The 56294-nt window shown below is 71.7% G+C and carries 57 protein-coding genes, 1 pseudogene and 1 riboswitch (2 of these 59 running past the window's edge); of the genes and pseudogenes, 32 read left to right on the top strand and 26 right to left on the bottom strand.

The features are described 5' to 3' along the window. A protein-coding gene (locus ISO16_RS27535) for a DEAD/DEAH box helicase (protein ID WP_230304620.1) crosses the window boundary here: on the bottom strand, positions 1-1765 show its 5' portion. It extends 1040 nt beyond the left edge of the window; only the first 1765 of its 2805 coding nucleotides appear in the window; it begins with the start codon at positions 1763-1765; its stop codon lies beyond the left edge, outside the window. A gap of 182 nt (positions 1766-1947) precedes the next feature. Between ISO16_RS27535 and ISO16_RS27530 the strand changes: the two genes are divergently transcribed. Continuing rightward, positions 1948-2274, top strand: a complete 327-nt coding sequence (locus tag ISO16_RS27530; RefSeq protein WP_006940172.1) for a hypothetical protein — start codon at positions 1948-1950, stop codon at positions 2272-2274. A 174-nt stretch (positions 2275-2448) separates the two neighbouring features. Here the strand turns inward: ISO16_RS27530 and ISO16_RS27525 are convergent, their stop codons facing one another. The 6 genes from ISO16_RS27525 to ISO16_RS29135 form a co-directional block, all read right to left on the bottom strand. After that, on the bottom strand, positions 2449-3222 hold the full coding sequence (locus ISO16_RS27525; protein ID WP_442800835.1) for an ABC transporter permease: 774 nt from the start codon (positions 3220-3222) through the stop codon (positions 2449-2451). A gap of 35 nt (positions 3223-3257) precedes the next feature. Next, positions 3258-4421 carry an ABC transporter substrate-binding protein gene (locus ISO16_RS27520; protein WP_072634958.1) on the bottom strand — a complete coding sequence of 388 codons (1164 nt, stop codon included), beginning with the start codon at positions 4419-4421 and terminating at the stop codon, positions 3258-3260. Further along, positions 4418-5158, bottom strand: a complete 741-nt coding sequence (locus ISO16_RS27515; RefSeq protein ID WP_072634957.1) for an ABC transporter ATP-binding protein — start codon at positions 5156-5158, stop codon at positions 4418-4420. Before ISO16_RS27515 ends, ISO16_RS27520 begins: the two co-directional genes overlap by 4 nt. Further along, positions 5134-6183, bottom strand: a complete 1050-nt coding sequence (locus tag ISO16_RS27510; RefSeq protein WP_072634956.1) for an acyl-CoA dehydrogenase family protein — start codon at positions 6181-6183, stop codon at positions 5134-5136. Before ISO16_RS27510 ends, ISO16_RS27515 begins: the two co-directional genes overlap by 25 nt. A gap of 8 nt (positions 6184-6191) precedes the next feature. Beyond that, positions 6192-6707: a DUF4242 domain-containing protein gene (locus ISO16_RS27505; RefSeq protein WP_072634955.1), complete on the bottom strand. Its 516-nt coding sequence runs from the start codon at positions 6705-6707 to the stop codon at positions 6192-6194. An 88-nt stretch (positions 6708-6795) separates the two neighbouring features. After that, positions 6796-6879 carry a putative leader peptide gene (locus ISO16_RS29135; protein WP_442800834.1) on the bottom strand — a complete coding sequence of 28 codons (84 nt, stop codon included), beginning with the start codon at positions 6877-6879 and terminating at the stop codon, positions 6796-6798. A gap of 81 nt (positions 6880-6960) precedes the next feature. Here ISO16_RS29135 and ISO16_RS27500 point away from each other — a divergent pair, with 81 nt between their 5' ends. From ISO16_RS27500 to ISO16_RS27490, 3 genes and pseudogenes are all read left to right on the top strand, one after another. Further along, positions 6961-7536 (top strand): TetR/AcrR family transcriptional regulator, encoded by a 576-nt coding sequence (locus tag ISO16_RS27500; protein WP_072634980.1) that lies wholly within the window; start codon positions 6961-6963, stop codon positions 7534-7536. Between the two features lie 194 nt (positions 7537-7730). Continuing rightward, positions 7731-8396 (top strand): annotated as a pseudogene (locus ISO16_RS27495) (HNH endonuclease family protein); the annotation flags it as partial. A 140-nt stretch (positions 8397-8536) separates the two neighbouring features. Beyond that, the gene (locus ISO16_RS27490; protein ID WP_044476147.1) at positions 8537-9361 is read left to right on the top strand and encodes a shikimate 5-dehydrogenase; all 825 of its coding nucleotides are present in this window, start codon (positions 8537-8539) and stop codon (positions 9359-9361) included. Positions 9362-9371: 10 nt separating this feature from the next. Here ISO16_RS27490 and ISO16_RS27485 read toward each other — a convergent pair whose 3' ends face one another. Then, positions 9372-10208, bottom strand: coding sequence for a sulfurtransferase (locus ISO16_RS27485; protein WP_072634954.1), 837 nt, complete (start codon positions 10206-10208; stop codon positions 9372-9374). A 178-nt stretch (positions 10209-10386) separates the two neighbouring features. Between ISO16_RS27485 and ISO16_RS27480 the strand changes: the two genes are divergently transcribed. The 3 genes from ISO16_RS27480 (at position 10387) to ISO16_RS27470 (ending at position 13322) form a co-directional block, all read left to right on the top strand. Continuing rightward, positions 10387-11583 (top strand): benzoate/H(+) symporter BenE family transporter, encoded by a 1197-nt coding sequence (locus tag ISO16_RS27480; RefSeq protein ID WP_072634953.1) that lies wholly within the window; start codon positions 10387-10389, stop codon positions 11581-11583. Then, the gene (locus tag ISO16_RS27475; RefSeq protein WP_006940160.1) at positions 11580-12056 is read left to right on the top strand and encodes an acyl-CoA thioesterase; all 477 of its coding nucleotides are present in this window, start codon (positions 11580-11582) and stop codon (positions 12054-12056) included. Before ISO16_RS27480 ends, ISO16_RS27475 begins: the two co-directional genes overlap by 4 nt. Positions 12057-12149: 93 nt before the next feature. Beyond that, on the top strand, positions 12150-13322 hold the full coding sequence (locus ISO16_RS27470) for a thiolase family protein (RefSeq protein ID WP_072634952.1): 1173 nt from the start codon (positions 12150-12152) through the stop codon (positions 13320-13322). A 43-nt stretch (positions 13323-13365) separates the two neighbouring features. On the opposite strand, the gene ISO16_RS27465 is transcribed toward ISO16_RS27470, so the two are convergent. Further along, positions 13366-13836 carry an Lrp/AsnC family transcriptional regulator gene (locus ISO16_RS27465; RefSeq protein ID WP_072634951.1) on the bottom strand — a complete coding sequence of 157 codons (471 nt, stop codon included), beginning with the start codon at positions 13834-13836 and terminating at the stop codon, positions 13366-13368. Between the two features lie 166 nt (positions 13837-14002). Between ISO16_RS27465 and pdhA the strand changes: the two genes are divergently transcribed. Genes pdhA through ISO16_RS27445 form a run of 4 tightly spaced genes read left to right on the top strand, consistent with a single transcriptional unit; the run spans position 14003 to position 18598 of the window. After that, a complete protein-coding gene (gene pdhA, locus ISO16_RS27460; protein WP_006940155.1) occupies positions 14003-15106 on the top strand; it encodes a pyruvate dehydrogenase (acetyl-transferring) E1 component subunit alpha in 1104 nt (367 codons plus the stop codon). Continuing rightward, complete coding sequence (locus ISO16_RS27455) at positions 15103-16086, top strand: alpha-ketoacid dehydrogenase subunit beta (RefSeq protein WP_006940154.1); 984 nt, start codon at positions 15103-15105, stop codon at positions 16084-16086. The genes pdhA and ISO16_RS27455 overlap by 4 nt, the downstream gene beginning before the upstream one ends. Before the next feature lie 10 nt (positions 16087-16096). Beyond that, positions 16097-17401 (top strand): dihydrolipoamide acetyltransferase family protein, encoded by a 1305-nt coding sequence (locus ISO16_RS27450; RefSeq protein WP_072634950.1) that lies wholly within the window; start codon positions 16097-16099, stop codon positions 17399-17401. A gap of 21 nt (positions 17402-17422) precedes the next feature. Then, a complete protein-coding gene (locus ISO16_RS27445; protein ID WP_029542883.1) occupies positions 17423-18598 on the top strand; it encodes an MFS transporter in 1176 nt (391 codons plus the stop codon). Here the strand turns inward: ISO16_RS27445 and ISO16_RS27440 are convergent. From ISO16_RS27440 to ISO16_RS27425, 4 genes are all read right to left on the bottom strand, one after another. Then, positions 18595-19236, bottom strand: a complete 642-nt coding sequence (locus ISO16_RS27440) for an NADPH-dependent FMN reductase (protein ID WP_230304452.1) — start codon at positions 19234-19236, stop codon at positions 18595-18597. The genes ISO16_RS27445 and ISO16_RS27440 overlap by 4 nt on opposite strands. Before the next feature lie 114 nt (positions 19237-19350). Continuing rightward, positions 19351-20781 carry an NAD(P)(+) transhydrogenase (Re/Si-specific) subunit beta gene (locus tag ISO16_RS27435; RefSeq protein WP_072634948.1) on the bottom strand — a complete coding sequence of 477 codons (1431 nt, stop codon included), beginning with the start codon at positions 20779-20781 and terminating at the stop codon, positions 19351-19353. Continuing rightward, entirely contained in the window at positions 20778-21122 is a 345-nt protein-coding gene (locus ISO16_RS27430; RefSeq protein WP_006940142.1) for an NAD(P) transhydrogenase subunit alpha, read from the bottom strand. Before ISO16_RS27430 ends, ISO16_RS27435 begins: the two co-directional genes overlap by 4 nt. Then, on the bottom strand, positions 21123-22235 hold the full coding sequence (locus ISO16_RS27425) for a Re/Si-specific NAD(P)(+) transhydrogenase subunit alpha (RefSeq protein WP_072634947.1): 1113 nt from the start codon (positions 22233-22235) through the stop codon (positions 21123-21125). 259 nt (positions 22236-22494) lie between these two features. Here ISO16_RS27425 and ISO16_RS27420 point away from each other — a divergent pair, with 259 nt between their 5' ends. The 6 genes from ISO16_RS27420 to ISO16_RS27395 are packed head-to-tail and all read left to right on the top strand — an operon-like array spanning position 22495 to position 25763. Next, a complete protein-coding gene (locus tag ISO16_RS27420) occupies positions 22495-22860 on the top strand; it encodes a DUF488 domain-containing protein (protein ID WP_006940140.1) in 366 nt (121 codons plus the stop codon). Beyond that, entirely contained in the window at positions 22857-23027 is a 171-nt protein-coding gene (locus ISO16_RS27415) for a hypothetical protein (protein ID WP_164528083.1), read from the top strand. The genes ISO16_RS27420 and ISO16_RS27415 overlap by 4 nt, the downstream gene beginning before the upstream one ends. Before the next feature lie 4 nt (positions 23028-23031). After that, positions 23032-23802, top strand: a complete 771-nt coding sequence (locus ISO16_RS27410) for an SIR2 family NAD-dependent protein deacylase (protein WP_072634946.1) — start codon at positions 23032-23034, stop codon at positions 23800-23802. A 4-nt stretch (positions 23803-23806) separates the two neighbouring features. Then, on the top strand, positions 23807-24247 hold the full coding sequence (locus tag ISO16_RS27405; RefSeq protein ID WP_072634945.1) for an HIT family protein: 441 nt from the start codon (positions 23807-23809) through the stop codon (positions 24245-24247). Then, entirely contained in the window at positions 24244-25128 is an 885-nt protein-coding gene (locus tag ISO16_RS27400; protein ID WP_083662473.1) for a maleylpyruvate isomerase family mycothiol-dependent enzyme, read from the top strand. Before ISO16_RS27405 ends, ISO16_RS27400 begins: the two co-directional genes overlap by 4 nt. 11 nt (positions 25129-25139) lie before the next feature. Beyond that, complete coding sequence (locus ISO16_RS27395) at positions 25140-25763, top strand: Type 1 glutamine amidotransferase-like domain-containing protein (RefSeq protein ID WP_029542868.1); 624 nt, start codon at positions 25140-25142, stop codon at positions 25761-25763. Positions 25764-25784: 21 nt separating this feature from the next. Here the strand turns inward: ISO16_RS27395 and ISO16_RS27390 are convergent, their stop codons facing one another. Next, entirely contained in the window at positions 25785-26102 is a 318-nt protein-coding gene (locus ISO16_RS27390; RefSeq protein ID WP_072634944.1) for a hypothetical protein, read from the bottom strand. A gap of 128 nt (positions 26103-26230) precedes the next feature. Here ISO16_RS27390 and ISO16_RS27385 point away from each other — a divergent pair, with 128 nt between their 5' ends. Together ISO16_RS27385 and ISO16_RS27380 are read left to right on the top strand one after the other, a co-directional pair. Further along, complete coding sequence (locus tag ISO16_RS27385; RefSeq protein ID WP_006940125.1) at positions 26231-26752, top strand: hypothetical protein; 522 nt, start codon at positions 26231-26233, stop codon at positions 26750-26752. Between the two features lie 174 nt (positions 26753-26926). Beyond that, positions 26927-27205: a GNAT family N-acetyltransferase gene (locus tag ISO16_RS27380; protein ID WP_006940123.1), complete on the top strand. Its 279-nt coding sequence runs from the start codon at positions 26927-26929 to the stop codon at positions 27203-27205. 160 nt (positions 27206-27365) lie between these two features. Here ISO16_RS27380 and ISO16_RS27375 read toward each other — a convergent pair whose 3' ends face one another. From ISO16_RS27375 to ISO16_RS27360, 4 genes are all read right to left on the bottom strand, one after another. Continuing rightward, complete coding sequence (locus ISO16_RS27375; protein WP_072634943.1) at positions 27366-28052, bottom strand: DUF998 domain-containing protein; 687 nt, start codon at positions 28050-28052, stop codon at positions 27366-27368. Positions 28053-28220: 168 nt separating this feature from the next. Then, positions 28221-28394, bottom strand: a complete 174-nt coding sequence (gene tatA / locus ISO16_RS27370; protein ID WP_006940119.1) for a Sec-independent protein translocase subunit TatA — start codon at positions 28392-28394, stop codon at positions 28221-28223. Then, positions 28394-29065, bottom strand: a complete 672-nt coding sequence (locus ISO16_RS27365; RefSeq protein ID WP_072634942.1) for a Rid family hydrolase — start codon at positions 29063-29065, stop codon at positions 28394-28396. The genes tatA and ISO16_RS27365 overlap by 1 nt, the downstream gene beginning before the upstream one ends. Before the next feature lie 28 nt (positions 29066-29093). Further along, positions 29094-30707: a flavin monoamine oxidase family protein gene (locus ISO16_RS27360; protein ID WP_139310996.1), complete on the bottom strand. Its 1614-nt coding sequence runs from the start codon at positions 30705-30707 to the stop codon at positions 29094-29096. Positions 30708-30908: 201 nt separating this feature from the next. Between ISO16_RS27360 and ISO16_RS27355 the strand changes: the two genes are divergently transcribed. Further along, positions 30909-32405 (top strand): APC family permease, encoded by a 1497-nt coding sequence (locus ISO16_RS27355; RefSeq protein WP_072634940.1) that lies wholly within the window; start codon positions 30909-30911, stop codon positions 32403-32405. Positions 32406-32407: 2 nt separating this feature from the next. Beyond that, positions 32408-33151 carry an IclR family transcriptional regulator gene (locus tag ISO16_RS27350; protein ID WP_083662472.1) on the top strand — a complete coding sequence of 248 codons (744 nt, stop codon included), beginning with the start codon at positions 32408-32410 and terminating at the stop codon, positions 33149-33151. Positions 33152-33169: 18 nt separating this feature from the next. Here ISO16_RS27350 and ISO16_RS27345 read toward each other — a convergent pair whose 3' ends face one another. The 3 genes from ISO16_RS27345 to ISO16_RS27335 form a co-directional block, all read right to left on the bottom strand. Next, a complete protein-coding gene (locus tag ISO16_RS27345) occupies positions 33170-33841 on the bottom strand; it encodes a sterol desaturase family protein (protein ID WP_072634939.1) in 672 nt (223 codons plus the stop codon). After that, positions 33838-34572, bottom strand: a complete 735-nt coding sequence (locus ISO16_RS27340; RefSeq protein ID WP_072634938.1) for a FadR/GntR family transcriptional regulator — start codon at positions 34570-34572, stop codon at positions 33838-33840. The genes ISO16_RS27345 and ISO16_RS27340 overlap by 4 nt, the downstream gene beginning before the upstream one ends. A gap of 129 nt (positions 34573-34701) precedes the next feature. Beyond that, positions 34702-36243: a carboxylesterase/lipase family protein gene (locus tag ISO16_RS27335; protein ID WP_029542851.1), complete on the bottom strand. Its 1542-nt coding sequence runs from the start codon at positions 36241-36243 to the stop codon at positions 34702-34704. A gap of 123 nt (positions 36244-36366) precedes the next feature. Beyond that, a riboswitch (TPP riboswitch) is annotated at positions 36367-36466 on the top strand. Between ISO16_RS27335 and ISO16_RS27330 the strand changes: the two genes are divergently transcribed. The 4 genes from ISO16_RS27330 (at position 36459) to ISO16_RS27315 (ending at position 39745) form a co-directional block, all read left to right on the top strand. Continuing rightward, positions 36459-37178 carry a TenA family protein gene (locus ISO16_RS27330; RefSeq protein ID WP_072634937.1) on the top strand — a complete coding sequence of 240 codons (720 nt, stop codon included), beginning with the start codon at positions 36459-36461 and terminating at the stop codon, positions 37176-37178. Its footprint overlaps the riboswitch before it by 8 nt. Next, complete coding sequence (locus ISO16_RS27325; protein WP_072634936.1) at positions 37175-38209, top strand: ABC transporter substrate-binding protein; 1035 nt, start codon at positions 37175-37177, stop codon at positions 38207-38209. The genes ISO16_RS27330 and ISO16_RS27325 overlap by 4 nt, the downstream gene beginning before the upstream one ends. Next, positions 38190-38984 (top strand): ABC transporter permease, encoded by a 795-nt coding sequence (locus ISO16_RS27320; RefSeq protein WP_029542848.1) that lies wholly within the window; start codon positions 38190-38192, stop codon positions 38982-38984. Before ISO16_RS27325 ends, ISO16_RS27320 begins: the two co-directional genes overlap by 20 nt. Further along, complete coding sequence (locus ISO16_RS27315; RefSeq protein WP_072634977.1) at positions 38981-39745, top strand: ABC transporter ATP-binding protein; 765 nt, start codon at positions 38981-38983, stop codon at positions 39743-39745. Before ISO16_RS27320 ends, ISO16_RS27315 begins: the two co-directional genes overlap by 4 nt. Positions 39746-39751: 6 nt before the next feature. Here the strand turns inward: ISO16_RS27315 and ISO16_RS27310 are convergent, their stop codons facing one another. Next, the gene (locus ISO16_RS27310; protein WP_072634976.1) at positions 39752-41113 is read right to left on the bottom strand and encodes a WS/DGAT/MGAT family O-acyltransferase; all 1362 of its coding nucleotides are present in this window, start codon (positions 41111-41113) and stop codon (positions 39752-39754) included. A 291-nt stretch (positions 41114-41404) separates the two neighbouring features. Between ISO16_RS27310 and ISO16_RS27305 the strand changes: the two genes are divergently transcribed. Together ISO16_RS27305 and ISO16_RS27300 are read left to right on the top strand one after the other, a co-directional pair. Next, positions 41405-42400 carry an alpha/beta hydrolase gene (locus ISO16_RS27305; RefSeq protein WP_072634935.1) on the top strand — a complete coding sequence of 332 codons (996 nt, stop codon included), beginning with the start codon at positions 41405-41407 and terminating at the stop codon, positions 42398-42400. A gap of 133 nt (positions 42401-42533) precedes the next feature. Next, positions 42534-43919, top strand: coding sequence for a T3SS (YopN, CesT) and YbjN peptide-binding chaperone 1 (locus ISO16_RS27300; RefSeq protein ID WP_072634934.1), 1386 nt, complete (start codon positions 42534-42536; stop codon positions 43917-43919). 84 nt (positions 43920-44003) lie between these two features. On the opposite strand, the gene ISO16_RS27295 is transcribed toward ISO16_RS27300, so the two are convergent. Continuing rightward, a complete protein-coding gene (locus ISO16_RS27295) occupies positions 44004-45656 on the bottom strand; it encodes a protein kinase domain-containing protein (protein WP_072634933.1) in 1653 nt (550 codons plus the stop codon). 268 nt (positions 45657-45924) lie between these two features. Between ISO16_RS27295 and ISO16_RS27290 the strand changes: the two genes are divergently transcribed. Genes ISO16_RS27290 through malQ form a run of 3 tightly spaced genes read left to right on the top strand, consistent with a single transcriptional unit; the run spans position 45925 to position 50537 of the window. Continuing rightward, positions 45925-47691, top strand: a complete 1767-nt coding sequence (locus ISO16_RS27290) for a sensor histidine kinase (RefSeq protein WP_230304451.1) — start codon at positions 45925-45927, stop codon at positions 47689-47691. Further along, positions 47688-48353, top strand: coding sequence for a response regulator transcription factor (locus ISO16_RS27285; protein WP_043797247.1), 666 nt, complete (start codon positions 47688-47690; stop codon positions 48351-48353). Before ISO16_RS27290 ends, ISO16_RS27285 begins: the two co-directional genes overlap by 4 nt. 48 nt (positions 48354-48401) lie before the next feature. Beyond that, a complete protein-coding gene (gene malQ / locus ISO16_RS27280; RefSeq protein ID WP_072634932.1) occupies positions 48402-50537 on the top strand; it encodes a 4-alpha-glucanotransferase in 2136 nt (711 codons plus the stop codon). 47 nt (positions 50538-50584) lie between these two features. Here the strand turns inward: malQ and ISO16_RS27275 are convergent, their stop codons facing one another. Both ISO16_RS27275 and ISO16_RS27270 read right to left on the bottom strand, forming a co-directional pair. Further along, entirely contained in the window at positions 50585-52375 is a 1791-nt protein-coding gene (locus ISO16_RS27275; RefSeq protein ID WP_072634931.1) for an AMP-dependent synthetase/ligase, read from the bottom strand. Continuing rightward, on the bottom strand, positions 52368-52862 hold the full coding sequence (locus ISO16_RS27270; RefSeq protein ID WP_006939453.1) for a MarR family winged helix-turn-helix transcriptional regulator: 495 nt from the start codon (positions 52860-52862) through the stop codon (positions 52368-52370). The genes ISO16_RS27275 and ISO16_RS27270 overlap by 8 nt, the downstream gene beginning before the upstream one ends. A gap of 224 nt (positions 52863-53086) precedes the next feature. On the opposite strand from ISO16_RS27270, the gene ISO16_RS27265 reads away from it, so the two are divergent. Together ISO16_RS27265 and ISO16_RS27260 are read left to right on the top strand one after the other, a co-directional pair. Next, on the top strand, positions 53087-54331 hold the full coding sequence (locus ISO16_RS27265) for a hypothetical protein (RefSeq protein WP_029542836.1): 1245 nt from the start codon (positions 53087-53089) through the stop codon (positions 54329-54331). A gap of 129 nt (positions 54332-54460) precedes the next feature. Further along, positions 54461-56017: a long-chain-fatty-acid--CoA ligase gene (locus tag ISO16_RS27260; RefSeq protein ID WP_072634930.1), complete on the top strand. Its 1557-nt coding sequence runs from the start codon at positions 54461-54463 to the stop codon at positions 56015-56017. Positions 56018-56080: 63 nt separating this feature from the next. On the opposite strand, the gene ISO16_RS27255 is transcribed toward ISO16_RS27260, so the two are convergent. Next, positions 56081-56294: the end of a thiolase family protein gene (locus ISO16_RS27255; protein ID WP_072634975.1), read on the bottom strand. 971 nt of this gene lie beyond the right edge of the window; only the last 214 of its 1185 coding nucleotides appear in the window; its start codon lies off the right edge, out of view; its stop codon occupies positions 56081-56083.

Genomic DNA, 56294 nt, shown 5'->3' with positions numbered 1-56294 from the left:
TCTTCACGTGCTGGGCCTCGTCGAGCACCACCCGGCCCCAGCGCAGCGACCTCAACGGCGCCACGTCACGCGCGACGAGCGCGTACGTCGTGATCACCAGGTCGCTGTCGGCGACCGCCGCGGCCAGCGCGGCGTCGCGCAACCGCGCCGGGCCGTGGTGGACGTGCACGCGCAGGCCCGGGACGAACCGCTGGGCCTCGCGCTGCCAGTTGCCCACCACCGACATCGGGCACACCAGCAACGTCGGGGGCACGTCGTCGCCGCCCGCCCGTTCGTGGGCGAGCAGCGCGAGCACCTGCACGGTCTTGCCGAGGCCCATGTCGTCGGCCAGCACCGCGCCCAGCCCGAGGCCGCTCATGAACGCCAGCCACTCCAGGCCGCGCTGCTGGTACGGACGCAAGGTCGCGTGCAGGCCGGGTGGGGGCGGCACCGGTTCGGGCCGGACCTGCCCGTCGAGCAGGGTCGCCACCCAGCCGGTCGCGGCGACGTCGGTGACCTCCACCGGTGGCGGCTCGTCGCCGGTGAACCGGCCGAACAACGTCGCCAGCGTCGCGTCCGTCGCGCCCTGGCCGGCGACGTAGCGGGCGGCCCGCGCGAGCGCGATCGGATCCGCCTGCACCCACTTGCCGCGCAGCTTGACCAGGTCGCTGTTGGCCGCGATCAGCCGTTCCATCTCGGCGGGGGTGAGCAGCATGTCGCCCACGGCAAGCTGCCACTCGAACGAGACGAGCGCGTTCATGCCGACGGTGTCGTCCTCGGCGGCGACGGGTGCGACCGGCGAGGACACCTGCAGCCGCAGCGACGGCTCGAGCCGCGCCCACGCGCGCGGCAGCAGCAACGCGACGCCGGCCTCACCCAGCGCGCGGCCACCGTGCTCCACGAGGTCGGTCACGACCCCCGTCGGCAGCAGCAGGTCCAGGCTGTCCGGGTCGCGCGGCACGTCCTGCAGCCGCGGATACGCCTTCAGGGCGGCGCCGAGCTTGCGGATCCCGATCTGCAGCAGCTGGGCGTCGGAGCCGTCCACCGGCACCGGCACCGGCGCCTGCCCCTCCGACCGCAGGCACACCTCGAGCCGCCACAGCGTGTCGGCGCCGATGCCGTCCTCCTCGTCGTCCGGTTCGACGAGCCGCAGCACCAGGTCGGGCTCGTTTCCCGCGAGCGAGGCCCGCCATTCGTCCAGCGCCTCGGCCATGCGCTGGGAGCCGCTGTGGTGCGGTTGCCCCTCGGCCAGGGCGGCGATCAGCGGATGCAGCGAGGTACCCACGTTGCCGATCAACGCCCGGGTGATCGGATCGGTGAGCTCGGTGGCGAGGTCGTCGAGGAGCGCCGCGGGCCGCCCGGCCTGCCGCTGCACCGGCGGCATCGCGGCGGACAGTTCGGCCGTCCAGGCACGGATCCGGTCACCGCCGAGCAGGCGCCACCGGGCCCACCACTGCCCGTCCGCGCGGTGCAGTTCCGGGGCCACCCGCCCGGCCTGCGCCCAGCGCTCGAGGCCGCGGGCGACGTGGGCGAGGTAGCGCAGGTCCCCGGCCACCCCCTCGGCGTGCCGCGGCAGCGCCAGCAGCAGCTCCGCGGCGTCGGGCGGCGCGACCGCCACCGCCGGGATCGACCGCGGACCGTCGTCGCCGGGCAGACGCAGCTCGACCCGGTGCCGGAACGGCCGGTCGATCCATCGTCGCAGTACAGCGGGTGTGTCGTCGGGCGGGTCGTCGCCGTCGCGCCACAGCATCAGGCCCGCTCCCGGTGACCACAGCCCGTGCAGCATGCCCACCATGGTGCCAGTCGCGACCGACACCGTCGTGACGGGCTGGGGCGCACGCACGCCGTCGTGGCGGGTGGGCACGCGCGCGGGACGGTCGTGCGCTGAGCGCCGGTGACGATCGGCCCTGGATCGGGCTCGCTCCCCGGAGGACACTGGGCTGCAGGTGCACCCACCAGGAGACTGCGATGTCGATCATGATCCAGGTCCTCGAGCAGGCCTACAGCGCCCACACCCCTTGGGAGCAGGTCAAGTACGCGTTCGTCGACTCCGAGCACATCACCACCATGCGGCTCGACGGTCAGTGCGGCGTGTGGCTCGACGGGACGAAACACGGTGAATCCCACCGGCTCGCCGCCACCGCGACCGCGGAGCAGGCGGTGTTCTTCCTGCTGACCGTGTTCGACCGGATCGCCGAGTGCAGGCAGCACGGCGGGTCGTGGATCGTCGGGCACGACGGCCGCACCATCGAGTCCATCCACGCGACACGGTTTCCGCTGACGACCGACGGCTGAACCCTGATCCACCGTCGGTGATCCCGATCCGGATCGGGATCGGATTTCGGGATGGGTGATCTCGCGAGGCAGGGGCGATCGGCCGGCCTGCCCGGCGTGTCCACTGGTGTCTCCGGTCATGCCCTTTCACAGATTTCGTCGGTGATCTGCGGGTTCATCCGTGCGGTCACCGAGCTAAGCGCGCTGCAGGTTCTCGTCTTCGGCGTCCTCGACGCGCACCGGGCGGCGTCGGTCGCGTAGCAGGTGGCGTGCCGCCCAGTCGAGGCAGAATCCGAGCACACCGATGACTGCGATCACGGCCATCACCTGGTCGTAGGCGAGCTGGTCGCGGGCGTTGAGGATCTGGTAGCCCAGGCCGGAGCGGACGCCGAGCATTTCGGCGGGCACCAGGACCACCCAGGCGATGCCGAGCCCGACCCGCAGCCCGGTCTGGACCTGGCCGCGGATCGCGGGCAGCACCACGGAGGTGAGTTGCTCGAACCGGGTCGCTCCGAACGACCGGGCGACGAGCAGCTGCCCGGGGTCGACGGCGTGCACGCCGGCGACGGTGTTGATGACGATGGGCCACACGGCCGCCGCGGCGATGAGGAAGAACACCGGCTGATGGCCGATCCCGAACAGCGCGACGGCGATCGGCGCCCACGACAACGGCGAGATCATCCGCAGGAACTGCATCACCGGCATGGTCGCCCGCTCCACGACCGGGTTCAGTCCGATCAACAGGCCGACGGGGATGCCGACCGTCGCGGCAATCAGCAGACCGACGAGCAGCCGCCACATGCTGGCAGCGACGTCGGGCAGCAGCACGCCGCGTTCGACGAGGTCGATCAGCGCGGGAACCACATGCTGGGGAGCGAACTCTCGTAGCAGCGAGTCGGGAGCGGCGACGACGCTGGTGAGCAGCCACCACAGCAACACTGCGACGAGAACCGCGACGAGTTGCGGCACGAGCGATGGTCGCCGCGGTGCGGGAGTGGAGGGGTTCAAGAGGGGTCGACCTCCTCGATACGGGTCAGGTCTGCGGGCAGCCCGAAAGTGGCGGGACCGCCGAGACGGGCGAGTGACGCCCGGACGAACCGGTCGTCGACGAGGTCGTCGTGCACGGTCGCGGCATCGAGCCGGTCCAGGAACCGGGTGTCGCCGTCGACGAGGGTGTCGTGCATGGCCTCGACCAGCGCCGCGGTGAAGCTGGAGAACGGGAACGGTTGGTAGCCGACCTGCTGCGGCCGCCAGTGCGGGTGCACGCCGGGACTGCGGTCCGGATAGGTCAAGGCCTCGGTGATCGCAGGCAGCGGCTGCGGCAGGTATCCGCCCGCGAGCATCGTTGCCGCGGCCGGGCGATCGGCACCGATCCGCTGCTGCGCGCCGACGAGCGAGTCGGTGACGGACTGGGCGACGGCGGGTCGCTGCTCGAGGAGGTCCTCGTGAACGAGCAGCGCACAGCAGGCATGGTCGCGCCAGATGTCGCCGAGGAAGCGGTGGATGCGTCCGATGCCGCGGAGCTCGGCGGCGGCGTTGAACGGGTCGGCGACGGTGAAGCCGCCGATCGAGCCGTTGGCGAGCGCGGGGATCATGTCCGACGGACTCATGACGATCAGCTCCACGGTGCCGTCGGAGCGGGACGCGGACCGGCGGATCACCGGGCGCAATCCATGGGTACGCAGCAGTTTCTGCAGGACGATGTTGTGAATGGACCACCAGAACGGAATGGCAACCTGCCGGCCGGCGAGCTGGCCGAGGTCGGTGACGTCGGGCGCGACGGTAAGAGCCGAGCCGTTGGTGTGATTCCAGCCGATGACGCGCACGGCGCTGCCGAGCGAATAGCGCAGTTGTACGGCCATCGGCATCAGCAGATGCACGACGTCGACCTGCCGGGTGAGGAATGCCTCGGCCAGCGACGCCCAGCTACGGAACAGCACCGGCTTCGCGCCGTCGACGACGCCCTGCGGGTACAGGCCGGCACCGTGCGCGACGAGCAACGGCGCGGCGTCGGTGATGGGCAGGTATCCGATCCGCAACTGCCCGGAGGTGTTGGCGGGGTCGGTAGCCGCGACGCGGCCGAGATCCACGAGGCCGGCCACGCCCCCGGCGGCGGCCAGCCCGACGGCACCGCGCAGCAGCGTCCGGCGCGTGATCACGGCGCTCACCGCGAGGACAGCGACGTGTCGCGGTAGCGGGCCAGGATCTCGGCGCGCAGATGGTCCGGATGCTCGTCCGGACGGGCGCTCAGGTGCCATTGCTGCTGCACGGCGCCCCCGCCGCCGAGCAGCGCGATGCGGTCCGCGAGCAACAACGCCTCGTCGATGTCGTGGGTGACGAGCACCGTGGTGAAGCCGAGTTCGCGGGCGAGGTGGCGCAGCCACACCTGCAGGTCGGCGCGGATAGCCGGGTCGAGCGCGCTGAACGGCTCGTCGAGGAGCAGCAGGCGCGGGCGGACAGCGACGGCGCGGATCACCGCGACGCGCTGGGCCTGCCCGCCGGAGAGCTGGTCGGGGTAGTACCCGGCGAGGTCGGCGAGCCCGAACATCCGCAGCAGCTCGTCCGCGTAGGCGGCGTCGAACCGGTCCCGGTGGGCGGCGAAGCGTCCCCCGAAGGCGATGTTCTCCCGCACCGTCAGCCACGGCATCAGAAAGGGTTGCTGGAACACCACTCCCGTGTGCGGTCGGGTGTCGTCGTCGGAGGTGGGCCAGGTGACGGTGCCGCCGTCGAGGTGCTCGAGGCCGGCGACGATTCGCAGCAGTGTGGACTTGCCGCTGCCGCTCGTGCCGAGCACGACGAGGAACTCGCCGTCGGCGATGTCGAGGTCGACCCCACCCAGGACGGGCGTGTTCCGTCCCGGAAAACTCTTGTATCCGTTAGTTATTCGTACTGCGAGAGTTCCCACCGCAGCTGTCCTTCCGAGGGCGACTGAATGGGCAGGAAGGCGGCCTCGCGGAACCGACGGTTGGTAGCGCTCGAGGAGGCGTAGCCCGCGCCCCCGCGCAGGGTCGACTCGAGGCGGGTTGCGGCGACCGCGACGCTCGAGCCGTCGAGCCGCAACCGGATCAGATCGGCTGGGCCGGCCGTGGCCGGATTCGCGGCGAAGCGGTGCAGGCGGTCGCGCAGCGACTCGTACCGGGCCGCCAGCGTCTGGTATTCCTCCGCGAACTGGGCGCCGAGACCGGTGAGGCGGGCGGAGGACTCGGCCAGGGCCGCGCGGGTGATGCCGCTGCAGAACGCCGTCTGCAGCAGGAGGAACGTCGGGCGGATGTTCCCGCAGAAGCCTCCGAGGTCGTCGGTAATGATGTGGTCCGTGGCAACGTGCACCTTGTCGAACGTCAGCGACGTCGAGGACGTGGCACCGAGCGCGAGCAACTCCGGCGCCGGGGCGATCCGCACGCCGGGCGCGTTCGCCCGGACGGCGGCGACGAAACGGGTGCCGTCCGCGCCGCGTGCCGGGAAGACGATGAGCGACTCGGGGAAAATGTTGGAGGCCCAGTGAATCGGGCCGGACACCTCGAGGCCGTCGGCGGTGCGCTCGGCCGTGAGCGGCAGTTCGCCGAGGCCCGCGAGATGCTTGAGGGCGGCGGCCATCGCGGTGACGCCGACGAGCCGCCCGGCGGCGAGGTCGTCGCGGTACCTGTTCCGTAGCGGCGCCGGAGCTCGGTCGATGTACTCGAGGCTCATCCGCTGCGCCCACAGCGAGAAGCCCACGGCGAGGCTCTCGGCGGCGATGTCCTCGATGACCGCGACCATCTCGCCGATCCCGTCCTCACCGAGGCCGGCGGCGATCAGGCAGCTTTCGCCGATCCTGGTGAGATCGACGCGGATGTCGGTCTCGCCACGATCGAGCGCGTCCGCCCGGTCGCGAACGGATTCGGCGACGGTTCGGCGCCGTTCGGTGAGGGGTTGTGAAACAGCCGCGGTCATCGTGAAGGTCAGCTTTCGAGGGTGTGGATGCGGTCGACAGGGGTGCTCACGGCGTCGCGGGCGCGGAACACCGCGGCCTCGTCGGGCGCGTTGTAGAAGCACAGGCACTTGTCCATGTCCTCGCGGACGTAGGTGCGCAGGAAGCTCACCTCGGGGACGTTGGCGTACTTCGGCGAGTTCGCCTTCTTGCGGGCGAGGTAGGTGTCCATGTCGATCTCGGCGGGGATGTCCCACTCGACGAGATAGCCGGCCTCGGGCCGTGCCGCCTTGATCTGGTCGAGGTCGGCGCCGACGAGGCGGACCTGGTGCGGTCCGTCGAGTTCGGAGGCGGACAGCGCCGCGGCGTCGAGGTCGGGAGCGCTGCAGCCGTCGAACTCGGCGACGGCGAAGACGCGCTGCGCGCCGGCGGTCACCTGGGCCTCGATCAGCTCGCCGCCGGCGGTGGCGACTTGGGCGTCGAATTCCTTGAGGGCCTGGTCGGCATTGTCGGCAGTGGGCACGAGTTCGTACAGGTACAGGGACATGGGTCACCTTCCGGGGACTGAGGAGAAGGGCGGGGCGCGCCGAACCTGGAGAGGGTTGCGCGCGGAGGCTGCGAGCCGACGGGCTCGGTCAGCGACAGGAGTGACGACACACCGCAGCGGCCACGCGCACGAGATCCACGTGCAGGCGGCGGGTGAGGTTGCTGCGGGTCACGCCGTCCACAGTACAGACGGACAGAACGATCTGTCTATCCGGCCGCTCGGATACCCTGGATCCGTGCCCGCTTCCGCCGATATCCGCGTGGACACCACGCCCGAGTCCCGTCCAGTCAAGGCGCCGCCCGCCGAGCGACTGCTCGCCACGGCGGTGACGCTGTTCTCTCGCTACGGGATCCGTGCCGTGGGCATCGACCGCATCCTCGCCGAATCGGGCGTGGCCCGCGCGAGCATGTACTCCGCCTACGGATCCAAGGACGCATTGGTCCTGGCCTACCTCGAGCACCTCGACCGCCGGGACCGCGCGCGCTGGACCGCGGCCGTCACCGATGTCGCCGATCCCGTCGAGAAGGTCCTGATGTTCTTCGACCTCGCCCTCATGTCGGCTCCGGCGAGGAACTACCGGGGATGCCAATATGCCAACGCGGCGACCGAGTTCCCGGACGAAGAATTCGCGCCCGTGCGGGCGCACCGCGACTGGCTGCGCAAGACTCTCGTCGCGCTGCTCACCGAGGCCGGGGTGGCCGCCCCGGAATCAGCTGCCCGGCAGATCCAACTGATCTACGACGGGGCACTGTCCGGCTCCAAGCTCGAACACTCCGAGGAGCCGCTGCGGCTCGGCCGCGAACTCGCCGCCGCGATCGCAACGGGCTGACTTTCAGGCACGGCGATCTCGCCATGACAGATCGACGTGCCAGTTCTCGGCACCGATATGCACCTGCACGGCCGACTCGCCGCCTCGGCGCAGGGTTCCACAACACTCACTGAGCGGGCACCGGCGCCGACGCTGTCGGTGCGGTCGGTGAGAATGTCCGCGTGCGAGGGGGCGCAGCGTTCTGGGGGCTGGTGGTGGCGGTCGCGATCGCCGTGTCGTGGGGTTGGGACCGGATCGAGTCGAACGCACCACCGGCACCGGGCAGCCCCGGCCGCGGCGAGCTCGAACAGCTGCTGGCGCGGGCGGCGGTGGTGCCGCACCGGCCGCAGGTGCCGGGGTACGAGCGGGGGTGCGGACCGGGCGAGGGGTGCGTGTTCGGGGAGGCGTGGTCCGACGACCATCCGGGACCAGGCGGCCGCGACGGGTGCGACACCCGCAACAACGTGCTCGCCCGCGATCTGCGCGACGTGGCGTTCCGGCCCGGCACCGGCGACTGTGTCGTCCTGTCGGGCACGCTGACCGACCCGTACACCGGGGCGCGGCTCGAATTCCGTCGCGCCGAGGGTCGGGCCGTCCAGATCGACCACATCTACCCGCTGGCGGCGGCGTGGGACCTCGGGGCGGCGGCCTGGCCGGCCGAACGGCGCCGGCAGTTCGCCAACGACGTCGCCTACAACCTGATCGCGGTGGACGGCCCGGCGAACGAGGACAAGCGCGATCACACCCCGGCCGAGTGGCTGCCGCCGGCGGCGGCGTATCGCTGCTGGTTCGCGGGCAAGTACCTGTCGGTGGCGGTGCGCTACGGGCTGCCGATCACGGTGGCCGACCGGCGGGCGCTGGCGTCGACGATCTCCGCGTGCCGAGCCCGTCGTCGCGGCGATCGCCCGCTCGTCGGTCGGACCCATCCACGAATTGCCCGCGCGGACGCCCGGTGGTCGCGTGGCTGCCGCCCTCCGGCGCCGTGCCCCGCATCCGGGCGCAGGGAACTAGCGTGGCACTCATGGTTTCGCGCATCACCAAGGACACCCGCCTGTGCATCTCGCTGTCGGGCCGCCCGAGCAACATCGGCACCCGCTTCCACAACTACCTCTACGACGAACTCGGCCTGGACTTCGTGTACAAGGCGTTCACGACGACCGACCTGCCGGCGGCGGTGGCCGGGATCCGCGGCCTCGGCATCCGCGGGTGCGGGGTGTCGATGCCGTTCAAGGAAGCGGTCATTCCCCTGATCGACGAGCTGCACGACTCGGCGCGGGCCATCGAGTCGGTGAACACCGTCGTCAACGAGAACGGGGTGCTGCACGCCTACAACACCGACTACCAGGCGGTGGTGGATCTGCTGCGCGAGCACGAGGTCGACCCCGCGTTGCCGGCCGCCGTCGCCGGCAGCGGCGGGATGGCAAAGGCGGTTGTGGCGGCCCTGCGCGACAGCGGGTTCGCGAACGTGTCGGTGATCGCCCGCAACGAGAAGACCGGTCGCCCGCTCGCGCAGCAGTACGGGTTCGACTGGCGGCCCGAGCTCGGCGAGCTCGCTCCGGGCCTGCTCGTCAACGCCACGCCGATCGGGATGGCGGGCGGGCCGGAATCCGGGCAGCTGCCGTTCCCCGAAGCCGCGGTGGGCGCGGCGACGACGGTGTTCGACGTGGTGGCGATGCCCCCGCAGACGCCGCTGATCCGCGCGGCCCAGGAGCGGGGACTGCCCGTGATCACCGGCGCCGAGGTCATCGCCCTGCAGGCGGCGCAGCAGTTCGCGCTGTACACCGGCGTGACTCCGACGCCCGAGCAGGTACGCCGCGCGTCGGAGTTCTCCCGATCCGCGGCCTGAGCCCCGGCATTCACGCCCCGGTGGCGATCTCCCGGGCCGGGTCCCGGCACCACTGCGACCACGACCCCGGGAACAGGGCTGCGTCGATCCCGGCGAGGGCGAGCGCCGCAATCTGATGGGTCGCGGTCACCCCGGATCCGCAGTAGACGGCGACGGGACCGTCCCCGCACACGGTCGCGAAGCGGTCGGCGAGTTCCTCGGCGGTCCGGAACGTGCCGTCCTCGCGGAGGTTGTCCGTGGCGGGGGCGCTGACCGCGCCGGGGATGTGGCCGGCGCGCGGATCGACGGGCTCCTCGTCGCCCCGGTACCGCGCCGCGGCCCGCGCATCGAGCAGGGTTCCCCGCGAAGGGAACTCGGCCGCCTCGTCGATGCCGACGGTGGACATCCGGCCGCCGCGCAGGGTCACCGATCCCGGCTTCACGGCCTCCCCCGGCCCGGCCGCGAGGCCATGTCCCGCCGCCGTCCACAGCGACAGCCCGCCGTCGAGCAGGCGCACGTCCCGAAGGCCCGCCCAGCGCAGCAGCCACCAGGCCCGGGCGGCGGCGAGGCCCCCGGTGTCGTCGTAGACGGCGACGGTGTCGCCGTCGTCGATCCCCCACCGTCGCGCGTGGTCCTGCAGCCGCACCACGTCCGGCAGGGGGTGACGGCCTCGCTCGGGCGAGCCCGGATCGGCGAGCTCGGTCTCGAGGTCGACGTACACCGCTCCGGGGATGTGACCCTCGTGGTAGCGGTCCTCGCCGTTCGGGTCGTCGAGCGACCAGCGCACGTCCAGCAGAACCGGCGGCCTGCCCACCTCGACGAGATCGGCCAGTTCGCTCACGGTCATCAGCACGGGATTCGCAACCATGGCTCCGATCCTGGCACGCCCGCGCGGTGGGCGCCGCGCGACACGGGAGGTGCGGCGGCGTCCACTGCGGCAGGATGCCGCCCGGCTCCACTGCGGCAGGATGCCGCCCGGGTCCACTGCGGCAGGATGCCGCCCGGCTCCACTGCGGCAGGATGCCGCCCGGGTCCACTGCGGCAGAATGCCGCCCGTGTCAGATGCTCCCGCGCCCACCCGTCCCGCCCCGCTCACCCAGCCGATCGGGGCGGGTATCGTCACGGCCCTCGTCGGGTTCACCAGTTCGTTCGCGGTGGTGCTGACGGGACTACGGGCGGTCGGGGCGTCGACGTCGGAGGCGGCGTCCGGTCTGCTGGCGCTCTGTGTGACGCAGGGGCTCGGCATCCTGTGGCTGGCGCGGCGGTACCGCACACCGATCACCCTCGCGTGGTCCACGCCCGGCGCCGCGCTGCTCGCCGGCACCGGCGTGGTGGCGGGCGGATGGCCGGCCGCGGTGGGCGCGTTCGTCGTCGTGGGCGCCACGATCGTCCTGACGGGGCTGTGGCCGCGGCTCGGCGCCCTGATCGCGGCGATCCCGACGCCACTGGCGCAGGCCATGCTCGCCGGGGTGCTCGTCCCGCTCTGCCTCGCCCCGGTCGAGGGTGTGATGTCCTCGCCCGCCTCGATCCTGCCCGTGGTGGCGACGTGGCTCGTGCTGCAGCGGCTGCGGCCGCGCTGGGCGGTGCCGGGGGCGTTCGCGACGGCCGCGGTGGTCGTGGCAATCCACCTGTCGCGCTCGGGAACCCGGCCCGCGGCGCGGGATCTGCTGCCCTCGATCGATCTCACGGCTCCGGCATGGACGTGGCAGGCGCTGCTCGGCATCGCCGTGCCCCTGTACATCGTGACGATGGCGTCGCAGAACATCCCGGGCACCGCAGTGCTCGACTCGTTCGGTTACGCCACGCCGTGGCGGGCGGCGATGACGGTCACGGGCCTCGGCACCGTCGTGGGCGCGCCGGCCGGTGGGCACGCGATCAACCTCGCGGCGATCAGTGCGGCGCTGGCGGCGGCGCCCGAGGCGGACCCGGATCCGGCACGCCGGTGGGTGGCGGCGTGGTCTGCGGGCTGGTCGTATCTCGCGCTGGCCCTGTGCTCGACCGGGCTCGCGACGGTCGTGGCGATGGCACCGGACGGGGTGGTCGAGGCGGTGGCCGGATTGGCCCTGCTCGCGACGCTCGGCGGGGCCCTGGCCTCGGCTCTGCGCGACGCGCCGGAGCGCGAAGCAGCGGTCGTGACGTTCCTGGTCGCGGCGTCCGGATCGACCCTGTTCGGTATCGGATCGGCATTCTGGGCGTTGATGGTCGGACTTGCCGTCCGCGTGGGACTATCGTCAGCACGGTGACGAACCGCCAGCCGACGACGCCCGCCGCCGACCCACCCGTTCCCGCCCGGTTCCCGGTCCTCTGGCCGATGCAGACCCGGTGGGCGGACAACGACCACTACGGCCACGTCAACAACGTCACCTACTACTCGTACTTCGACTCCGCGGTCAACGGATGGCTGATGGCCACGACCGGGGTCGACATCCGGGAGCTGGACGCGATCGGCGTGGTCGCAGAGACGTCGTGCCGGTATCTGGCGGAGCTGTCCTTCCCGGACCGGCTGCGCGTCGGCCTGGCGGTGGAGCGGCTGGGAACCCGCAGTGTCACCTATTCGCTGGCCATCTTCCGGGAGGACGGCGAAGGCGGGCTGCAGCCGGCGGCGACCGGGCGTTTCGTGCACGTGTACGTCGACGCCCGCACGCGACGTCCCGTGGCGATCCCCAAGGAGATCAAGAAGGCGGTCGCCCAGCTGGTGACGCCCCCAGCGGAATAGCTCCCGACCACCAAGCATCCGCTTGGCATTGTATTCATCTACCGGATTACACTCCGGGGCATCCGCACGTCCCCGAGAGAGAGCGATCCCAAGATGCGCGATGCTGTCATCGTCGAAGCCGTTCGTACCCCCATCGGCAAGCGGGGCGGCGGCCTGTCCGGCGTCCACGCCGTCGAGCTGTCCGCCCACGTCCTGCGCACCATCGCCGAACGCACCGGCATCGACCCGGCGCTCGTCGACGACGTGCACTGGGGCACCGTGCAATCCGTCGGCATGCAGTCCGGCAACATCGGCCGCATGGCCGTGCTCGGCGCGGGCTGGCCGGAATCGGTGCCCGGCTTCACCATCGACCGGCAGTGCGGCTCGTCGCAGCAGGCCGTCTCGACGGCGGCCGCGGCGGTGATCTCCGGCCAGGCCGATCTCGTCGTCGCCGGCGGCGTCGAGATCATGTCGGCGATCCCGCTGGGTTCCTCCGCCCCCGAGGGCACCGGGCAGATGGGCGGTCCGGCCCGCGAGCGGTACGCCGACGAGCTCACCGCGCCCGGCTTCCACGGCCGCTTCAACCAGGGCGTGGGCGCCGAGATCATCGCCGAGCAGTGGGGCATCTCCCGCACCGAGCTCGACGAGTACTCCGTCCGGTCGCACGAGCGGGCCGCCCGCGCGCAGGACGAGGGGTTGTTCACGGACGAGATCGCGCCGTACACCCTGGCGGACGGCACCGTGATCGCCGCGGACGAGGGCATCCGGCGCGGCTCCACGGTCGAGAAGCTCGCGGGCCTCAAGGCCCCGTTCCGGGAGAACGGAGTGGTCACCGCCGGCAACGCGTCCCAGATCTCCGACGGCGCCTCCGGGCTGCTGATCACCACCTCGGAGAAGGCGAAGGCGCTGGGCCTGACCGCGCTCGCGCGCGTGCACACCGCCGTGGTCACCGGCGACGATCCGGTCAAGATGCTCACCGGTCCCATCCCGGCCACCGCCCTGGCGCTGAAGCGGTCGGGACTGTCGCTCGACGACATCGACGCGTTCGAGGTCAACGAGGCCTTCGCCTCGGTACCGCTGTCGTGGCAACGCGAGACGGGCGCGCCGCTCGAGAAGCTGAACCCCCTCGGCGGTGCCATCGCGCTCGGCCACCCCCTCGGCGCCTCGGGCGGTCGCCTGGCCGCGACGTTGATCCACCACCTGCGCCGCACGGGTGGCCGCTACGGCCTGCAGACGATGTGCGAGGGCGGCGGCACCGCCAACGCCACGATCTACGAGATCCTCTAGTCCGCGGTGGTGCCTTCCGGGACCCGGTCCCGGAAGGCACGCCTCATCGCTGCGCCAGCCGCTCGAGCAGCGGCGTCGTGCGCGGACCCACCAGTTCGCGCATCACCAGCGCCATGTTGGTGCGCTCGACGCCGGGGATCTCGAGGATCTGCCCGGCCAGCCGGTAGAGATCCTCGGCGTCGCGCGCGACCACCTTCACCGACAGGTCCGTCTGCCCCGTCATGCCGTACACCTCGGTGACCTCCGGGATCTGTGCCAGGGCCGCGACGACCGAATCGAGCCGGTGCTGATCGACCCGGGTGGCGACGAACGCCGCCAGCGGATAGCCGAGAGCCTGCGGATCCACCCGCCGCTCGAACGACCCGAGGACCCCCTCCGCATCCCATCGCGCGAGCCGCGCCTGCACCGTGTTCCGGGACAACCCCAGACGCTGGGACAGCTCCACCCCGGTCGCCCGCGGGGTCCGCGCAAGCTCGAGCAGCAGCCGGGCGTCGGTGGCATCGAGACTGGTCATATTTCGCAGTATGACAGCGGCGGGCACCCCGAAACCGTGCTTCCTGCACAATTGCGCATCGGCCGATTGCGCACCTGCACCCCGCGTGGATCATGTGAGGTACAACACAGGTCCGCCGGCCCGCCTCACGAGGGCGACCGGTCCCGCCATAGCGAGGTGGTGCACGGTGGTCGACAAGATTGCCTATCCGGTCCAGCTGATCCAGCCCGACGGACGACGGGTCTACAACCCCGAGTACTCCGCGCTCGTCGCCGACGTCGGACCCGACGAACTCCGCGCCCTCTACCGCGACATGGTCGTCGTCCGCCGCCTCGACGCCGAGGCCACCGCGCTGCAGCGGCAGGGCGAACTCGGACTGTGGGCGCCCCTGCTCGGCCAGGAGGCCGCCCAGGTCGGCTCCGCGCACGCCCTCCACCGCGACGACTACGTGTTCACCAGCTACCGCGAGCACGGGGTGGCCTGGTGCCGCGGCGTCGACCCCGCCGACATGACCCGGCTGTGGCGCGGGTGCGCCCACTCCGGCTGGGATCCGGCCACGGTCAACATGACCAATCCCGCCATCGTCGTCGGCTCCCAGGGCCTGCACGCCACCGGATACGCGATGGGCGCCCACTTCGACGGCGCCGAGATCGCCACCGTCGTCTACTTCGGCGACGGGGCGACCAGCCAGGGCGACATCGCCGAGGCCCTCGGCTTCGCCGTCGCGTGGGGCGTCGGCGTGGTCTTCTTCTGCCAGAACAACCACTGGGCGATCAGCCACCCGGTCCGGTCGCAGAGTCCCGTCCCGATCGCGCAGCGCGCCGCCGGCTACGGGATGCCGGCCGTGCAGGTCGACGGCAACGACGCGCTCGCGGTGCTCGCCGTCACCCGCCGGGCCACCCGGCATGCGCGGGAGGGCAGCGGCCCGTCGTTCGTCGAGGCCATCACCTACCGGATGGGCCCGCACACCACCTCCGACGACCCCACCCGCTACCGCACCCCCGCCGAGACCGAACTGTGGAAGGCCCGGGACCCGATCGACCGGCTCCACCGGCTGCTCCGGCGGGAAGGACACGCCGGCGACGAGTTCTTCGACGAGGTCGGCGCCGCCGCCGACGAGGCCGCGGCCCGGCTGCGCGCCGGCACCCTCGGTGCCCCGAACCCCGAGCCGCTGAGCATGTTCGACCACGTCTACGCCACCGACCATCCGATGATCGCCGAGGAACGAACCCGCTACCGCGACTACCTCGCCGATTTCGAGAACGCGACCCACGAGGAGGCGCTGTCATGACCACCACCACGCTGGCCCTCGGGGCCGCCCTCGGCGCCGGGCTGCGCCGGGCCCTCGAACACGACCGCAAGGTGGTGATCATGGGCGAGGACGTCGGCCGGCTCGGCGGGGTCTTCCGGGTCACCGACACGTTGCAGAAGGACTTCGGCGACAACCGCGTCATCGACACACCCCTCGCCGAATCCGGGATCGTGGGAACGGCTTTCGGCATGGCCCTGCGCGGCTACCGGCCGGTGTGCGAGATCCAGTTCGACGGCTTCGTCTACCCCGCGTTCGACCAGATCGTCTCGCAGGTCGCCAAGATCCACTACCGCACCGCCGGGAGGGTCACCGCCCCCCTGACCATCCGCATCCCCTACGGCGGCGGGATCGGTGCGGTGGAGCACCATTCGGAGTCACCCGAGGCGTACTTCACGCACACCGCCGGACTGCGGGTCGTCAGCCCAAGCCATCCGGCCGACGCCTACACGATGATCCAGCAGGCCATCGCGCTCGACGACCCGGTGATCTTCCTCGAGCCGAAACGCCGGTACTGGGACCGCGGCGAGGTCGACCTCGACGCCGAGCCCGACCTCCCGCTCGACAAGGCCCGCGTCGCCCGGCCCGGAACGGACGTCACCGTCGTGACGTTCGGGTCGATGGTGGCCACCGCGCTGCACGCCGCGCAGATCGCCGACACCGAGGGGCACTCGGTCGAGGTGATCGACCTCCGGTCCCTCTCCCCCATCGACTTCGACACCGTCGAGGCGTCGGTCCGGCGCACCGGACGGCTCGTCGTGGTGCAGGAGGCTCCGCTGTTCTGCGGCATCGGCGCCGAGATCGCCGCCCAGCTCGCGGAGCGCTGCTTCTACCAGCTCGAGGCGCCGGTGCTGCGGGTCGGCGGCTTCGACATCCCCTATCCCCCGGCGAAACTCGAGGCGTACCACCTGCCCGACCCGGACCGGATCCTCGACGCCGTCGACCGCAGTCTCGCGGCGTGAGGAGCCGGACATGGAACCGGGCATGAGCGAACACGGCACCGTGGTGACCGAACACAGCGAGGTCTTCCGGCTGCCGGACCTCGGGGAGGGCCTGACCGAGGCGGAACTGGTGTCGTGGTCCGTCGCCGTCGGCGACCGGGTCGAGCTCAACCAGGTGATCGCCGAGGTCGAGACCGCCAAGGCAACGGTGGAACTGCCCTCCCCGTACGCGGGAACGGTCGCCGAACTGCTCGCCGAGCCGGGCGCCGGCGTGCCCGTCGGGGCGCCACTGATCCGCATCGCGGTGCCGGTCGCGGCGGGCACCGCGCCGGCCCCGACCGGTGGCGGGGACTCACCCGTGCAGGTGCTCGTCGGCTACGGGCCGGGCGCCGCGCCGGTGAGCCGGCGCGCGGCGCGCGCCGCAGCGGCGGCACCGGCCCCGACGCAGGCACCCCCACCGCCCGGGGAGCGGCACCGCCCCGACGCGAAACCGTCGGCGCGCCGCGAGGCCCGGCTCCTCGGGGTGGATCTCACCGAGGTGACGGGAACCGGCACGGGCGGGGCGATCACCGTCCCGGACGTCCGACGCGCCGCGGAGGAACGCGGATCCGCTACGGCGGCAACAGGATCGGATCGCGAGATCCGGACCCCGATCCACGGGATCCGCAGACGTACCGCCGCCGCGGTGGCGCGCAGCGCCTTCACCGCCCCGCACGTGACCGTGTTCCTCACCTGCGACGTCACCGCCACGGTCGACCTCGTCGCCCGGTTGCGCGGCGCGGCCGCCTTCGAGCGCCGTCACCCGACGCTGCTCACCGTGGTGGCCAAGGCGCTGCTGCGGACGCTCGAGCACCAGCCCGTCCTCAACGCGGCCTGGGACGAGGAGCACCAGGAGATCGTCACCCGCCACTACGTCAACCTGGGCATCGCGACCGCCACCGACTCGGGCCTGATGGTGCCGGTGATCCGCGACGCCGACCGCATGTCGCTGCCGGACCTCGCCGGCGCCATCGCCCACGCCGCGGAGACCGCCCGCTCCGGCCGGGCCACCCCGGCCGACCTGACCGGCGGCACGGTCTCGATCACCAACATCGGCGTGTTCGGCGTCGACACCGGCACCCCCATCCTCAATCCCGGGGAGACGGCGATCCTCGCGCTCGGTGCCGTCACCCCGCGACCGTGGGTGGTCGACGGCGAACTCGCCGTCCGGCAGGTCACGACGCTGTCGCTGTCGTTCGACCATCGTCTCGTCGACGGCGAGCAGGCAGCGCGGGCGCTGGCCGAGATCGGGGGGATCCTCACCGACCCGGTGCCGGAACTGCTCGCCGGTATCTGACGGGCGGTAGCGTCGGGACACGTGACCGCTCAGGATCTTCGCCGCGCCCGCGCGGCCGTGTTCGCCACCTTCGGCGTCAACGGGTTCCTGCTCGCGATGTGGGTGGTGCACATCCCCGCGATCGAGGAGCGCGTCGGCATCGACCACGCCACGCTGGGTTCCCTGCTGCTGGTCCTCGCGGCCGGGGCGATCGCCGGAATGCAGGCCACCGGTCCGCTCGCCGACCGGTTCGGCAGCGACCGCACCACCGTCGCCGCGGCGGTCCTGCTGGCGGTGGCGACCCTCGGCCCCGGCCTGGCCGGCGCGGCGTGGCAGCTGGGCGTGGCGCTCGCGGTGTTCGGGTTCGCGAACGGCGCCCTGGACGTGTCGATGAACTCGCAGGCCGTGGCGGTCGAGCAACGCTACCGGAGACCGATCATGGCCGCGTTCCACGGCCTGTTCTCGGTCGGCGGGGTCGCCGGCTCGCTGGTCGGGGCGGCCGCCCTGGCGACGGGGCTCGCCCCGGCCGTCGCCCTCGGCGGCGCCGGCCTCGTCGGCGCGCTCGTCGTCGCGGTCTCGGCGCCGCACCTCGTGCGGGTGCCCCGGGTCGAGCACCCGCGCGAGGCCGGCCCGCGCGGCGGATACTCCCGCCGGGTGCTGCTGCTCGGCGGGCTCGCGTTCATGCTGATGCTCAGCGAGGGCGTCGCCAACGACTGGAGCGCCCTGCAGGTCAAGGAACACCTGGGCAGCCCGGATGCGGTCGCGGCGCTGGCCTTCGGCGCGTTCTCCACGACGATGACGCTCGGCCGCTTCGTGGCGGACCGCGTCAGCGCCCGCATCGGCGCCGTGGCCGTGGTCCGGTACGGCACGCTGCTGGCGGGGGCCGGGATGGGCACGGTCGTCGCCTCCCCGTGGCTGCCCACGACGCTCGCCGGATGGGCGCTGTTCGGGCTGGGCCTGTCCGGCGCCGTGCCGCAGATCTTCAGCGCAGCCGGGAACATCGACGCCGGCGCCCCGGGCCGCAACATGTCCCGTGTCGTCGGCATGGGATACATCGGGTTCCTGGCGGGGCCCGCCACCATCGGCTGGCTCTCGGAGGCGACGTCGCTCACCGCGGCGATGACGGTGCCGTTGGCATGTGTGCTCGCCGCCGCAGCCCTCGCCGGCTCCGTCGGTGAGCGGACCCGTCGCACGCTCGCGCGCGTGGACGGCCGCTAGCGCGGGAGGACGGTCAGGACCCGCACGACGTGGTCGCGGAACTCGCGCATGTAGTTGCGGAGGAAGTCCTCGGTGCCCGAGTTGTGGACGGTGCCGTCGTCCCCGAAGACCTCGGGCGTGTAATGGATGTACGCCTCGGGCGACGTCATCTGCCGCGCGTTGCAGAAGCTCAGCACGGCGCGCAGGCTCTGCTGGCCCACGGCGGTGCCGATCGCGCCGATGGAGGCGCCGATCACGGCGGCCGGGATGTGATCGAACGAGTTCTGCCCCCACGGGCGCGACGCCCAGTCGATGGCGTTCTTCAGCGCCCCGGGAATCGACCGGTTGTACTCGGGTGAGACGAACAGCACCGCATCCACAGCGGCGATCGCGTCCTTGAGCGCGGCCCCCTCCGGCGGGTAGTTCGCGTCGTAGTCGGGGCTGTAGAGCGGCAGGTCCCGGATGGCGATCTCGACGAATTCGAGGTCGTGCGGGGCGAGCCGGATCAACGCCTTCGCGAGGATACGGTTGATCGAGGTGGACGACAGGCTGCCGACGAAGTAGCCGACCCTGTACGTCCTCTCGGTCCCTGGGTGCTCGGTCCCTGGGTGCTCAGTCCCTGAGTGCTCGGTCCCTGGGTGCTCGGTCACGGGACGCATCCTTTCCGTCGGTGCCACGGGCCGGGGCACAGCCCGCCTGCCACCTCCGACGGTCGCACACGAGCGGGGCGCCCGCACGGTGTTCCGTGCGGACGCCCCGGTTCGTCGAACTCCCTACAGCGCCTTGAGTTCCTCGGTGACCTCGGAGACCATCTTCTTCGCGTCGCCGAAGAGCATGGAGGTGTGGTCGGCGGTGAACAGCGGGTTGTCGATGCCGGCGTAGCCGGAGCTCATCGAGCGCTTGAGCACGATGACCGACTTGGACTGGTCGACGTTGAGGATGGGCATGCCGTAGATCGGGCTGGACGAATCCTGCCGGGCGGCGGGGTTGGTGACGTCGTTGGCGCCGATGACGACGGTGACGTCGGTGCGGGAGAACTCGCCGTTGATGTCGTCCATCTCCTTGAGCGCCTCGTACGGCACCTCGGCCTCGGCGAGCAGGACGTTCATGTGCCCGGGCATCCGGCCGGCGACCGGGTGGATGGCGTACTTGACCTCCACGCCCTTCTCCTCGAGCAGCGCCGCCATCTCCTTGACCGCGTGCTGCGCCTGCGCCACCGCCAGCCCGTAGCCGGGCACCACGATGACCTGGTTGGCGTAGGCCATCTGGACCGCGGCATCGGAGGCGGAGGTCGCCTTGACGGTGCCGCCGGCCCCGCCCGCCACCGCACCGGCACCGCCGTCGCCGCCGAACGAGCCGAACACGATCGCCGGGATGGACCGGTTCATCGCCTTGGCCATCAGGTTGGTCAGGATCGAACCCGACGCACCGACGATCATGCCGGCGACGATCATCGCCTGGTTGTTCAGCGCCAGGCCGGCCGCCGCGGCCGACAGGCCGGTCAGGGCGTTGAGCAGCGAGATGACCACCGGCATGTCGGCGCCGCCGATCGGCAGCACCACGAACAGGCCCATCAGCCCGGCCACGACGAGCAGCGCGACGATCCACACCGCCGAGGTCGGCTCGTTCGCCGGGTCGGCCGCGAGTCCGATGTACACGGCGAGCGCGATCGCCGCGAGCGCGAGCACGATGTTCGCCAGCTGGAAGGCCTTGGCCGCGCCGACGAGGCGGCGCTCGAGGTTCTTGTTCAGCAGCTCCTGCAGCTTGGCGAACGCCACCAGCGAACCCCAGAACGAGACCGAGCCGATGATCGCGGCGAACAGCGAGCCGACCACCACGGGCACCGTCGGTTCCTCGGCGAGGGTGGTGAAGCCGTCCGAGTCGAGGAACTCCGCCCACGCGATCAGCGCGACGGTGCCGCCACCGACGCCGTTGAACAGCGCCACCAGCTGCGGCATCGCCGTCATCTTCGTGCGCAGCGCCGGCGGGACGCCCAGGACGACACCGACGACCAGGCCGGCGACGATCCAGCTCCAGTTGTCGGTGTCGCGGATGTCGATCAGCACGGCGAGCACCGCCACGGCCATGCCGACCGCGGCGATGTAGTTGCCGCGGACCGCGGTCTTCGGGCCGGTCAGGCCCATCAGACCGTAGATGAACATCGCGAACGCGACGATGTACAGGACGGAGACGAGGTAGCTCATTTCGCGTCGGCTCCCTTCTGCTCCGCCGGGGCGGCCGACACCGGCACCCGCTTCTTGGGCTTGAACATCGCGAGCATGCGGTCGGTGACGACGAAGCCACCGACGACGTTCAGCGTGCCGAACACCAGCGCGACGAACAGGATGACCTTGATGCTCCACGGCGCGCCGGCCGGCAGGTGGCCGAACACCACCAGCGCACCGAGCACCACGATGCCGTGGATGGCGTTGGTGCCCGACATCAGCGGGGTGTGCAAGGTGTTGGGCACCTTCGAGATCACGGCGAAGCCCACGAACCCGGCCAGGACCAGGATCGCGATGTTCGCCAACAGTTCGGTATACATCTAGACGTTCTCCTTCGAGCGGGTCACGCACGCGCCGTCGAGGATCTCGTCCGAGAAGTCCGGCGCCAGGGCACCGGACTCGTCGAGCATCAGCTCGAGCAGGGCCACGACGTTCTTCGAATACAGCTGCGAGGCGTGCTCGGGCATGGTCGCGGGCAGATTCAGCGGCGAGCAGATGGTCACGCCGTGCTTGACCACCGTGCGTCCGGGTTCGGTCAGCTCGCAGTTGCCGCCGGTCTCGCCGGCCAGATCCACCACCACCGAGCCAGGCTTCATGCCCTCCACGGCGGCGGCGGTGACCAGCCGCGGCGCGGGCCGGCCCGGCACCAGCGCGGTGGTGATCACCACGTCGAAGCCCTTGATGGCCTCCTCGAGCGCCGCCTGCTGCTGCGCACGCTCGTCCTCGGTGAGCTCGCGGGCGTAGCCGCCCTCACCGGCGGCGTCGATGCCCAGATCGAGCCACTGCGCACCGACCGACCGCACCTGGTCGGCGACCTCCGGACGCACGTCGTAGCCGGTGGCGCGCCCGCCCAGGCGCTTGGCCGTGGCCAGCGCCTGCAACCCGGCCACCCCCACGCCGAGCACCAGCACCGTCGCCGGCTTGACCGTGCCCGCGGCGGTGGTGAGCATCGGGAAGAACCGCGTCGACTCCGACGCGGCCACCAGCACCGCCTTGTACCCGGCGACGTTCGCCTGCGACGACAGCGCGTCCATCACCTGCGCCCGGGAGATCCGCGGGATCGACTCCACGGCGAACGCCTGCACCCCGGCCGCGGCCAGCGCCCCGATCTGGTTCTCGGCGTTGCGCGGGGCGAGGAACCCGATCAGCGCCTGCCCCGACCGCATCCGCGCGACCTCCGCATCCGACGGCGGCGCCACCTTGAGCACCACATCCGCCGACCACGCATCCCCGATCCGCGCACCGGCCTCGACGTACGACTCGTCCGGGATCAGCGCACCGAGCCCGGCCCCGGACTCGACGACCACGTCGAGCCCCTTCTTGATCAACGACGGGACGATCATCGGCACCAGCGCGACCCGCCGCTCGCCGTCGTTGGTTTCCCGAACGACGCCGACGGTGGGTCGCGCTGTCACCGCACGTCCCGTACCCATATCCTCGGTTTCCAAAGTTTTCGACTCCTGCGTTGAATCGGCACCTCACCGCGATGAGCGGCGGGTCATGTGCGACGAGCGGCCGACTCGGGCCGTGCACGATGGGCGATGAGCCTAGTCAGACGTACCCCGCCCCGGACGGGGGCGCAACCGCTGGGTTTCGTCTGAATCGAGTCCGAACAGTCGAACGATGCCAGAATGTGAGGTAGTTCACTTCACAATTCTGCCGTATCCGCGGTGAGGGAGGAGGGGCGAGTCCATGGCACGTCGCAGCGTCGTCGTCGAGCGCGTGTACGACCATCCGGGAGACGAGGAGGCGTTCCGGGTGTTCGTCGACCGGCTGTGGCCGCGGGGGCTGCGCAAGGACGCGTTCCATCATGACGACTGGGCCAAGGACCTGGCGCCGTCGACCGGGCTGCGCAAGTGGTACTCGCACGACGCCTCGCAGTTCGCCGAGTTCCGCGACCGGTACCTCGCCGAACTGGACGGCCCGGACGCGCGTGCAGCCCTGGCGCGCCTCGACGACTTGGCCGACGGCCGGTCCGTCGTCCTGCTCACCGCCACCCGGGACCTCGAGCACAGTGGCGCCGCCGTCCTCGCGGAGCGGATGCGGGGTGCGCGGTGAACGACGTGCCCGCCGCCGGCGGCGACCCCGTGTGCTGGATGCACCGGGTCTGCCCCGACTGCGGCTTCTTCCTCGAGGAACCGGAGGCCCCGTGCCCACGGTGCGGCGCCGTCCTCCGGCACGACGAGGAGAGTACGGACGAGTCCGGCCCCGGCCCCCTACCCTGACCCGATGCCCACTCCCCCCGCGCGGATCCTCGATCTGGCCCGGCCCGCACGACGGGTCGCCGTGCTCACGGGCGCCGGAATGTCCGCCGAAAGCGGCGTGCCGACGTTCCGCGACGCGCAGACCGGCCTGTGGGAGCACTTCGACCCGGCCGATCTGGCGACACCGGAGGCGTGGGACCGCGATCCCGCGTCGGTGTGGGCCTGGTACCAGTGGCGCGTGGCCCTGGTCCGACGAGTGCAGCCGAACGCCGGGCATCGGGCGCTGGCCCGCTGGGGGCGCACCGTGGACCTGTCGATCGTCACGCAGAACGTCGACGACCTGCACGAGCGGGCCGGCAGCCCCGTGCTCTCGCATCTGCACGGCAGCCTGTTCTCGCCGCGGTGCGCCGAGTGCGGCACCCCCGCCGACCTGCCCGAGGCCCCCACCGAGCCGGTCGCCCGCCTCGATCCACCGGCCTGCGGCGCGTGCGGCGGCGACGTGCGGCCCGGGGTGGTGTGGTTCGGCGAGCCGCTGCCGACCGGACCGTGGGAGGCGGCCACCGCCTCCGTGCTGACCGCCGACGTGGTGTTCGTGGTCGGCACGTCGGGGATCGTCTATCCGGCCGCCGGCCTGCCCTCGCTGGCCCGCCGGCATGGCATCCCCGTCGTCGAGGTCAACCCCGAGCAGACCGACCTGTCCGACCGGGTGGACGAGGTGTGGCGCACCACCGCCGCGGTGGGCCTGCCGCAACTCGTCGCAGCGGTCGCCGCGGAGCAGACGCCCCGCCTACAGTGAGCGGGTGAGCTCCTGTGTGTTCTGCGCCATAGTCCGCGGCGACGCTCCCGCCGTGCGGGTGTACGAGGACGACGACGTGGTGGCCTTCCTCGACATCCGGCCGATCGCCCGCGGGCACACGCTGGTGGTGCCGCGGGCTCACGCGCCCCGGCTCGACGACCTCGATCCCGAGCACGGCGCCGCGCTGTTCCGGACCGGGCAGCGCATCGCCCGGGGCGTGCAACGCTCGGATTTCGCCGCGGACGGCGCCAACCTGGTGTTCAACGACGGCCGGTCCGCCTTCCAGACCGTCTTCCACGCGCATCTGCACGTGCTGCCGCGGTGGCGCGGCGACAAGCTGCGCCTCGCGGCGGGACTGCTGCGGCGCCGGCCCCACGACCCGGAGGCCACCGGTGCGGCGATCCGCGCCGGCCTGGCCCGTCTCGAAGCGGAGGACGCACTGTGACACACGGAAAGACACACGGAAACACCACGACCGGCGGCACCACCGGGCCGGACACCGACGCCGCGCCGGAGTTCCCGGTCGAGCCGATCCGCGCGCTGCTCCTCGAGCAGTTCGGGGTCATCGACGAACTGCTCGCCGACGTACACGGGGACACCTGGTACACGCCCACCTCGCTGCCCGGGTGGACGGTCAAGGACATCACGGCACACCTGATCGGGACCGAGTCGATGCTCGCCGGCATCGAGGTGCCGCACGTCGATATCGACGTGCACGCGCTCGGCCACGTCCGCAACGAGATCGGCGCCTTCAACGAACGGTGGATCGAGTCCCTCCGCGGCACGCCCGGCGACGAGGTGCTCGCGCGGTACCGGGAGATCGTCGCGCGCCGACGGGAGCAACTCGGGGCCATGACCCAGAAGGACTTCGACGAACCGGCGATGACCCCGGTGGGGCAGGCCACCTACGGCCGTTTCATGCGCATCCGCGTCTTCGACTGCTGGATGCACGAACTCGACCTCCGCGACGCGCTCGGCGTGCCCGGCGACGAGGGCGGCGCCCGGGCCGAGCTCGCAGCCGCGGAGATCTTCGGGGCGCTCGCGTTCGTCGTCGGCAAGCGCGGCAAGGCTCCCGACGGGGCGCGGATCACGTTCGAGCTGAGCGGCCCACTGGCCCGCACCCTCCACGTCGAGGTGGACGGCCGGGCCGCGGTGGTGCCGGCCCTGTCCGGTCCGGCGACGAGCACCGTGGCGATGGATTCGCGGCTGTTCGTGCGGCTCGCCGGCGGCCGCACGCACGCGTTCGACCGTCTCGACGAGATCACCCTCGGCGGCGACACGACGGTGGGCCGGCGGATCGTCGACCACCTCGCCTTCACCATCTGATCGGCGGCTTCGTGCGGCTGTTCCTGTCGTCGTACCGGTTCGGCACGGATCCCGGGTTGCTCCTCGGAGTCACGCGGGGGCCGTGCCCGATCGCGGTGATCGCGAACGCGGCCGACGCATGGCCGTCCCGGGCCCGGGACTCGGCGGTGGCGAGCGAGCTGGCGCCGCTGCGTGCGCTCGGATACGAACCCACCGAGGTGGATCTGCGGGACCATGCCGGCGCCCCCGACGGCCTGCGGGCGGCGCTGTCCCCGTTCGGAGCGTTGTGGGTGCGCGGCGGCAACACGTTCGTGCTGCGCGCGCGGCTCGCCCTGTGCGGGGGCGACGAGATCCTCACGGACCTGGTCCGTTCCGGTGCGCTGGCCTACGCTGGATACAGCGCAGGGGCGTGCCTTGTGACGCCGTCCCTGCGCGGTCTCGAATTCTCCGACGATCCCGGCGAGGTCGACGCGGTCTGCGGGGTCCCGGCCCGCTGGGACGGTCTCGGGTGGGTGGACTACGCGATCGTCCCGCACGCCGGGGACTCGCCCCTCGCCGACGCGGGCGTCGCGCGGACGCTGGACTTCCTCACTCGCGAGCGGCTGCCGTTCCGGGCACTCGGCGACGACGAGGTGATCGTCGTGGACGAGTCCTGAGGCCCCGTGCCGGTGCCGTGGTCACGGCCCGTTGCTCGCGCGGACGAACGGCGCGAACCGGTCGAGGGAGACCCAGGCCGTGCGGCATCGGCGGGCGGTGACCTCGTCGGCCCGCGCGAGCAGGATGTCGAGAAGTTCCCGGGGATTGTCCCGCCAGCGCAGGGCGAGGTGCCGTTCCTCCTCGTCCGACAGCGCCGCGAACCTGCTCGCCGTGGCGGCCCAGTCCGCCACGTCCCCGTGATGAAGGCGCTCCAGCGCGTTGTAATCGACTCGCCGCGAAAGGAATTCGTCGGACAACGCGCGGACGAGTTTCGCGTCCGTCAGCGCGGATGCGGTCATACGGCACCTCCTTCGAACGACCGTTGACGTTAGTGACCTGCGACAACCACCCGATCGCGCAGCCGGAACGATTCGATAACAGAGTGACTGGTGAGACTGATGTGACTTCCACTGTTAGGATCCGTACGGTGGAGACACTGACCGACCTGCTCACGAGCGGTGCGGCACCCTGGTGGGCCGTACCGGTGGGACTCACGGCCGGCGTGCTCCTCGGCGTCCTCGCCACCCGGATCGGCGCGCGACCCCCGCGACGGAACGCCGCCGTGGCCGCTCCCCTGCGGGCGGCCGATCGCGCGCTGCAGGTTCGCTTCCTGCACGCCGCCGACAGCGTCTACAACCACCTGTTCGAGGCGGATCACTCCGCCCTCGCCGAGGCCGACCTCACCGAGGCCCTGCAATCCGACGACCTGCACCTGCGCTCGGTCGCCCGCGGCATCGTCGACCTCGACGCGATCGTCAACGAGATGCGGCTGTCCGCTCCCGATCCGGTGCTCGCCGCCGCCGTCGCCCTCTTCGGATACCTCACCGCCGTCTCGAGCGACGGGACCGACGACCTCGACGAGTTCCGGGACCGCTACCTGACCCGCAAGTCCGCGTTCGTCGACGCCGTCCGCGCCGCCCACCCGCCGGCCGGCCCGGTCCCCGCCTGAGCCCGTCGCCACTGTCGACTGCATCGCGTCACCACCACCACGTCACCGCTCACGTCACGCGGGGCCCGCCCTCGACACAGGTCCACAACAGGAACATCGCGGCCCGCGCCACGCGCATTACCGCCGCCGCGGGCGGATCCCCCCGCCGGCGCGACGGCCGGTAGGGTCGTTGGCGTGACCAACGACGAGCACCGCATCGAACATCACGCCGAGCAGTCCCGATTCGCGTTGTACACCGGCGACACCCTCGCCGCGTTCGCCGACTACACCGACTCGGACGGTGTGCGCGACTTCGACCACACCGTCACCCAGCCCCGGTTCCGCGGTCACGGGCTCGCCGCCGAGGTGGTCCGCCACGCCCTCGACGCCACCCGTTCGGAGGGCCTGAAGATCGCGGCCTCGTGCTGGTACGTCGCGCAGTTCCTCGACGCGAACCCCGAATACCGGAACTGACTCGCCGAGGCGCCGCCCCTATCAGCACGGAGGCGCCGCCCCTATCAGCACGGAGGCGCCGCCCCTATCAGCACGGAGGCGCCGCCTCGATCGGCACGGAGGCGCCGCCTCGATCGGCACGGAGGCGCCGCCTCGATCGGCACGGAGGCGCCCGCCTCGCTCAGCGGGCGCCGGCCTGCCCGGTGGGGGCACCCCCGGCGCGCAGGCGAAGGCCCAGCGCGACGAGGGCGGGGAAGACGACCAACCAGAGAATGCCCCGCTGCACGAGACCCGCGAGGTCGTGCAGGGGCGCGTCGTCGGGCAGCACCAGCACGACCATGAGCGGCACGCCGGCCGCGGCGACGAGTCCCGCACCGAGCACGTAGCGCGACAGCGCCGGGAACCGCCCGTCGCGTGCGAGACGGCGCGACGTCACGACCAGGCCGAGCGCGATGCACGAGAAGAACGTGAAGCCCGAGACGAAGTGGTAGCCCGGGTCGTAGGTGACCCCCGCTGCGTCCTCCCGCAGCGGGAACACCGCCGCGAGCAGTGCGCCGACGCCGGCGAGACCGATCAGCACCGGGCCGAGGGCGCCCGTCCGGTCGGCCGCCGGTCCCCGGTGCACGGCGACGGCGAAGATCAGCAGCAGGAGTCCGAACACGACGAAGTTGAACTGCTGGATCCAGCCGTTCGGGCCGGCTTCGAGCGCACTGATCGTTTCCGCGGTCGGGCTGTACTCGTCCCGCCGGGCTGCCTGCTGCGCCAGCACCACCACGGTGAAGAGGAGGGGCGCGACGATCCCGGCGAGTGCGGCGGCACGTCCCCGAACCAGCCGCGTACCGGGTCCGACGCCGACGTGTGCGCTCATGACCGCTCCTGACCGAGTCCGAATCTGCCGTCGCAGAGGACGTTAGGAGCACCGACGGTGACCGGCATCGGAAGGATTGCCCATTCGGCCCGCCCCGGGATGGGAACTTCGACCCACAGCCCGGCGGACGCAGCCCGTGGGCCTGCGCCGCGGCGCAGGCCCACGCGTTCACAGCTCCCGTGGCGCGTCGCCGGTGTCCGTATGCAACTCACCCACTTCCGTCTTCAGGATTCGCATCGACCGCCCGAGGCCCCGTGCGGCCTCGGGCAGCCGCTTGGATCCGAACAACACCAGCACCACGAGGGCAATGATCGCCCAGTGGGCGGGACTGAGTGCTCCCATCAGCGGGGTCCCTTCCCCTCGGGGAAGACGGCGTCGACCTCCACTTCGACGAGCCACCCGGCCACCGGCAGACTCGCCACCTCCAGCGCGAATCGGCTCGGGCGAGCCGGGTTGCGTTCGAGCGGCGCGGCGGGCTCGGCGGTCCCCATCGGCACCAGCTCGGTGTCGCCGGTCTCGAGGTTGGTGTTCGCGAAGAACTGGCGGTACGCCCGGTTCCATCCGGCGTAGTCGGCGCGATCCGTCCCCGGGTCGTTGTCGAGGAACACCCGCATCGTGGTCACGTCGGCCAGACCGAGCCCCTGAGCCTCGAGATTGTCGCGGATCTTGCGGAGCACATTGATGCCCTGCGCCTCGGTGACCGTCACCCCGGCCGGGAGGACACCGCCCGCGAAGGTCGCGGTGTCGATGTAGGACTCCGGGGACCCCTGCGGCGCGGCGGTGTTCGCGGCCGACGGCCCGATTCCGCTGGTCTTGTACACGGCGGCGTCGGCGCCGATGCCCACGCCCTCGGCGATCATCGGGTTGGCCTCCCCGACCGGCAGCACCGACTGCACGAGCACGGGCGGTGCCGAACCGGCCTCCGCGTCCGTGGACGAGCACGCCACGGTCGAGGCGCCGACGACGGGCAGGACCAGGGCCGCGAGAACGGTTCGGGCGGCACGCTTGTTCATGGATCTCTCCTTCTCCGGGATGGGGATGTCAGGATGCCGCGACACGCTCGTGCAGCGACGTGACCACGGCGCGTGCGGAGGTGAACGCACCGTGTTGCCAGGCGATCGCGTTGGACAGGTGGTCGCCGGCGAAGTAGACGTTCTGCACCGGGTCGAGCAGCAGGGTGTATTCGGGGGTTGCCTCTCCCCCGTGGGAACCCCCGGCACCCTGCCACGATGCCCAGGCCGACTCCGAGTACCGGGTGCGGCGCCAGCTGCCCGAGAACGACGAGGCGATGTCGCGGGTGTACTTGTCGCCGTGGATCTCTGCCCCCTCCGCGATCGCCTTGGCCAATCTCTGCTTGTGCGTGAGCGATTCGAAACCGAGGTGCCTCTTGCCCGAGGAGTAGTAGCCGACGACCACGCCGCGGTCCGAGTTGTAGTGGTCGTAGGGGAACATGATCTGGGAGATGTCCTTGTCGGTGTTGCTGGCACCGCCGTAGATCCGGTCCTCGAGTTCCCACCAGCGGCGCGTGTACTCGATGCCGAGCTTGCCCGACGAGCTGGGCTCGGCCGCGCCGAGTGCGTGCACGACGTCGGCGGGCAGGTTGTGGTTCAGCCGCGTCACCAGGTGCGGCGGGATGGTGCAGATCGCGAAGTCGGCGTCCACCACCCGCGGCACACCGTCGCGGGTGTATTCCACCCGCACCCCCTCGGTCGTGTTCTGCAGGGCCGTCACCTCCGACCCGTATTCGATCCTGTCGGTCCCGATGCGGTCCTCGAACGCGTAGTAGATGCGGTCCATGCCCCCGACCGGGGTGAACATCATCATCGCCTGGTCGTAGCCGAAGTCGAAGCTGAAGTTGCGGCCGATGCCGCCGCGGATCACGTCCGTCATCGCGAAGGGCGGCTCGTGCGTGCCGAAGTCCAGACCGGCGCCGGGCTCGGAGGTGTACCCGCGGCGGGTCGACCCGACGTATCGTCCGTCGCCGGACAGGTCGCCGAAGTCGCTGAGGAACTCGGACAGCGCGTCCTTGTCGGCCTGGGTGAGCACGTCGTCGAGTGCGCCACGGGAGGCCGCCTTCTGCAACAGCTCCGACATGTACCCGTACGTGTCGGCCTTCGCCGCCCGATACGTGATGGACCGGTCGGACAACGCCGTGTCGCTCGAGTAGTGCACGAAGGTGTTGGCGTTCTGGTTGCCGAACGCCTGCAGTTCCACCCCCAGTTCGCGGCAGTAGTCCATCGTCACGTGGCTCTGCGGGATGCGGGTGGCACCGAGGTTGAAGTAGTGCCCGTCGGCGAAGGTGCAGACCTGCTTCTCGCCGTTCAGGTCCGTCTCCTCCGTTCCGGCGCGCACGGACCAGACCCGGCCACCGGGCCGACGCCGAGCCTCCAGCACCGTGACGTCGTACCCGGCCTTCCCCAATTCGTAGGCGGCGCACAATCCGGCCGGGCCGCCGCCGAGGACGACGACCGAATGATGGCCGTCCACCCGGCCGATCAGGTCGCTGCGCGCCGGCGCCCGGAAAGCCGGCGTTGACGCCGTTGCGGGCGCGAGGCCGATCGTGGACATCGCGCCGTACATTAGGCCGGCGCCGCCCGTGACGCCGAGTCCTTTCATGAAAGACCTACGTGTAACTGCCACAGTGACTGCTCCCATCGTGCAACACCGACCGTCCCGATCGGCTCGGCACCTATGGTGGGAAGAGCGGGATGCGGGGATGTCTCGCACGCGCAACGTCTTGCGAACCGGCGCTCGAGAACGGCGGTCCGCCGCGGACCCGAATTCTCGATCCCGGTGCGCCCGTTCGACTTCCCCCGGAAACAGACCGGAAACACCGGGCCGATAGCTTCGCGTGCCATGTCCGCACTCTCCGACGCGATCACGCAGTCCTTCACGGCGCGTGAGCCGGAACGCCCGGCCTTGTCGCCGCTACGAGCCCTCGGGCGGCGCCGGCTGTCCGGCATCGAGGTGCTCGCGCAGTCGGTCGCCACCACGGCGCCCGCCGCGTCGATGGTCGTCCTGACGACCGCGATCGTGGCCGGGCAGTCGATGCTCGCAGGCCTGCTCACCGTGGCGGCGACGACGGTCCTGCTGGGCGCGGTCGCCGCATGCTTCGCGGCCTTCACCCGCCGCCTCGCCGCCGCCGGTGGCCCGTACACGTTCGTCGCGCAGGGACTCGGCCCCCGCGCCGCGCTCGGCGGTGGTGCCGCGCTGGCGGTGAAGTACCTCGGCAGTGCCGGGCTCACCCTCTACCACGGGGGGCAGTCGATCCTGGCGGTCGCCCACGGGGCCGGCGTCTCCGTTCCCGCACTGCCGTTGTATCTCGTGCTGGCCTGCGTGATCGGCGCGTGCCTGGTCCGCGGGATCAGATTCGCAGTCCACGCGATCCTGCTGGTGGAGGCGTGCTCGCTCGCGTTCATCCTCACGCTGTTCCTCGTGCCGGCCGTGCCCACACCGGTCGCGGAACCCAGCGGCGGTGGTGCCGGGGAGCTCGTGGTCCTGGCGCTCACCGCCGTGTTCGCGCTCGCCGGATTCGAGAGCGCCACCTTCCTGGCACCCGAGGCGCGCCGACCGTTGGTGACGGTCACCCGCACCGTGCTCTGGACACCGCTGATCTGCGGGGCGCTCTGCGTCCTCGCGGCCCTGGCGGTCTGGGGTGGCCGCGGCGGGACGGTGATCGACGCGTATCGCCACGGCACCGACTCCGGCGTGCCGGTCGCCGTCGTCGTGGCGCTGCATCTCGGATTGACCTGCTCGTGGCTGGCGTCCTCGATGGCATCGGTCAACGCGGTTTCGCGACTGGGGTACACGATGGGGATCGAGCGGGTGCTCCCCCGGCTCCTGGCCGCGGTGCACCGGGTGTACCGCACGCCGTACCGTGCCGTCGCCGCGGCCGGGCTGGTGGCGCTCACGATCGCCGTCGCCAAGGCCGGGGCTCCGCATCTCGTCGCGGGGCTTCAGCACGCGGTACGCGTCGCGGTGCTCGTCGCGTACGTCCTGGTGGCCGTCGCCTCCCTGCGCTTCCTGACCAGAATCGGCGAGCAGACCCGCGGCTCGACCCTCGTCGGTGGTGCTGCGGCCGCGGGCGGCGCGCTGCTGCTCGGCTGCGTCGTCGGCTCCGGCATCGTAGCGGTCGATCCCGCCGTGGTGGCCGTCCCCCTGCTGCTGCTCGCCGCGGGACCCCTGTGGTACCTCCTGCTCCGGCGGCGGACGCCACGCGCTGCGACGGCGATCGGGGTGTTCGACAGCGCGGAATCCGCGGACGTGCTGCCGGGCGCCGGGGTCTTCGCACCCGACCGGCTCGGCGCGATGACCCTGGTGCGTGCCGACCGCGGCTCGCATCGGGATCTCTGACGGTGGCGCGCGAGGTCACCGGCCGGGAGCCGACGGCCGTGCAGCGTGCGCTGGCCCTGCTCGAGGCGGTAGCTCAGCTGGGTTCGGGCGCGACGGCCAAGGATCTGGCCCGGCTCACCCGTATCCCGCCGGCGACCGCGTACCGGCTGCTCAACCTCCTCGTCGCCGACGGCTATCTGGTGCGGGTGCACGACCTGTCGGGTTTCGCGCTCGGCCGACGGACGCAGGAGCTGGCGGCAACACCGCACGCGGAGACGTGGCCGGTGGCCGAGGTGCTCGAGGATCTGCGCGCCCAGGTGCGGCACGGGGTGTATCTGGCCTCCTACGAACGGGACCGGATCCGGCTGGTGGATCGCGACCCGGACCACGAGCTGCTGGGCGAGTCGTCGTTGACCCGGCACCTGCACGCGTCCGCGATCGGGAAGCTGCTTCTCGCCGACCGCCCCCATCTCGTCCCCGGCACAGCCCTGCCGAAAGTGGGGCCGCGCACGATCGTCGAGCTCGACCGGCTCGCGATCGAGCTGAGTCGCATCCGGAGCCTCGATGTGTCCGTCGAGCAGGACGAATTGCGTCAGGGACGCACCGCGGTCGCCGTCCCGGTGCGCGACGACGGCGCCGCGATCGTGGGATGCCTCGCGGCGATCGGCGGTACCGGGCGCATCCGCACCGACGATCGGGATCTGATCGATCTGCTCCACGAGTTCGCCGGGCGCCTGCGGCTGCCCGGCGCAGCGCGACGCACGTGAGCGGGGTCCACGCGCCGGTCAGCGGGACGCGTGCAGATTCCGGGCGGTCGGCGACGTCTCGACCGAGGCCGGGTCCGGCTCGGTGCCGAGAATCCGGTCGGCGATACCTGCGGTGGTGACGGTGAACCAGTAGTGCTCGTTCTTGAAATGGTGGTGCCGATGGTGGCGCCACACCGCGCGGTAGGGCCGCGAGTTCGGGCGGTAGTCCGTGTGGATGAGGTAGTGCGTCCATTCGTAGCTCAGGCCCAGGACGCCGACGGTCACCAGGAACGTCAGTGCCAGGCCGGCCCTGGGGAAGGCCAGCCATGCGCCGGCGACGAGAACCGGCAGCAGCCACACCAGGGTCTGCCAGGGAATGAAGATCAGCGGCACGTCGCGCGGGTCGCAGTGGTGCTCGCGGTGCTTGCGGGCCAGCAGCGAATCCAGCGTCAGTCCGCCGATCCGGCGCGGCCGCCAGTGCAGGATGCCGACGTGGATGACCCATTCCACCAGCGGGAACACCAGCAGGGCGACCACTGGGACCAGGGCGTCGGAGATCTGCCAGTCGCCGCGGAGAACCCGCGCGACGCTCGCGGCGGCGAGCAACGCGCCGATCATCCACGGCGACGGGTGCCGGGCGAACTCGGCGGCGGCGTCCCGCAGGCCGATCGAGGTGCGACGGCTACGCCGTTCGGTCCGATCCGTGCTCATGCCAGGCTCCTCGCATCTGCGTGTTCCGCATGGTCGATGGCGGTCGTCAGGGCCGACGTGCCCAGGTCGAGCAGTTCCCCGGCGGCGCGTTCGGCGCCATCCTCGTCGTGGGCGACGATCGCTCCGGCGAGCCGTTCGTAGAGGTCGGTGCGGCCGACTTCGGCGACCAGGACGCCGGCCATCGCGGTCATGGCCGGTTCGTAGGCGTTGCGCAGGCTGTTGAAGATCAACCGGAACGCGAGGGAGTCGGCCGCGTCGACGACGCGTTCCCAGAATTCGAGGGCGGCGACCTGCAGTGCAACGGGGTCCTCCCCCGTCGCGAGCCGCGCCACGGCGTCGCGCAACCGGGGTTCCGTCTCGTCCGTCGCGCGGGCGGCGGCGAGCCGGGCAACCTGACGGCCGATGAGGCGTCGGGCCTCGAGGACGCTGCGGACGACGTCCCAGTCGGGCCGGCCGTCGCGCACGAGCAGCCGCGGGAGCAGCTCCGGACCGGCCTGGGTGCGGAAGTCGCGGACCGACGTCGCCTCCCCCTGGCGCACCTCCACCAGACCCGCGTGGGACAGCCGGGAAATCGCCTCGCGGACAGCGGGTCTCGATACACCGAACGCTTCGGCCAGGTTGCGCTCGCTCGGCAGCGCCGCCCCGGCGGCGAGGTCGCCCCCGAGCACCCGGGCGGCGATCTGGTCGTACACCTCGCCGGAGGCGGACTTGCGGGCGATCGGCTCGAACATCACGGACCGACCGTAGGCCGGAACCCGGCCAGAGGTCAAGTGGTCATACCAGTTTGCTGTCGGCCGAATGTCACAGCAGGTCGATCTGAGCGAAGTGATGTGACATTCGGCCCGCACGGAGCCGCCCGATCAGCTGAAGCCCATCACCTGGTCGCCCCAGGCCTCACGCAGCACCCTGTCGGGGTCCGGGACAAGGGTGTCGGTGCTGTCGATCAGCAGGGTCATCCGCTTTCCGGTGTCGTACGGCGCCCAGTGCCGGGACCCGTCCAGGGCGGCGGGCACACCGTGGTGCGCGAAGGCCAGCCAGCGGCGCTGGATCCGGCCCGAGACCACCGTCGCGGCCTTGCGGCCGCCGAGCCAGAACGTGGGGTCGCGATCGAGGGTCCCGAAGTTGCCGAAGACGTAGGGCAGTTCGGTGGCGTGGCCGGCGCCGATCCGCGCCGCCTTGAGCATCGGGGTGGCGTGGTCGAACCGGTACACCCACGTCGGCGAGTGGGCGCTGTGCGCGTCGGCGATCCACACCACCGGCATCCGGAACCCTGCGTCCCGCGAAAGCGCCATCGCCCCCGACGTTTTCGAGACGTCCGGATACGCAGAGATGATCTCCGCGATGCGGTCGGGCGGCAGCTCCGGATGATCCGCGGCGAGCGCGTCGAGCATCGCCTGCACGGAGGCGTCGCTCACCGGCATCAGCGGCGACTTCATGAAGCGGAAGATCGACGGCTCGTCCTTGTTGGACCCGATGATCAGGGGAATCCGGTGCGCGAGCCCCTTCTGGAACGCCGCCACCGGGTACTTCGGCACCAGGTCGCGGTCGACCACCGGCGCCATCGCGAGCGTGCCGGGGAACTTCGTGGGGATCTCCCCGACGAGCACGTCGCCCGCATCGGTCAGCGTCTCGTGCGGCATGTCCCGCAGCGCCCACACCCGGGCCGGCGTGAGGTCGAGGATCTCGAGGAACCGCTCGGCGACCCGGGCCGCCCGCTCGGACCCGTATGCCGACGTCGCCGGCGGGCTCTGCGCGATGGCCCGGTGGAACAGGCCCTCGGCGCGGGGCACGGTCATCAGGGTGGTCAGCGACCCGCCGCCCGACGACTCGCCGAACACGGTGACCCGGTCGGGGTCGCCCCCGAACGCGGAGATGCAGTCGCGCACCCACTCGAGCGCGGCGATCTGGTCCCGCAACCCGACGTTGGATTCGAAGGTGGTCCCGGCTGTCGAGAACGACGAGAAGTCGAGGAAGCCGAGGGCGCCGAGCCGGTAGTTGACCGTCACCACGACGACGTCCCCGCGTTCGGCGAGCAACCGTCCGTCGTAGATCCGCTGACCCGAGTACCCGAGGACGTAGGCGCCGCCGTGGATCCAGACCATCACCGGCCGCGGCTCCCCGTCCGGCTCCGGTGCCCAGATGTTCAGCGAGAGGCAGTCCTCGCCGATCGACAGGCCCGGGTCGATGGGGATGGGATTGTTGCGGCCCTGCGGCGCGATGGGCCCGAACCGGCGGGCGTCGAGCACGTCGGTCCACGGCTCCGGCGGTTCGGGGGCGCGGAACCGAAGGTCGCCGGACGCCGGCGCGGCGTACGGGACGCCCTTCCACGCGTAGACGGAACCGTCGCGGTAGCCGCGTACGTCGCCGTACTTGCACCCGACGATGAGAGTCTCGGCGTCCACGGTCCCTCCCGAACGAACGGTCTGGGGCCAAGGTACCAACAACAGACAGGCTGCACGCGCAGCCCCGGCGACCCGGCACCCCGGGCCCGCGTGGGGCGAGCCACACCCGGTGCTATCGTCGCCTCCGTAGACACGGGGTGCTCCGCACACGAGCGGGAGCTGAGATCACACCCGTCGAACCTGATCAGGTAATGCTGACGAAGGGATGTCACGGCATGACCATGCCTGCCCATGCGTCGGTCCCGGAGGGGACCGACCGCTTCACCGATCTGCTGTGGGACCGTACGAAGGTCCTGCGCGAGGCCATCGACGACCTCGAGTTCCTGCGCCGGCTCGGCGACGGGACCCTGCCGCTCGACGCGTTCCGCTTCTACATCGAGCAGGACGCCCTCTACCTCGCCGGCTACGCCAAGGCGCTCGCCCTCCTCGCGGCGAAGGCCCCGGACCCGGCCACCGCCGCGTTCTGGGCCAACAGCGCGGCGACGGCCGCCACCGAGGAATCGGCCCTGCACCGGGGTCTGCTCACCGGTGGTGTCCTGCCGCCCGCCGAGGACACCCCCGCGCACTCCCCCGCCTGCCTCGGCTACGTCTCCTACCTGACCGCCACGGTCGCCACCGATCCGTATCCGGTCGGCGCCGCCGCGGTGCTTCCGTGCTTCTGGATCTACGCCGAGGTCGGCCGCGAGCTGGCCGTCCGCGCCGCCGACGTGCTCACCGCGGACCCCACCCACCCCTACGCCCAGTGGGTCACCACCTACGACGCGCCCGAGTTCCACGCCGCGGTCGCCACCGCCCGCGAGCTCGTCGACGTCGCGGCGGCGGCCGCCACCGACACCGAGCGCGACGCCATGGCCGGGGCGTTCACGATCGCCACCCGCTACGAGCTGCTGTTCTGGGACACCGCGCTGAACACGCAGGACTGGCCGGCCTCATGACGACCACCTCCCGGCTGCGTCGCCGGCTCACCGTCCTGGCCGCCCTCACCGCGGCGCTGCTGCTCACCGCGTCCTGCGCCGGCGGCACCGGCGACGACAACTCCGGCGACACGATCCGGTTCGCCCTGGACTGGACGCCGAACACCAACCACACCGGCCTGTACGTGGCCCAGCAGGAGGGCCTGTTCGCCGACGCCGGTCTCGACGTTGAGTTCCTGCCCTACAACAACACCACCCCGGACACCCTCGTCGACGCCGGCAACGCCGAGTTCGGCATCTCCACGCAGGCGCAGGCGACGTTCTCCCGGGCGGCCGGCTCGCGCACCGTCTCGGTGCTCGCGCCGCTGCAGCACTGGGCGACCGGCATTGCCGTCAAGGCCGACCGCGCCGACCTCACCCGGCCCCGGGACCTCGACGGCCGCACCTACGCGGGCTTCGGCGACCCGGGCGACGAGGAGACGCTCGCCCAGGTGATCCGGAACGACGGCGGGCGGGGCGACTTCACCTCCGTCACCCTGGGCACCTCCGCCTACGAGGCCGTGTACTCCGGCACCGCCGACTTCACCGTCTCGTACCTGGCGTGGGAAGGCATCGAGGCCGAGCACCGCGGGCTGCCGATGCGCTACTTCCGCTACACCGACTACGGGTTCCCCGACGCCTACGCGATCGTGATCGACGGCAACGAGGACTGGCTGGCCGAACATCCGGACCAGGCCCGGGCGTTCGTGCAGGCCGTCCAGCGCGGCTACGAGATCGCCGCGCAGGACCCGGACCGCGGAGCCCGCGCGCTGATCGAGGCCGAGCCCGGCGCCTTCCCCGACGAGGATCTCGTCTACGAGAGCCAGCGGATGCTGTCGGCCGGCTACCTGCGCGACGAGAACGGCCGCGTCGGCACCCTCACCCTCGAACGGTGGACCGGGTACTCCCGGTTCCTGTTCGAGAAGGGCCTGCTCTCCGGCCCCGACGGCAAGCCGTTGACCACTGAGCCGGACTGGTCGACGTACTTCACCGATGACTACCTCACGCCCTGACCCGACCCGGAACCCCTGGGTGCGGCGCGTCGCACCGGCCGTGCTGGTCGTCGCCGCGCTGACCGTCGGCTGGCAGCTGTACGTGACGCTCAGCGGCATCCGCCCGCAGGTGCTGCCCTCCCCCGCCCGGGTCCTCGGGCAGGGCTGGGCGCACCGCGACGACATCGCGGGCCACGCCTGGTCGACGCTGCAGGTCACCCTCGTCGGTTTCGCGGTGTCCCTCGTCGTGGCGTGGCTCCTCGCGATCGTCGTGGACTTCTCGCCGTGGCTGCGCCGCGCCCTGGTGCCGCTGTTCGTGGTGTCGCAGACCCTGCCGATCATCGCGATCGCGCCGCTGATGATCATCTGGTTCGGATTCGGGCTGCTGCCGAAGATCCTGGTGATCGCGCTCGCCACGTTCTTCCCCATGGCGATCGGCCTGATCGAGGGCTTCGCGGCCGCGGACCGGGAGGCGGGAGCGCTGCTGCGCAGCATGGGTGCCTCCCGGTGGCAGGAGTTCCTGTACGTGCGGCTGCCGTCGGCGCTGCCCCGGTTCTTCACGGCGCTGCGCATCGGGGTCACCTACGCCGTCGTCGGTGCGGTCTTCGCCGAATACGTCGGCGCCACGTCGGGGCTCGGGATCTACATGAGCACCCAGAAGAACTCGTTCCGGACCGATCTGGTGCTCGCGGCGGTGCTCGTCACCGCGGTGGTCTCGCTGGCGCTGTACCTGCTCACCTACGCCGTGGAACGGGTGGTGGCGCCGTGGGCGCAGACGACGAGGAGCCCGCGATGAACGCCGTCACGGTCACCGGCGTGCACAAGGCGTTCGGTGCGCGCACCGTCCTCGACGGCGCCGAGTTCGCCGTGGCCGAGGGCGAGTTCGTCTCGCTCATCGGCCCGAGCGGGTGCGGCAAGTCCACCCTGTTCGGGCTGATCGCCGGTCTCGACTCTCCCGACACCGGTGCCGTCACGGTGGGTGACCGGCCGGCCGCACCGGGACGGGCCGCCCTGATGCCGCAGAAGGACCTGCTGTTCCCGTGGCGCACCGTGCTCGGCAACTGCGCACTCGGCCTCGAGGTGCAGGGCGTGCCGCGCGGCGAGGCGCGTGCCCGGGCCCGGGAGCTGTTCCCCGCCTTCGGCCTCGCCGGGTTCGAGGATGCCGCCCCCCGGCAGCTCTCGGGCGGGATGCGCCAGCGCGCGGCCCTGGCGCGGACGGTCCTGCAGGGCCGCAACGTGCTGCTGCTGGACGAACCGTTCGGGGCCCTGGATTCGCTGACGCGCACCGAGATGCAGCTGTGGCTGCAGCAGGTGTGGCAGCGGGACCGGTGGACGGTGCTGATGATCACCCACGACGTGCGCGAGGCGCTGCTGCTGTCGGATCGGGTGCTGGTGCTCACGCGGCGCCCGGCCCGGATCTGTCACGAGGTGACGGTGCCGCTGCCCCGCCCCCGGGGTCTGGACACGTTGACGTCGCCGGAGTTCGTGACCCTCGAGAAGGAACTCGTCGACGTCCTGCACGCCACCGGACCACGCAGTTCCGCACTGCCGGACTGACGCCGATCACGAAATGTCAAGTGCCACCTCGAGTTCCACAAGTGCGTCCTCGAGGTGGCCGAGCAGCCGCTGCAGGCCGGGGACCGTGCGGCGGCATCCGACGACGCCGAAGTCGACGGTGTCGGCGGTGGTGGTCAGCGTGATGTTGAGTGCCTGGCCGTTGAGCACCACCGACACCGGGTAGATCCCGTCGAGCCGGGACCCGCTGCGGTACACCCGCTCCCGCGGTCCCGGCACGTTGGAGATGATGAGGTTGAACGGCGGCGGGGCCAGGGAGACGGCGCCCGAGATCGGTGCCAGCGCGAGCCCGGCGACGTTCAGCGCCGACCACACCGTCGCCTGCAGCGGCGTCATCCCGGCGAACAGGGTCTTGCCCTCCGCCATCGAATCGCTGACCGTCGAGAGCCGGGTGAGCGGATCCTCGAGATGGGTGCCGAGGTTGCACAGCGTGACCCCCACGCTGTTGCCGCCCGCGGCCGAATCGGGAGCGTCCTTGGCTCGCAGCGACACCGGGACCATCGCGATCAGCGGGAGGTCGGGCAGGTCCTGCTGTTCGAGGAGGTAGGCGCGGAGGGCACCTGCGCACATGGCGACGACGACGTCGTTGCTCGACACCCCGGCCGCCTGCCGCACCCGCGTGATGCGTTCGCGGCTCCAGGACTGCGCCGCGAAGCGCCGCGTCCCGTCGATCGGAACGTTGAACATCGACCGCGGTGCCTCGTACGGCAACGCGACGCGGCGCCCGCCGAGGACGGTCCGGGCGATCCGCAGCGCGACGGGCACCGCGCCGATCACGTCGCCGGCCAGTGAGCGCACCGCAGCGAACAGCGAGTCCTGTTCCCGGGTGCCGGAGCTGGGGCGGGCCGGCAGGTGCCACGGCGCCGGGAATTCGCGCACGTTCGGATCGGGGGTGTAGGTCCGCTGCAGCAGCCGCAGCCCCGAGACCCCGTCGAGCAGCGCGTGATGCATCTTCGTGTAGACGGCGAACCGGCCGTCGGCGAGCCCTTCGATCAGATAGGCCTCCCACAGCGGCCGGTGCCGGTCGAGCAGGCCGCTGTGCAGGCGCGAAACGAGGGTGAACAACTCACGGATCCGGCCCGGCGCCGGCAGGGCCGAGTGCCGGACGTGGTACTCGAGGTCGATCTCGTCGTCCACGGCCCACCAGGTGTAGCCGAGGCTCGACACCGGGTCGGCCGGGCGCTTGCGGAACAGCTCGTCGACCTGCGCGTCGGCGACCAGCCGGTTGTAGAGGTCGGTGACGTATCCCGGACCGGCGTCGGGCGGCGGCGTGAACAGCTCGAGCGAGCCGAAGTGCATCGGGCGCTCCCGCGACTCGGCGATCAGGAACATCGAGTCGGTCACAGGCATGTATCCCACCGGGACAGCCCCCTTTCGTCCGCCGTCGCACGCTGGGATGGATGGTACGTCCGGCGACCGGACGGCCGTACCGGATCGATAACGGGCACGCCGACGACCTGCGGAGTTCCCTTTGTCCGGTCTCCATCGAGTCACGATGCTTCGCCTCGGCGATTCCTCGTCGTACTGTCGGGCAACCGACCCGGACGAACGCCGCGAACGCCTCGGAGAAGGGCCGAGAGAGAAGACGGGAGCCGTCGACGAGAGGGCTCCGTCCGAGCAGGTGAGGACGAGGAGGTCCCGGTGACGAGTACCGCGTCGAACCATCCGTCGTTGTCGTATCCGCCCGCGCCGCGGCCGGTGCTCCGCCGCGAGGTCGCCGGCGTGAGCCTGCCGTCGCAGGCGCTGACCTTCTCGGTGCGCAGCACCGTCAAGCCGGTCATCGACGCGTGGGCGCGCGCCCCGCACCTGCCCTGGCCGACGGGCGTGGTGGACCGGCTGGCGTTCCCCCTCAAGCCGGTCCCCGGCACGCACCGGCACCCGGTCCGGCTGCCGTCCTGCCACGCCGAGTTCCTCGCCGCCCCCGGAGCCGACGGCGCCACGGCGATCCTCTACCTGCACGGCGGCGCGTTCCTGGTGTGCGGCCTGACCACCCACCGGCAGATGGTCTCCCGCATCTCGTCGGCGGCCGGGGCACCCGTGCTCAGCGTCGCCTACCGCATGCTGCCGGGACACCCGATCGAGAGCGCGGTCGAGGACGGCATCGAGGGGCTACGGTGGCTGATCGCGCACGGCTACCCGACGGAACGAATCGTGGTGGCCGGCGACTCCGCCGGCGGATTCCTCACCTTCCAGGTGACGCTCGAGGCGCTGCGGCTCGGTCTCGGCCGGCCGGCCGGCAACGTGGCGCTCTCGCCCCTGACCGACCTCGACACCCGCGGCAAGCTCGAACATCCCAATTCGTACCGGTGTGCCCTGTTCCCGCGCCGCGCCGTTCCGGCCCTCGCCGCTGTGATCGCCCGCATCGACGCCGCCTCCGGCCGGCCGGGTCCGCGCGCGGTGTCACCGGTCGACGCCGACCTGACCGCCATGCCGCCCACCCTCATCCAGACCGGCTCGGAGGAGATGACGTACGTGGACGCCGAGCTGATGGCCCGACGCCTCGCCGGCGCCGGCGTGCCGTGCGAGCTGCAGGTGTGGGAACGGCAGGTGCACGTCTTCCAGGCCGCGGCGGGCCTCGTGCCCGAGGCGGGGCGAGCCGTCGATTCGATCGGAGCGTTCGTCCGCAGCGTCGGCTGAGATTCCCCCACCGGACCACCCCACCGGTGCCACGTGGCGACCACCACCCGCGCCGAGCCGGGCACCTGTCGGACGGCGCGACTAGTGTCTCCGGCACAGATTGGTCCGGCAGCACTGGGAAAGGGGGCGGATCGTGACCGACACCGAGAGCCGATTCGACCGCGACGTCGACCGGTCCTGGAGCGAGTTCCGGGCACGGCTCGCCGATCACGTGGCGTCGATGTGCGACGGCGACGGGCTGCTCCTCGAGCCGCTCGTCGAGGAGGAGACCGGACCCGCCGGACCGTGCGTGCAGTTCTACGCGTGGGGTGCAGGCCAGGTGCGGTGCGAGGTGCCGTCCAACGCCCACCTCGGCGGCGACCGTCGCCTCCGCCCGGCCGACGAGGCGCTGCTCGCCGAGCTCGGCTGGCGCGAACCGTCCCGGGGACCGGAGGACCCGGAGGACGGCGGGTCCCCCGCCTACTGGATGGACCGGCCCACGGCGTGGGCGGACCAGCTCGCGGCCGTCGCGGTGACGGCGCTGCGCCGGGTGTGGGGGGTGCCGCATCCGCTGTTCCTGCGCACCGAGACGTTCGGCGCCGGCCGGGCGGCGGCCTTCGACCTGCCCGCGCCCGCCGAGGAGACGCCGCCGCCGGCCGCGCTTCCGCTCGCCGTCGAGACCGCGGGCGAGGAGCACGTGCGCGAGCTGATCGAGTCGACGCTGCGCGAGCGGATCGGCGACGTCCCGCTGTGGGACGAGGACGGCGACCTGGCGTTGCGGGTCGCGGGGTTGTTCGTGTTCGTCGGCGTCGGGCCGCACGAGCGCACCGTCGACGTGTTCGCCCCGATCGTCCACAACATCACCGGGCGCACCCGCGCCGCCGAGGTCGTCGCCGACCTCAACCGCCGGTGGCCGCACCTGAAGTTCGTGCTGGTCGAGGACCGGGTCGCGGTGGCGGCACACCTGCCCGCGTCGCCGTTCGTGCCGGCCCACCTGCTGACCACGCTCGACCACGTCGCGCAGTTCCTCGAGGGGCTGGACGAGGCGTTCGGCACCCGCCTCGGCGGCGAGCTGCTGCACGAGACCGACCACGACGGTGTGCCGCCGCCCCCGGACGAGCTGCCGCCGTGGACGACGGACTCCGAGGAGGACCTGCCGCCGACGCTGCTGGCGCTGCGCGATCTCCATCTCGGCGGCCGGGCGGAGGTCGAGACCCGGACGGTGGCCCGCATGGCCGGCGACGAACCGGACCAGCTGCTGCGTTTCCTGCGGATGAGCGTGGACGCGCAGGTCTGCTGGCAGGCCGAGGCGATGGGGCGTGCCGCGGCCGGAGACGGCGCCGGCATCGCCCGCGCCGAGGCGAAGGCGCAGGAGTGGGAGCTGACCTGCCGCTCGCTCACCGCAGCGATGCGGCTGCTCGTGCCCCCGGCGGGCACCGCCACGACACGCGTGCGGCGGCCGCGTCCGTCCCCACCCGAGCAGATCGAGCTGTTCGAGAACCCGGACGAGCCGACGTTGTTCGACGAACTCTCCGACTGAGCACCTCGTGCGGGCGAGCCGTTTCCGCGGGACGGCGCGGCCGCAGCGCGGGCACCCGGCGTGGCCCTCGGCAGCCGGGGTGGTTCAGGGGGTGGTCGCCTCGAGATGCTTGAGCACGGCCAGGACGCGTCGGTGGTCCTCGGGTTCGGGGTGCAGGCCGAGCTTGAGGAAGATCGCCCGGACGTGCGCCTCGACGGTGCGTTCTCCGAGGAACAGGGCCGCCCCGATCGCCCGGTTCGAGCGGCCCTCGGCCATGAGGCTGAGGACCTCGCGTTCGCGGGTGGACAGCGTGTCGATGGGACGGCTGTCGCGGTGGGGCCGGGCCACCATCCGGCTCACCACGCTGGGGTCGATGGCCGAGCCGCCCTCGGCGACCCGGTGCAGGGTGTCGACGAACTCGTCGATGTCGGCGACCCGATCCTTGAGCAGGTAGCCCAGGCCGGCGGCCCCGTCGGCGAGCAGATTCATGACGTGGTCGGTTTCCACGTACTGCGACAGCAGTACCACCGCGGTGTCCGGGTGGTCGGCACGGATGGCCGCCGCGGCGACGATTCCCTCGGTGGTGTGGGTCGGCGGCATCCGGATGTCGACGACGGCGACGTCGGGCCGCTCGTCGGCGACGAGACCGAGCAGGGTGGCGGCGTCGCCGGCCTCGCCGACGACGTCGATCCCCTCGTCGCACAGCAGCCGGGCGATACCCTCGCGCAGCAGCACGGAGTCGTCGGCGAGCACCACCCGCAGGGGTGCCGCGCTGTCGCCGCGCCGCGTCGCGCGCCGCGTCGCGGCGACCCTGCTCGGTGACGCGGTGTCCACCGCCACCGTCCGGGCCAGGGTGTCGTCGGCTGCCGGCGCGGGGACGGTGGTCGTGGTCTCGGAGGTGAGGGCGTTCCGGGCGGCGGCGGTGAGTTCCCTGCAGGTGTCGTAGCGGTCGTTGCGGTCCTTCGCGAGGGCACCCGCGACGACGGCGTCGAACGCCTTCGGCAGGTCGGGTCGGGCCTCGCTCGGCCGGGGTATCGGGCTGCGGACATGCCCGTGCCACAGCTTCGCCAGGGTGTCGCCGGAATACGGGGGCCGGCCGGTGAGCAGGTGGTAGAGGGTGCAGCCGAGCGAGTAGATGTCGGTGCGGTGGTCGAGCGCGGCGGTGGTGTCGAACTGCTCGGGTGCGGCATTCTGCAGGCTGCCGACGAACATCCCCGTGCGGGTGAGCCCGCTCGCCTCGTCGAGGGCCTTGGCGATGCCGAAATCGGTGAGCAGGACCCGTTCGGGTTCGCCCGGGCCGGCGGGTTCGGCGAGCAGGATGTTCGTCGGCTTCACGTCCCGGTGCAGCACCCCGGCCTGGTGGGCGTAGTCGAGTGCCTTGCCGATCTCGGAGACGATGTGGACTGCCCGCTCGGGCGGGACGGGCCCGTGGCCGAGCAGCGCGGCGGCGTTGGTGCCGGGGACGTACTGCATGGCGATCCAGAGCCGGCCGTCCTCGCAGCCGCGGTCGTAGACCTGGACGATGTTGGCGTGCTCGAGGCGCGCGGCATGGTCGGCCTCGAGTTCGAAGCGGGCCTTGACGCTGTCGTCGGCGGTCAGGGCGGGGTGGAGGAGTTTGAGGGCCACCTTGCGCGGCAGGTGCGGGTGCTGCGCCAGGTAGATCGAACCCATGCCGCCCGCGCCGAGCAGCCGCTCGATGGTGTACCCGGCAAATACCGAACCCGGCCCGGGAGCCCCGTTCCCCGTCACCGCCACCACCTCCCGAAGCGGCCCACCTCCTCTATTCAACCCCTCGGGGATCGTCGGCGGAACCGCTGCGGCGCGCGGTTGTCCGCCGACCTGGCGCCGGTCCGGCGCGGAGCGCACCGTGCAGACACCGGCCGGGGCTCCGTGCAGGCACGGTACGGAGCCCCGTGCAGGCGCTGCCGCCGAATCACGTGACGGCCGAGATGGTCGAACAGTGCCAGCACGGTGGTCCGGCGGGGCCGGGAGCGAGATGCTGGGAGCGAGGATCGGAGGCCTCGTCGTGAGTCGTCGAACAGTGCCGGCCATCGTCGCCGTGACCACCCTGCTGGTGGTCGCGGTGGTGGTGGTGTCGCTCGATTGGCCCGGCGGTCCGCCCGTCGGCCCGGCGGAACTGGTCGCCTTCCCCGCGGTCGGCGTCGCCTTCGTCGCGGCGGGCATCATCGCGTGGCGGAGCCGCCCGGACGACAACACGGGACGGCTGATGGTGCTGGCCGGGGTGCTGTGGCTGGTGAAGGGGGGCGGTGCGTCACGCAACCCGGTCGTCTTCACCGTGGGCGCGGCGCTGACGGTGATGTATCTCCCGGTGCTGATCCATATCCTGCTCGGTTTTCCGACGGGGCGATTGAACCGGCGGTGGGAACGGTGGTTCGTCGGGGGCTGCTATGTGTACTTCCTGGTCTCGGTCCTGCTCGATCTGATGTTCTACAACCCCTCCGTGATGGTCGGTACAGAACGCTTCACCGCGCCCAACCTGCTGCTGGTCCGGGACGACCCGGCGATCTTCAGGGGGCTGCAGCTCGTCTTCGGCGCAATTGCCATCGGCATCAGTGTGGTCGTGATCGGCGTGCTGCTGGCCCGCTGGCGGTCGGGGTCCCCGGCCTACCGGGCCGCGTTCGCGCCCCTGTGGATCGCCGGCATTCTCGGATTCGCCACGGTGATCGGAACGGGGCTGGTCACGGCGCGGTCTTCCGGCGTGGGGAACGTGTGGACGGCCTACCTGAGCTATCTGGCGACCGCGCTGTTTCCGGTGGCGGTGCTGGTCGGGTTGTGGCGCTACCGGGTCGCGCGCAGCGCGGTCAGCGACGTGATGATCGAGGTCGGTGCGGCCCCGCTCGGGGACGAGTTCGTCCACGCGCTGCGCAAGGCACTGCGCGACCCCGGCCTGATCCTGTGGTCGTGGTCACCGCAGTGGAACAGCTATCTCGACGCGAACGGGCAGCCGCAGAGCCTGCCGGACGACGACGACCCCCGCGCGGCGACCGTCCTCGAACGCGACGGCGTCCCGGTCGGAGCGCTGGTGTACGACCGGTCGCTGCGACATCAGCCGCAACTGCTCGCGGCGGTGCGCAGCGCCGCGACCCTCGCGCTGGACAACCAGCGCCTCCAGTCCGAGTTGCAGGCTCAGCTCGCCGAGGTCCGCCGGTCCCGGGAGCGGATCGTCGCCGCCGGGGACGCCCAACGGCGGCGGCTCGAACGCAACCTGCACGACGGTGCGCAGCAACGCCTGGTTGCCGCGACGATCCTGTTGCGGCGTGCGCAGCGGGCATCCCAGCCGGAGCGCAAGCAGGAGCTGCTCGACGAGGGCACGGCCGAACTGGACTCGGCGCTGGTGGAACTGCGGGAACTGGCCCGGGGTGTCTATCCCCCGGTGCTGCAGGAACACGGGCTCGCCGCCGCGCTGACCGCCCTGGCCGAGCGCGCGCCGCTGCCGGTGGAGATCGTCGACACCCTCACCGTGCGGGCTCCCGCCTCTGTCGAACTCGCCGCCTACTTCATCGCCGCCGAGGCGGTGGCCAACGCCACCAAGCACTCCGGCGCCACCCACATCGAGATCGACCTTCGCCGGGACGGCGGGATGCTGCGGATGGTCGTCACCGACGACGGGTGCGGCGGTGCGACGCTGACCGCCGGCGGTGGGTTGAGCGGACTGGCGGACCGGGCCACGGCCCTCGGTGGGGTGCTCACCGTGCACAGTCCCGTGGGGGGCGGAACGACGCTGACGCTGTCCCTTCCCCTCACCACCGGGACATCCGGGGAGCCGTCGTGAACCTCCGGGTGGTGCTCGCCGACGACTCCGCGGTGCTCCGCGAGGGGATCGCCGGCCTGCTGCACGACGAGGGAATCGAGGTGGTCGGCCAGGCCGCGGACGCGCAGGCCCTGCTGCGGCTGGTCGGCGAGCAGCGCCCGGACCTCGCCGTCGTCGACATCCGGATGCCTCCCACCCACACCACCGAGGGCATCGAGGCCGCCCTCACCATTCGCCGGTGCTTCCCGGGCACCGCCGTGCTGCTGCTGTCCCAGTACGTGGAAACCGAGAACGTCATGAACGTCTTCGCCGGCGGGACGGCCGGTCTGGGATATCTGCTCAAGGACCGCCTCTCCGACATCGACGGGTTCCTCGGCTCGCTGCACCGCGTCGCGGCGGGCGGAACGGCGATCGATCCCGACGTGGTCGGCCGGTTGGTCTCGCGGCCGCACCGCGACCGGGTGGCCCTCGACGAACTGTCCCCCCGGGAACGGGAGGTCCTCACCCTCCTGGTCGAAGGCCGTTCGGACCGGGCGATCGGAGCGGCCCTGTCCCTCGGGGAACGCACCGTCGGCGCGCACGTGCGCGCCGTCTTCGACAAGCTCGGTCTGCCCCCCGAACCCGACGGCCACCACCGCGTCCTGGCCGTGCTCGCCTACCTCGGCCCCGCCGTCCGCAACTGACGTCGCCGGGTCTGCCGAGTGGTCCGCGACCTGGCATGATCGGGTGTCGTGACATCGACGGTGAAGCTGCGGGAACTGGCCGAGCAATTCGGGATCGCCACCTCGTATGTGGGGTGGGACAAGCAGGACCACTACGCGAGCGACGACACGTTGCGCCGGGTCCTGGCCTCGCTGGGCGTGTCCGCGGGCACCGAGGCGGAGATCGACGCCGTCCTCGCGGATCTGCCGAACGAGCCGTGGCGGCGCATGCTGCCACCCGTCCTGGTGGTCGTGCAGGGCGAGGAGCGCACCTTCCCCGTGCACGTGCCGCACGGCACTGCGGTGCAGGTGCAGGTGCGCACCGAGGACGGCGACGTCGTCGACGTCGCGCAGCGCGACGTGTGGGTCGATCCGCGGGAGGTCGACGGCCGGCTCGTCGGCCGCGCGACGTTCGCCGTCCCGGACCTGCCGCTCGGGTGGCACACCCTGCACGCCCACAGCGACGACACCGCGGCCGAGACCACCCTGGTGGTGACACCCGCGCGTCTCGGCACCGCCGACCGGCTCCTCGAGCGACGTCGCCGGGGCCTGGCCGCGCAGTTGTACTCGGTGCGGTCGAAGCGGTCGTGGGGCGTCGGCGACTTCGCGGACCTGGCGGACCTCGCCGCGATCACCGCCTCGGTGGACGGCGGTGACTTCGTGCTCGTCAATCCCGTCCACGCGGGCGAGCCGGAGCCGCCGCTCGAGCCGTCGCCGTACCTGCCGAGCTCGCGGCGGTTCGTCCACCCGATCTATCTGCGGGTGGAGAACATCCGCGAGGCGGCGTTCCTGCCGCGCAAGCACCGCAAGACGCTAGAGGCGTACGCCGCGAAGTTCGCCAAGTCGAACCGCAAGGACAAGCGCATCGACCGCGACACCGCGTTCCGGGCCAAGCTGGACGTGCTCGGGCACGTGTTCCGGGTGCCGCGCAGCCCGGCGCGGCAGGCGGAGTTCGACGCGTTCCGCGCCGCGGGCGGGGACGCGCTGACCGACTTCGCGTTGTGGTGCGCGCTCACCGAGAAGTTCGGCGACCGCAGCGCCCGCTGGGAGACCCTGGCGGCGACCCCCGACGCGCCGTACGTCGCGCGGCAGCGCACCAAGCTGGCCGAGCGCATCGAGTTCCACTGCTGGTTGCAGTGGCTGTGCGACGAGCAGCTCGCCGAGGCGCAGTCCGCGGCGCGTGCCGCCGGCATGGATGTCGGCATCGTGCACGACCTCGCGGTGGGTGTCCGTCCCGACGGCGCCGACGCCTGGACGCTCGGCGACGCCCTGATCCGCGACATGACGGTCGGTGCGCCGCCGGACGACTTCAACCGGCAGGGTCAGGACTGGACCCAGCCGCCCTGGCATCCGGTCCGGCTCGCGGAGTTCGGCTACCGGCCCTACCGCGACGTGGTGCGCACCGCGCTGCGCCACGCCGGCGGCCTGCGGGTGGACCACATCCTGGGCCTGTTCCGCACCTGGTGGATTCCCGAGGGCTGCACGCCCGATCAGGGCACGTACGTCACGTACGACCACGAGGCCCTCATCGGGATCCTGGCGCTCGAGGCGCACCGGGCCGACGCCGTGCTGATCGGCGAGGACCTCGGCGTGTTCGAGAGCTGGGTGCAGGAGTACCTGTCCCGCCGCGGCATCGCCGGGACGTCGATCCTGTGGTTCGAGCGGGACGGCGACGACCCCCGGCCCCCGGAGAGCTACCGGGAGCTGTGCCTGACGTCGGTCACCACGCACGACCTGCCACCGACGGCGGGTTTCCTTGCCGGAGAACACATCACGCTCCGGTCCGAGCTGGGTCTGCTCGAACGGGACCTGGAGACCGAGGCCGCCGACGCGGCCGCCGAACGCGACGCCGTGCTGGCGGTGCTGCGGGAGCGCGAACTGCTCGACGAGGACGCCGACGAGCAGCGGACCGTCGAGGCACTGCACCGGTTCGTCGCGGCGAGCCCGTCGGCGCTGATCGGGGTGTCGCTGGCCGACGCGGTCGGTGAGCGGCGCAGCCAGAATCAGCCGGGCACGACCGACGAGTACCCCAACTGGCGGATCCCGCTGGCCGACGAGAAGGGCCGGACCGTGCTGCTCGACGATCTGCCCGGCAACGAGCGGTTCGCGGCCCTGCTCGCCGCTGTGGCGCCGGCCCCGGATCCCTCCGCAGCCGACGAGGCCTGAGCGTCTCGGCCGGCCGCCGGGTTCCGAACCCGGCGGCCGGCCGCGCGTCACTTCGCGTACATGCTCTCGATGTCGGCGGCGAAGCGCTCGGTCACGACGTTGCGCTTGATCTTCAGCGTCGGTGTCAGCTCACCGGTCTCCTCGGTGAGGTCCCGGTCGAGGATGACGAACTTCTTGATGGCCTCGGCGTGGGAGACCATCGAGTTGGCGTCGTCCACGATGGATTGCAGCGCGTCGTGCAGCGCCGGGTCGTGCCGTAGGTCGGCGATGGTGGCCGTCGGCGCCTTCCCGTTCTCGGCCTTCCAGTTGTCGAGCACCTCGGGGTCGACGGTGAGCAGCGCGGTGATGAAGCTGCGCCCGTCGCCGACGACCACGGCCTGCGAGACGAGCGTGTGCGAGCGCATCCGGTCCTCGAGCGGCCCGGGCGAGACGTTCTTGCCGCCGGCGGTGATGATGAGGTCCTTCTTGCGGCCGGTGATGCTCACGTAGCCGTCCTCGTCGATCTCGCCGAGATCGCCGGTGCGGAACCAGCCGTCGTGGAAGGCCTCGGCGGTGGCCTTCTCGTTGCGCCAGTAGCCCTGGAACACGACCCCGCCGCGCAGCTCGATCTCACCGTCGTCGGCGATGCGGGTGCTGTTGCCGCCCATGGGCTGGCCGACGGTGCCGATCTTCTGGGCGCCGGGCACGTTCACGCTGTGCGCGGCGGTGCTCTCGGTCAGGCCGTAGCCCTCGTAGATCGGGACGCCGACGCCGCGGAAGAAGTGGCCGAGACGGGGACTCAGGGCGCCACCACCGGAGATCGCGAACCAGCACTCGCCGCCCATCGCCTGCCGCAGCTTGGCGTAGACGAGCTTGTCGGCCATGTTGCGCTTGGCCTTGAGCACGAACGACGGACCGCCGTGGTCGAGCGACTCGCTGTAGGCGATGGCGGTCTCCTCGGCGAACGCGAAGATCGCCGCGTTGAACCTGCCACCGGCCGCGGCCTTGCGCGCCGCGGCGTCGCGCACCTTCTCGAAGACGCGCGGCACGCCGAGGATGGTGTTCGGGGCGTAGCGCTCGAACTGGGCGGAGATCGTGCCGAAGTCCGACCAGTGCGCCTGCGCCGCACCGCCTTCGAAGACGGCCAGCGAGACGGCACGGGCCAGCACGTGCGCGAGCGGCAGGAAGGTCAGCACCCGGCTGCCCGGCTTGGCCACCTCACCGATCGAGGCGGTCAGGATGCCGCGGACCTCGCTGTAGAAGTTGCGGTGGGTCAGCATGCAGCCCTTGGGCCGGCCGGTGGTGCCCGAGGTGTACACCAGCGAGGCGAGGTCGTCGGCGCGGATGCCGTCGAGGCGGGCCTGCAGCTGGGCGTCGTCGACGCCGGCGCCCTCGGCGATCAGCGTCTCCACGGCGCCGCCCTCGATCCGCAGGGTGCGGCGCAGGGTGTCCGGCATGTCGACGAACAGCGCCTCGTGGCGCGCGGTCTCGACGACGGCGACGACCGCTTCGGAGTCCTGCAGGATCCAGCGGATCTGCTCGGGGGACGAGGAGTCGTAGATCGGCACCGTGGCGGCGCCGGCGGCCCAGATGGCGTAGTCGAACAGCGCCCACTCGTAGCGGGTGGCCGACAGCAGGGCCACCCGGTCGCCGGGCTGCACGCCCGCCGCGACGAGGCCCTTGGCGACCCCCGAGACCTGCTCGGCGAATTGCCGTGCGGTGACGGCGACCCAGTCCTCTCCCTCCGGGCGGGAGTACATCACGCGGTGCGGAGTCTTCTCCGCGTGCGTGAAGACCGTGCGGACGACCGATTCGTCGTCGCCGACGGTGAACTGGGCGGGGGTGGTGTACTCACGCACGAGCGTCTCCCTCGTTGTGGTCGGGGCGGGCAGTGGACCGGTGTTCCACTCCCTGGCGGAAGCGGCGCAGCATGTCGACGAACCGATCGATGTCGTCCTGGCCCCAGCCGGTCAGCGCCGCGCGGATCTCGTCGTGACGTCCGGCGACGGTGCGGGCGAGGGTCTCGCGGCCCCGGTCGGTGAGCCGTAGCGGGTGGCCGAGCCGGGTGGGTCCGGCCTGCGCCTGGACCAGCCCGGCGTCGATGCAGCTGCGCAGCTGACGGGAGACGGTCGACCGATTCACGCTGAACGCATCCGAGATGTCGGTGGCTCGGCAGCCTGGGTTGCGGTCGATGAAGCCGAGCATCGAATGCTGCGCCAGCGAGAGCACGTCGTCGTGGGCGCGCTCCCCCGCTGTGAGATGGCGAATCAGGTACACGAACTCGTCGTATACCTCGGATACACCGGCCGCTGCGGACTGCGCCGCAACCTCCCGCTTGTGTTGCACGACGCAACTGTAAGCCCTGTGCGGCTCGACACCCCAATCGCCTCTCCCCGCGGCACCGCACAGACGCGTCGAGACGCACGGCGTCGATCGCGAATTTCCCCGAACCGCAGGCCCGGCCTGCCCGTTTCCGGTACAGATGATGCGACAGGATCAGGCCCCCGGCGAAGGAGTTCCCCGTGGCCGCACCCGATCGTTCGACGGCCGAACCCGATCCTGCGACGGCCGTGCGCGGCCGGCGACGGACCGCCGTGCTCGTCGGCCTGCTCGCGGCGGCGCACGCACTGCTGACGCCCGCGACCTCCGCGGCCCAGGAACCCGTCGGCTCGTGCGCGTGGCAGTTCCGGTCCGACTCGACCGTGCTGGACATCGCGTTCCCCGACGTCGATGCCACCTACTGGGTGCTGCCGTACGCGCTGGCCCCGGGCGACAGCATCGAACTGCACGGCACCTATCCGGCGGCCCGGTACTTCTCGCTCAACACCTACGGAACGAACTTCGACACGGTCGACACCCTGCGCGACGCACAGATCGCGCCCGATCCGGGCAGCGGGAACCCGTTCGCGGACGCGGCCGCCGAGGGGCTGCCCGCCTCGGCCCGGCGCTGGAGCGCCACCGTCGTCACCGGTCCGGCCGACCACGCCCGCAACGAGATCGGCGCGCTGCCCACCGGCGGGTCGCCCACCGCACCGGCCGGATTCCTCATCGTCCGGGTCTATGTGCCCGACGACCCGGCCTCCCCGACCGGCGGGGTCCCGCTACCGGACGTGACGCTGCACCAGGGTGGGCGCGCCGTGCCGGTGCCCACGTGCAGCTCCGACTTCGACCCCGCCGACTACGGCAGCGGACCGGTCGAGCGCGCCGCCGAGGCGGCCGTCGACCGCATCGTCGAGGGCGCGGCGTCCGGCGCCTTCCCCGGCAACAACCCCGAGGCGACCTTCGTCAGCCCGGCCACCACGTCCGGGTTGTTCCCGAACGGCGACAACAAGTACATCGGCTCCGTGCTGACGTACCAGCCGGGCCGGATCCTCGTCGTGCGCGGCAAGGCCCCCACGTTCCCCGACACCCGCGCCGGCGAACCCGTCACCACGCCCGGCCGCCAGGTTCGGTACTGGTCGATGTGCCAGAACGACCAGGTCACCCCGTACCCGGTCGTCGCGTGCGCGGCCGACTTCGAGACGGCGACCGACGCGGAGGGCTGGTTCACCTACGTCGTCGCGGCGCCCCAGGACGTGCCCGCCCGCGCCACGGCCGATCCGACGGTGACGGTGCTGCCGTGGGGCTCGACCGAGGTCCCCAAGAAGACTCTGCTCTACCGGAACATGCTGCCGGCCGACGCGTTCTACCCGCAGTCGGTGCAGGCCGCACAGGGCGGCGATCCGGCCGCGACGATGGGTCCCTACTACCCGCGGGCCGCGTACTGCGACACCGCCACCTTCGAGGCCGGCGGCTACGCCGCCTGCCTGCCCTGACCTCGCGGAGCCGGACCACGGGACCCGCCCGGCGGCGATACGTCCGATTCCGAGACGCCACGCCCCGCCGGCAATAACCTGTGTGACACCCGCCACACGGCGGCACCTGTTCCCCCAGGAGGCTCACGCATGTCCGTCCCCGCCCCGTCCGTCATCCTCGACCGCGTCGCGCACTGGGCGCAGACCAAACCGGACGAGGTCGCGGTGCAGTACCTCGACCGCACCCACACCTGGGCGCAGTGGCACGAGCGACTGCTCCACCTCGCCGGCGCCCTCGCCGCCGACGGCGTCGGACCCGGCGACACCGTCGCATTCGTCGACAAGAACAACCTCGCGTGCCTCGAGGTCACCTTCGCCACCTCCGCGCTCGGCGCGGCGAACGCCATCCCGAACTTCCGGCTCGCCGGCGACGAGCTCGACTACGTGATCAACGACTCGCGCGCCCGGATCCTGTTCGTGGGAGCGGAATTCGCGCAGGAGATCGAGTCGCTGCGACCCCGGCTGTCCACGGTGCAGAAGATCGTCGTCGTGGGCGGGGAGAACGACGAGTTCGAGCCGTGGCTCGCGGCGGCCGCGCCGGCGACCCTGCCAGACGTCGCGCCCGAGGCCACCGCGCTGCTGCTCTACAGTTCCGGCACCACCGGCCGGCCCAAGGGTGTGCAGCTGACGCACCGCAACCTGTTCGCGCACTCCGAGGACGTGCTCGCGGTGCTTCCGTTCACGGAGGGTGACTGCCTGCTCGTGGCGATGCCGCTGTTCCATGTGGGCGGCACCTGTTACGCGATCATGGGTATCCACGACGGCCGCCGGTGCGTGTTCACCCGGGAGGCCGACGCGCCGTCGCTGTTCACGGGTCTCGCGGCCGGCGCGAACATCGCCTTCCTGGTGCCCCCGGTAATAGCGGCCGTCCTCGGCGCGGGAGCGCACGCGATCGGGGCGTTCTCCCGGCTCAAGCGCATCACCTACGGCGCCGCGCCGATGCCGCTGCCGCTGCTGCGCGGCGCGCTCGCCGCGTGGCCGGACACCGAATTCGTCCAGGTGTACGGCATGACCGAGCTCGCCGGGGTGATCACGGCGCTGCTGCCGGAGGTGCACCGCGATCCGGTGCAGGAGGCGCGGATGGCGTCGGCCGGCACCCCCATTCCCGGCGTGGAGATGCGCATCGTCGATCCGGCCACGCTCGAGGACGCGGCCCCGGGCGCGATCGGCGAACTGTGGTGGCGCTCGGCGCAGACCACCCCCGGGTACTGGAACCGGCCCGACGCCACGGCCGAGACGATCACGGCCGACGGGTGGCTGCGCAGCGGCGACATGGGCCGGGTCGACGACGGCGGTTTCGTGTTCATCGAGGACCGGCTCAAGGACATGATCATCACCGGCGGTGAGAACGTGTACTGCCCGGAGGTCGAGCGGGTCCTCGTCGAGCATCCGGCCGTCGCCGAAGTCGCGGTCATCGGCGTCCCGGACGAGAAGTGGGGCGAGACGGTCAAGGCGGTGGTGGTGCTCGCCCCGGACCAGAAGGCCGACGAGCAGGAACTCATCGACTACACCCGCCGGCACCTGGCGAAGTTCAAGTGCCCCGCGACCATCGACATCGTCGACATGCTGCCGCGCAACCCCACCGGGAAGATCCTCAAGCGCTCCCTGCGGGCCCCCTACTGGGCCGGACACGAACGGACCATCTGAGCGGTGCGTCCTTTGGGCTGCTGCAGCAGCCCAAAGGACGCACCGGCCGCGGAGCGGCCCGGCTCAGCGCACCCGGCGCAGCAGGGCGGCCAGGGCCTGGCCGCCGCCGATGCACATGGTGACGATGCCGAGTTCGAGGTCGCGGCGCACGAGGTCCTTGGCCACCCGCAGGGTCAGGATGCCGCCGGTCGCGCCGACCGCGTGACCGAGGGCGATCGCCCCGCCGTACGGGTTGGTCTTGGCCGGGTCGAGCTTGGCGTCGCGGATCACGGCGACG

It is taken from the genome of Rhodococcus sp. M8 (assembly GCF_015654185.1).
GTDB lineage: Bacteria > Actinomycetota > Actinomycetes > Mycobacteriales > Mycobacteriaceae > Rhodococcus > Rhodococcus aetherivorans.
The sequence above is the reverse complement of the archived record's forward strand: the minus strand, read 5'-3'. Positions and strand labels throughout refer to the sequence as shown.

Excerpts from the sequence above, each read along its gene's own strand:
- ISO16_RS27375 (WP_072634943.1), bottom strand. The coding sequence starts at position 28,052 with ATGAGCGCACACGTCGGCGTCGGACCCGGTACGCGGCTGGTTCGGGGA.
- ISO16_RS27485 (WP_072634954.1), bottom strand. The coding sequence starts at position 10,208 with ATGGTTGCGAATCCCGTGCTGATGACCGTGAGCGAACTGGCCGATCTC.
- ISO16_RS27435 (WP_072634948.1), bottom strand. The coding sequence starts at position 20,781 with ATGAGCTACCTCGTCTCCGTCCTGTACATCGTCGCGTTCGCGATGTTC.
- ISO16_RS27505 (WP_072634955.1), bottom strand. The coding sequence starts at position 6,707 with ATGTCCCTGTACCTGTACGAACTCGTGCCCACTGCCGACAATGCCGAC.
- ISO16_RS27410 (WP_072634946.1), top strand. The coding sequence starts at position 23,032 with ATGCCCACTCCCCCCGCGCGGATCCTCGATCTGGCCCGGCCCGCACGA.
- ISO16_RS27420 (WP_006940140.1), top strand. The coding sequence starts at position 22,495 with ATGGCACGTCGCAGCGTCGTCGTCGAGCGCGTGTACGACCATCCGGGA.
- ISO16_RS27330 (WP_072634937.1), top strand. The coding sequence starts at position 36,459 with ATGACCATGCCTGCCCATGCGTCGGTCCCGGAGGGGACCGACCGCTTC.
- ISO16_RS27470 (WP_072634952.1), top strand. The coding sequence starts at position 12,150 with ATGCGCGATGCTGTCATCGTCGAAGCCGTTCGTACCCCCATCGGCAAG.
- ISO16_RS27465 (WP_072634951.1), bottom strand. The coding sequence starts at position 13,836 with ATGACCAGTCTCGATGCCACCGACGCCCGGCTGCTGCTCGAGCTTGCG.
- ISO16_RS27480 (WP_072634953.1), top strand. The coding sequence starts at position 10,387 with ATGCCGCCCGTGTCAGATGCTCCCGCGCCCACCCGTCCCGCCCCGCTC.
- ISO16_RS27345 (WP_072634939.1), bottom strand. The coding sequence starts at position 33,841 with ATGAGCACGGATCGGACCGAACGGCGTAGCCGTCGCACCTCGATCGGC.
- ISO16_RS27355 (WP_072634940.1), top strand. The coding sequence starts at position 30,909 with ATGTCCGCACTCTCCGACGCGATCACGCAGTCCTTCACGGCGCGTGAG.
- ISO16_RS27325 (WP_072634936.1), top strand. The coding sequence starts at position 37,175 with ATGACGACCACCTCCCGGCTGCGTCGCCGGCTCACCGTCCTGGCCGCC.
- ISO16_RS27390 (WP_072634944.1), bottom strand. The coding sequence starts at position 26,102 with ATGACCGCATCCGCGCTGACGGACGCGAAACTCGTCCGCGCGTTGTCC.
- ISO16_RS27260 (WP_072634930.1), top strand. The coding sequence starts at position 54,461 with ATGTCCGTCCCCGCCCCGTCCGTCATCCTCGACCGCGTCGCGCACTGG.
- ISO16_RS27440 (WP_230304452.1), bottom strand. The coding sequence starts at position 19,236 with ATGCGTCCCGTGACCGAGCACCCAGGGACCGAGCACTCAGGGACTGAG.
- ISO16_RS27320 (WP_029542848.1), top strand. The coding sequence starts at position 38,190 with ATGACTACCTCACGCCCTGACCCGACCCGGAACCCCTGGGTGCGGCGC.
- ISO16_RS27315 (WP_072634977.1), top strand. The coding sequence starts at position 38,981 with ATGAACGCCGTCACGGTCACCGGCGTGCACAAGGCGTTCGGTGCGCGC.
- ISO16_RS27450 (WP_072634950.1), top strand. The coding sequence starts at position 16,097 with ATGGAACCGGGCATGAGCGAACACGGCACCGTGGTGACCGAACACAGC.
- ISO16_RS27360 (WP_139310996.1), bottom strand. The coding sequence starts at position 30,707 with ATGGGAGCAGTCACTGTGGCAGTTACACGTAGGTCTTTCATGAAAGGA.
- ISO16_RS27455 (WP_006940154.1), top strand. The coding sequence starts at position 15,103 with ATGACCACCACCACGCTGGCCCTCGGGGCCGCCCTCGGCGCCGGGCTG.
- ISO16_RS27310 (WP_072634976.1), bottom strand. The coding sequence starts at position 41,113 with ATGCCTGTGACCGACTCGATGTTCCTGATCGCCGAGTCGCGGGAGCGC.
- tatA (WP_006940119.1), bottom strand. The coding sequence starts at position 28,394 with ATGGGAGCACTCAGTCCCGCCCACTGGGCGATCATTGCCCTCGTGGTG.
- ISO16_RS27365 (WP_072634942.1), bottom strand. The coding sequence starts at position 29,065 with ATGAACAAGCGTGCCGCCCGAACCGTTCTCGCGGCCCTGGTCCTGCCC.
- ISO16_RS27490 (WP_044476147.1), top strand. The coding sequence starts at position 8,537 with ATGGTTTCGCGCATCACCAAGGACACCCGCCTGTGCATCTCGCTGTCG.
- ISO16_RS27510 (WP_072634956.1), bottom strand. The coding sequence starts at position 6,183 with ATGACCGCGGCTGTTTCACAACCCCTCACCGAACGGCGCCGAACCGTC.
- ISO16_RS27530 (WP_006940172.1), top strand. The coding sequence starts at position 1,948 with ATGTCGATCATGATCCAGGTCCTCGAGCAGGCCTACAGCGCCCACACC.
- ISO16_RS27430 (WP_006940142.1), bottom strand. The coding sequence starts at position 21,122 with ATGTATACCGAACTGTTGGCGAACATCGCGATCCTGGTCCTGGCCGGG.
- ISO16_RS27340 (WP_072634938.1), bottom strand. The coding sequence starts at position 34,572 with ATGTTCGAGCCGATCGCCCGCAAGTCCGCCTCCGGCGAGGTGTACGAC.
- ISO16_RS27425 (WP_072634947.1), bottom strand. The coding sequence starts at position 22,235 with ATGGGTACGGGACGTGCGGTGACAGCGCGACCCACCGTCGGCGTCGTT.